48 protein-coding genes and 4 tRNA genes (2 of these 52 cut by a window edge) are annotated in these 57,671 nt (G+C 45.2%); 45 read left to right on the top strand and 7 right to left on the bottom strand.

What is annotated here, in order from left to right; genetic code table 11:
* The 7 genes from rfbB to rfbC all read left to right on the top strand — a co-directional run.
* Positions 1–379, top strand: partial view of a dTDP-glucose 4,6-dehydratase gene (rfbB, locus tag AC58QO_RS29065; RefSeq protein WP_497271750.1) — the 3' portion only. 644 nt of this gene lie to the left of the window's left edge; 379 of the gene's 1,023 nt are visible here — the last part of the coding sequence; its start codon lies beyond the left edge, outside the window; its stop codon occupies positions 377–379.
* Positions 376–1,221 (top strand): dTDP-4-dehydrorhamnose reductase, encoded by an 846-nt coding sequence (gene rfbD, locus AC58QO_RS29060; RefSeq protein WP_497271748.1) that lies wholly within the window; start codon positions 376–378, stop codon positions 1,219–1,221. Before rfbB ends, rfbD begins: the two co-directional genes overlap by 4 nt.
* A gap of 81 nt (positions 1,222–1,302) precedes the next feature.
* Positions 1,303–2,265, top strand: a complete 963-nt coding sequence (locus AC58QO_RS29055; RefSeq protein WP_497271746.1) for a glycosyltransferase family 2 protein — start codon at positions 1,303–1,305, stop codon at positions 2,263–2,265.
* 98 nt (positions 2,266–2,363) lie between these two features.
* Positions 2,364–3,230, top strand: coding sequence for a glycosyltransferase family 2 protein (locus tag AC58QO_RS29050; protein WP_497271744.1), 867 nt, complete (start codon positions 2,364–2,366; stop codon positions 3,228–3,230).
* A 7-nt stretch (positions 3,231–3,237) separates the two neighbouring features.
* On the top strand, positions 3,238–4,644 hold the full coding sequence (locus AC58QO_RS29045; RefSeq protein ID WP_497271742.1) for an undecaprenyl-phosphate glucose phosphotransferase: 1,407 nt from the start codon (positions 3,238–3,240) through the stop codon (positions 4,642–4,644).
* Positions 4,645–4,731: 87 nt separating this feature from the next.
* A complete protein-coding gene (locus AC58QO_RS29040; RefSeq protein ID WP_497271740.1) occupies positions 4,732–4,857 on the top strand; it encodes a hypothetical protein in 126 nt (41 codons plus the stop codon).
* Between the two features lie 156 nt (positions 4,858–5,013).
* The gene (gene rfbC / locus AC58QO_RS29035) at positions 5,014–5,559 is read left to right on the top strand and encodes a dTDP-4-dehydrorhamnose 3,5-epimerase (protein WP_497271738.1); all 546 of its coding nucleotides are present in this window, start codon (positions 5,014–5,016) and stop codon (positions 5,557–5,559) included.
* 88 nt (positions 5,560–5,647) lie between these two features.
* Here the strand turns inward: rfbC and AC58QO_RS29030 are convergent, their stop codons facing one another.
* Positions 5,648–6,889, bottom strand: a complete 1,242-nt coding sequence (locus AC58QO_RS29030) for an acyltransferase family protein (protein ID WP_497271736.1) — start codon at positions 6,887–6,889, stop codon at positions 5,648–5,650.
* Positions 6,890–6,945: 56 nt separating this feature from the next.
* Between AC58QO_RS29030 and AC58QO_RS29025 the strand changes: the two genes are divergently transcribed.
* The 6 genes from AC58QO_RS29025 (at position 6,946) to AC58QO_RS29000 (ending at position 14,138) form a co-directional block, all read left to right on the top strand.
* Positions 6,946–8,124, top strand: coding sequence for a LolA family protein (locus tag AC58QO_RS29025; RefSeq protein WP_497271734.1), 1,179 nt, complete (start codon positions 6,946–6,948; stop codon positions 8,122–8,124).
* Between the two features lie 172 nt (positions 8,125–8,296).
* The gene (locus AC58QO_RS29020) at positions 8,297–9,622 is read left to right on the top strand and encodes a YecA family protein (RefSeq protein ID WP_497271732.1); all 1,326 of its coding nucleotides are present in this window, start codon (positions 8,297–8,299) and stop codon (positions 9,620–9,622) included.
* Between the two features lie 80 nt (positions 9,623–9,702).
* On the top strand, positions 9,703–10,893 hold the full coding sequence (gene alr, locus AC58QO_RS29015; RefSeq protein WP_497271730.1) for an alanine racemase: 1,191 nt from the start codon (positions 9,703–9,705) through the stop codon (positions 10,891–10,893).
* A 229-nt stretch (positions 10,894–11,122) separates the two neighbouring features.
* Positions 11,123–11,404 (top strand): CopG family ribbon-helix-helix protein, encoded by a 282-nt coding sequence (locus tag AC58QO_RS29010; RefSeq protein WP_028553892.1) that lies wholly within the window; start codon positions 11,123–11,125, stop codon positions 11,402–11,404.
* 3 nt (positions 11,405–11,407) lie between these two features.
* Positions 11,408–11,758, top strand: coding sequence for a type II toxin-antitoxin system PemK/MazF family toxin (locus tag AC58QO_RS29005; RefSeq protein WP_028553893.1), 351 nt, complete (start codon positions 11,408–11,410; stop codon positions 11,756–11,758).
* A 196-nt stretch (positions 11,759–11,954) separates the two neighbouring features.
* On the top strand, positions 11,955–14,138 hold the full coding sequence (locus tag AC58QO_RS29000) for a Tex family protein (RefSeq protein ID WP_497271804.1): 2,184 nt from the start codon (positions 11,955–11,957) through the stop codon (positions 14,136–14,138).
* Positions 14,139–14,276: 138 nt separating this feature from the next.
* Here the strand turns inward: AC58QO_RS29000 and AC58QO_RS28995 are convergent, their stop codons facing one another.
* The 3 genes from AC58QO_RS28995 to AC58QO_RS28985 all read right to left on the bottom strand — a co-directional run bounded on the left by AC58QO_RS28995 (position 14,277) and on the right by AC58QO_RS28985 (position 15,679).
* The gene (locus AC58QO_RS28995; protein ID WP_497271728.1) at positions 14,277–14,831 is read right to left on the bottom strand and encodes a hypothetical protein; all 555 of its coding nucleotides are present in this window, start codon (positions 14,829–14,831) and stop codon (positions 14,277–14,279) included.
* Between the two features lie 256 nt (positions 14,832–15,087).
* Entirely contained in the window at positions 15,088–15,252 is a 165-nt protein-coding gene (gene cmpA / locus AC58QO_RS28990; protein WP_141692697.1) for a cortex morphogenetic protein CmpA, read from the bottom strand.
* A gap of 73 nt (positions 15,253–15,325) precedes the next feature.
* Complete coding sequence (locus AC58QO_RS28985; RefSeq protein WP_236288593.1) at positions 15,326–15,679, bottom strand: hydrolase/acyltransferase; 354 nt, start codon at positions 15,677–15,679, stop codon at positions 15,326–15,328.
* Positions 15,680–15,884: 205 nt separating this feature from the next.
* On the opposite strand from AC58QO_RS28985, the gene AC58QO_RS28980 reads away from it, so the two are divergent.
* From AC58QO_RS28980 to AC58QO_RS28905, 16 genes are all read left to right on the top strand, one after another.
* Positions 15,885–16,358 (top strand): SprT family protein, encoded by a 474-nt coding sequence (locus tag AC58QO_RS28980; protein ID WP_497271726.1) that lies wholly within the window; start codon positions 15,885–15,887, stop codon positions 16,356–16,358.
* A 19-nt stretch (positions 16,359–16,377) separates the two neighbouring features.
* Positions 16,378–16,453: transfer RNA gene (locus tag AC58QO_RS28975), tRNA-Asn, on the top strand.
* Positions 16,454–16,456: 3 nt separating this feature from the next.
* Positions 16,457–16,545, top strand: a tRNA-Ser gene (locus tag AC58QO_RS28970).
* A gap of 153 nt (positions 16,546–16,698) precedes the next feature.
* Entirely contained in the window at positions 16,699–18,441 is a 1,743-nt protein-coding gene (locus AC58QO_RS28965) for a methyl-accepting chemotaxis protein (RefSeq protein ID WP_497271724.1), read from the top strand.
* 153 nt (positions 18,442–18,594) lie between these two features.
* Positions 18,595–18,666: transfer RNA gene (locus AC58QO_RS28960), tRNA-Glu, on the top strand.
* Between the two features lie 16 nt (positions 18,667–18,682).
* Positions 18,683–18,764: transfer RNA gene (locus AC58QO_RS28955), tRNA-Leu, on the top strand.
* A 512-nt stretch (positions 18,765–19,276) separates the two neighbouring features.
* A complete protein-coding gene (locus tag AC58QO_RS28950; protein ID WP_497271722.1) occupies positions 19,277–24,673 on the top strand; it encodes a glycerophosphodiester phosphodiesterase family protein in 5,397 nt (1,798 codons plus the stop codon).
* A gap of 98 nt (positions 24,674–24,771) precedes the next feature.
* Positions 24,772–25,320, top strand: a complete 549-nt coding sequence (locus AC58QO_RS28945; protein WP_497271720.1) for a glycerol-3-phosphate responsive antiterminator — start codon at positions 24,772–24,774, stop codon at positions 25,318–25,320.
* Between the two features lie 220 nt (positions 25,321–25,540).
* On the top strand, positions 25,541–26,419 hold the full coding sequence (locus AC58QO_RS28940) for an HAD-IIA family hydrolase (protein WP_497271718.1): 879 nt from the start codon (positions 25,541–25,543) through the stop codon (positions 26,417–26,419).
* Between the two features lie 12 nt (positions 26,420–26,431).
* A complete protein-coding gene (locus AC58QO_RS28935; RefSeq protein ID WP_497271716.1) occupies positions 26,432–27,754 on the top strand; it encodes an ABC transporter substrate-binding protein in 1,323 nt (440 codons plus the stop codon).
* A 122-nt stretch (positions 27,755–27,876) separates the two neighbouring features.
* On the top strand, positions 27,877–28,770 hold the full coding sequence (locus AC58QO_RS28930; protein ID WP_497271714.1) for a carbohydrate ABC transporter permease: 894 nt from the start codon (positions 27,877–27,879) through the stop codon (positions 28,768–28,770).
* A gap of 15 nt (positions 28,771–28,785) precedes the next feature.
* The gene (locus tag AC58QO_RS28925; protein ID WP_497271712.1) at positions 28,786–29,601 is read left to right on the top strand and encodes a carbohydrate ABC transporter permease; all 816 of its coding nucleotides are present in this window, start codon (positions 28,786–28,788) and stop codon (positions 29,599–29,601) included.
* A gap of 15 nt (positions 29,602–29,616) precedes the next feature.
* Positions 29,617–30,351 (top strand): glycerophosphodiester phosphodiesterase, encoded by a 735-nt coding sequence (locus tag AC58QO_RS28920; RefSeq protein ID WP_497271710.1) that lies wholly within the window; start codon positions 29,617–29,619, stop codon positions 30,349–30,351.
* An 89-nt stretch (positions 30,352–30,440) separates the two neighbouring features.
* On the top strand, positions 30,441–31,115 hold the full coding sequence (locus AC58QO_RS28915) for an MBL fold metallo-hydrolase (protein WP_497271708.1): 675 nt from the start codon (positions 30,441–30,443) through the stop codon (positions 31,113–31,115).
* 78 nt (positions 31,116–31,193) lie between these two features.
* Positions 31,194–33,464: a rhamnogalacturonan lyase gene (locus AC58QO_RS28910; RefSeq protein ID WP_497271706.1), complete on the top strand. Its 2,271-nt coding sequence runs from the start codon at positions 31,194–31,196 to the stop codon at positions 33,462–33,464.
* A gap of 212 nt (positions 33,465–33,676) precedes the next feature.
* Positions 33,677–35,671: a methyl-accepting chemotaxis protein gene (locus AC58QO_RS28905; RefSeq protein ID WP_497271704.1), complete on the top strand. Its 1,995-nt coding sequence runs from the start codon at positions 33,677–33,679 to the stop codon at positions 35,669–35,671.
* A 63-nt stretch (positions 35,672–35,734) separates the two neighbouring features.
* Here AC58QO_RS28905 and AC58QO_RS28900 read toward each other — a convergent pair whose 3' ends face one another.
* On the bottom strand, positions 35,735–36,046 hold the full coding sequence (locus tag AC58QO_RS28900) for a hypothetical protein (protein WP_497271702.1): 312 nt from the start codon (positions 36,044–36,046) through the stop codon (positions 35,735–35,737).
* A 179-nt stretch (positions 36,047–36,225) separates the two neighbouring features.
* Between AC58QO_RS28900 and AC58QO_RS28895 the strand changes: the two genes are divergently transcribed.
* From AC58QO_RS28895 to ybiA, 13 genes are all read left to right on the top strand, one after another.
* Positions 36,226–36,996, top strand: coding sequence for an NUDIX domain-containing protein (locus AC58QO_RS28895; protein ID WP_497271802.1), 771 nt, complete (start codon positions 36,226–36,228; stop codon positions 36,994–36,996).
* A 58-nt stretch (positions 36,997–37,054) separates the two neighbouring features.
* On the top strand, positions 37,055–37,720 hold the full coding sequence (gene pnuC, locus AC58QO_RS28890; RefSeq protein ID WP_497271700.1) for a nicotinamide riboside transporter PnuC: 666 nt from the start codon (positions 37,055–37,057) through the stop codon (positions 37,718–37,720).
* Positions 37,696–38,748, top strand: a complete 1,053-nt coding sequence (locus AC58QO_RS28885; RefSeq protein WP_497271698.1) for an AAA family ATPase — start codon at positions 37,696–37,698, stop codon at positions 38,746–38,748. The genes pnuC and AC58QO_RS28885 overlap by 25 nt, the downstream gene beginning before the upstream one ends.
* 22 nt (positions 38,749–38,770) lie before the next feature.
* The gene (locus AC58QO_RS28880) at positions 38,771–39,658 is read left to right on the top strand and encodes an ADP-ribosylglycohydrolase family protein (RefSeq protein ID WP_497271696.1); all 888 of its coding nucleotides are present in this window, start codon (positions 38,771–38,773) and stop codon (positions 39,656–39,658) included.
* Positions 39,659–39,866: 208 nt separating this feature from the next.
* Positions 39,867–40,814, top strand: coding sequence for an ABC transporter permease (locus tag AC58QO_RS28875; RefSeq protein WP_497271695.1), 948 nt, complete (start codon positions 39,867–39,869; stop codon positions 40,812–40,814).
* Positions 40,815–40,827: 13 nt separating this feature from the next.
* A complete protein-coding gene (locus AC58QO_RS28870; protein WP_497271693.1) occupies positions 40,828–41,697 on the top strand; it encodes a carbohydrate ABC transporter permease in 870 nt (289 codons plus the stop codon).
* A gap of 71 nt (positions 41,698–41,768) precedes the next feature.
* Positions 41,769–43,355: an extracellular solute-binding protein gene (locus AC58QO_RS28865; RefSeq protein WP_497271691.1), complete on the top strand. Its 1,587-nt coding sequence runs from the start codon at positions 41,769–41,771 to the stop codon at positions 43,353–43,355.
* Between the two features lie 89 nt (positions 43,356–43,444).
* Positions 43,445–45,184: a sensor histidine kinase gene (locus AC58QO_RS28860; protein ID WP_497271690.1), complete on the top strand. Its 1,740-nt coding sequence runs from the start codon at positions 43,445–43,447 to the stop codon at positions 45,182–45,184.
* Positions 45,185–45,187: 3 nt separating this feature from the next.
* On the top strand, positions 45,188–46,807 hold the full coding sequence (locus AC58QO_RS28855) for a response regulator transcription factor (protein ID WP_497271688.1): 1,620 nt from the start codon (positions 45,188–45,190) through the stop codon (positions 46,805–46,807).
* A 99-nt stretch (positions 46,808–46,906) separates the two neighbouring features.
* On the top strand, positions 46,907–49,132 hold the full coding sequence (locus AC58QO_RS28850) for an FAD-dependent oxidoreductase (protein WP_497271687.1): 2,226 nt from the start codon (positions 46,907–46,909) through the stop codon (positions 49,130–49,132).
* Positions 49,133–49,139: 7 nt separating this feature from the next.
* Positions 49,140–50,351 carry an SGNH/GDSL hydrolase family protein gene (locus AC58QO_RS28845; RefSeq protein WP_497271685.1) on the top strand — a complete coding sequence of 404 codons (1,212 nt, stop codon included), beginning with the start codon at positions 49,140–49,142 and terminating at the stop codon, positions 50,349–50,351.
* 663 nt (positions 50,352–51,014) lie between these two features.
* Positions 51,015–51,179: a hypothetical protein gene (locus tag AC58QO_RS28840; protein WP_497271683.1), complete on the top strand. Its 165-nt coding sequence runs from the start codon at positions 51,015–51,017 to the stop codon at positions 51,177–51,179.
* A 34-nt stretch (positions 51,180–51,213) separates the two neighbouring features.
* Positions 51,214–51,933 (top strand): riboflavin biosynthesis intermediates N-glycosidase, encoded by a 720-nt coding sequence (ybiA, locus tag AC58QO_RS28835; RefSeq protein WP_497271681.1) that lies wholly within the window; start codon positions 51,214–51,216, stop codon positions 51,931–51,933.
* Positions 51,934–52,149: 216 nt separating this feature from the next.
* On the opposite strand, the gene AC58QO_RS28830 is transcribed toward ybiA, so the two are convergent.
* Both AC58QO_RS28830 and AC58QO_RS28825 read right to left on the bottom strand, forming a co-directional pair.
* On the bottom strand, positions 52,150–52,980 hold the full coding sequence (locus AC58QO_RS28830) for a WYL domain-containing protein (RefSeq protein WP_497271679.1): 831 nt from the start codon (positions 52,978–52,980) through the stop codon (positions 52,150–52,152).
* A complete protein-coding gene (locus AC58QO_RS28825; RefSeq protein ID WP_497271677.1) occupies positions 52,967–54,277 on the bottom strand; it encodes a helix-turn-helix transcriptional regulator in 1,311 nt (436 codons plus the stop codon). The genes AC58QO_RS28830 and AC58QO_RS28825 overlap by 14 nt, the downstream gene beginning before the upstream one ends.
* Before the next feature lie 300 nt (positions 54,278–54,577).
* On the opposite strand from AC58QO_RS28825, the gene AC58QO_RS28820 reads away from it, so the two are divergent.
* The 3 genes in view from AC58QO_RS28820 to AC58QO_RS28810 are tightly spaced (at most 34 nt apart) and all read left to right on the top strand, a layout consistent with a single transcriptional unit that may run on beyond the window.
* Entirely contained in the window at positions 54,578–55,360 is a 783-nt protein-coding gene (locus AC58QO_RS28820) for a nucleotidyltransferase domain-containing protein (RefSeq protein WP_497271675.1), read from the top strand.
* A gap of 12 nt (positions 55,361–55,372) precedes the next feature.
* Positions 55,373–56,956, top strand: a complete 1,584-nt coding sequence (locus AC58QO_RS28815) for a limonene hydroxylase (protein WP_497271673.1) — start codon at positions 55,373–55,375, stop codon at positions 56,954–56,956.
* A 34-nt stretch (positions 56,957–56,990) separates the two neighbouring features.
* On the top strand, positions 56,991–57,671 hold the 5' portion of the coding sequence (locus tag AC58QO_RS28810; protein WP_497271671.1) for an RtcB family protein. Its footprint extends 546 nt past the window's final position; the window shows 681 of its 1,227 coding nt (coding positions 1–681); it begins with the start codon at positions 56,991–56,993; the stop codon falls past the right edge of the window.

Raw genomic sequence — 57,671 nt, 5'->3', positions numbered from 1 at the left:
GCTGTATGTCGAAGATCACTGCAGTGCCATTGATTTGGTTTTGCATAAAGGAATCAGTGGTGAAGTTTATAATATCGGTGGAAATAATGAGCGAACGAATATTCAAATTATCCAAACGATTCTTCGGGAGCTTGGTAAGCCCGAATCTCTGATACATTTCGTCAAAGATCGCCCAGGACATGATCGTCGTTATGGGATTGATGCTACAAAAATTACGAATGAGCTTGGCTGGAAGCCGAAGCATAATTTTGAGACGGGTATTCATGAAACGATTCACTGGTACCTTAACAATCAAGATTGGTGGAAACGAATTCAGACAGGTGAATATCAAAAGTATTTTAATGAGCAATATGGTTCGCGGTTAGGTGAACAAGTATGAGAATCGTCGTAACTGGCGCAAATGGGCAGCTTGGACAAGATATTGTTAAGCTGCTAGAAGCTCAGCATGAGGTTCATGGGCTAGCGAGAGACCATCTCGATATTACGAATGAGGATCAATGTCTAGAGGTAATCTTGCGGATAAAGCCAGAGGTTGTTATTCATAGTGCTGCCTATACGGCTGTAGATCTTGCCGAGACCAATGAATCGGAAGCATTCCGAGTTAATTCGGATGGTACCAGAAATCTGGCGATTGCCGCTGAAAAAATTGGGGCTAAATTCGTATACATTAGCACGGACTACGTCTTTGACGGGAATGCTTCGCACTCCTATCGGGAAGATGATCCCACGAATCCTCAAAGTGTATATGGCAAGTCCAAAAGAGCTGGAGAACTTAATGTTCAATCCCTTTCTTCCAAGTTTTTTATAGTAAGAACATCTTGGGTGTATGGATTGTACGGTAAGAACTTCGTGAAAACGATGTTAGAATTAGCTAAAACACGTGATTCTTTAAAGGTTGTAAGTGATCAATTGGGATCACCTACGTACACAGTCGATCTTGCCTTGTTCCTTGAGCAATTGATTCAAACAGATCGTTTCGGCATTTATCATGCTTCTAATTCCGGTATTTGTTCCTGGTATGACTTTGCTTGTGCCATTTTTGAAGAAAGTGGCAAAACAATTAAGGTAGAGCCATGTACAACAGAAGAATTCCCGCGTCCTGCTCCGCGTCCTCGAAATTCAGCGATGGAGCATGAGGCAATCCGAGCAAATGGATTTGAAGATTTACGTGCATGGAGGGAAGGTCTCAAGGCTTTTTTAAAAGAGCTAGGGGAAGCTTAACTAGGCGATGGAGAGCTATCATTATGCTTCGGTGCATAGTGATGGCTTTTTTTATGGAGAAGAAGAGGAGGCTGTTTTAGTTTGGAAGCTAGTAAACGTACAGTCAGTGTCCATATTGTCACTTATAATAGCGCTGATCATATCAATGATTGTTTGGAAGCGGTTCTGAAACAATCCCATCCCATTGACCAAATCATTGTCATCGATAATGCATCCAAGGATCATACACTTCATGCCCTGGCAAAATGGCAAGATATATGCACCATCACTCGAAATGAGCAGAATAATGGCTTCGCGGGAGGGCACAATCAAGCTATCCGGATGACGGAAACGGATTATTGTTTAATCCTCAATCCAGATGTCGTCCTTGAACCGGATTATGTGCTTAACACGGTTCTTGCGCTTCAGAATCACGCTCACGCAGGCAGCGCAACAGGGAAATTGCTTTTCAAGGCAGCACCTCACCACATAGATAGCACGGGACTTATCATCAACAAAGCACGAAGAGCCTTTGACCGCGGCGTACATCAGATGGGCGATCATTTTGAACACCCGGAAGAAGTATTCGGTGTTTCTGGTGCTGCAGCCATGTATGCACGCTCGATGATCAATGACATTAGTTTGGATGGCGAGTTTTTTGATGAGGACTTTTTTGCTTATAAGGAAGATGTGGATGTGGCTTGGCGTGCGCAATTATTAGGTTGGAAGGCACTTTATGAGCCAACAGCAATCGCCCATCATGAACGTGGCTGGAAAGAAGGCGGCAGGAGTAGCAAAACGCTATTTGTTAGAAGATTATCCTACATCAATCGCTATAAAATGATGGTGAAGAACGATGACATCAAAGCAGTGATGAAACACATCATTCCACTGTTGGCATATGAATGCCTAAGTTTTGCATATGCACTCGTACGTGAACCCAAATTATTAGGAGCTTGGTTGGAAATGTATCGCAAGTATCCAGAGCTGAGGAAAAAGAGAAGCTTAATACATTCAAAACGAAGACAACCATCTTCTGAAGTGTATAAATGGTTTATAAGATGATTACCTAAGATTAGCAGCTGCTAGTCTTATTTTTTAGGCGAAAATTAATATTCCCGTGCTATACTAAGGTTAATCAATCAAAAAAATGAGGTCATCTCTTGGATTTATCCATTATCATCGTGAACTACAAAACGAAGGATCTGACACTAGCCTGCATTGCATCTGTATTCTCGTCAACTACATCATACAATTATGAAATTATCCTTATTGATAACGCGTCTAAAGATGGCACTATTCATGCTGTGGATGAGCGTTTCCCACAAGTGGTCACAATCACTAACGCGGACAACGTAGGCTTTTCCAGAGCCAATAATCAGGGAATCCGCATCGCGCAAGGTCGTTACGTCCTGCTCCTGAACTCGGATACGATTGTTCAACCAGATACAATGGACGTCATGCTTCGTTTCATGGACGAGAACCCTACAGTAGGGGCGAGTGGCTGCAAAATCGTACTACCAGACGGTTCACTCGATAAAGCTTGCAAGCGGGGCTTTCCAACGCCTTCAGCATCGTTCTACTATGCATTTGGATTTGCAAAGCTATTTCCGAACATTCCGCGGTTTAATCAATATCAACTAGGGTATTTAAATCCGGATCAACCCTATCCCATTGACTCTCTGGTTGGTGCATTCATGCTTATACGCCGTGAGGCCATTGAGCAGGTCGGTATGCTGGATGAGGAATTTTTTATGTATGGTGAAGATATCGATTGGTGTTATAGAATTAAGGAAGCTGGCTGGGTTAATTATTATTACCCTAGAACTCAGATTGTCCATCATAAAGGGGCGAGCAGTCGCAGAAAGCCTTATAAAATTATTTATGAGTTTCATCGAGCGATGATTTTGTTCCATAATAAACACTATCGTAGGAAGTATTCATGGCTGACGAATGCGATGGTTTATGCAGGTGTAGGTGTGAAGTTTATCCTTTCACTAGCGAAAAATAAATTACGTCCACTGAGGTGATCCCCGTTTGATACGTCAAAGTCAAGGTTTCTTGACCCAATTATACGCACTGGCCGATTTCATGTGTATTCAGCTCGTGTTTCTATTCTCATGGTGGCTGAAATTCAAAAGTGGATGGATACCTTATGATTCACCTCTGCCCTTCAAACACTACGTGATGTGGAGTATTACTTACGCAATTATCGCGATTTTTATAAGTTATTTAGTGAATTTCTATACGCCGAAGAGGAGAAAACGATTCTCTTTCGAAGTTTTGAAAATCATTCAAGTACATGCGTTTAGCTTGCTTATGCTACTCAGCGTATTGTTTATTTTAAAAGAAGTCGACGTTTCACGTTCGTATCTGTTGCTGTTCCTGGTAAATAACATCCTACTCATTAGTTTTTATAGATATTTGATTAAAATCTCTCTCAAACGCGCTCGACAAAAAGGTTATAATAAACAATTTATCCTCATTCTTGGTGCAGGGTCATTAGGCCGCAAGTTTTATACTAAGCTCAAACAGCATCCAGAGCTGGGATATGAAGTGGTTGGATTCCTCGACGATTATCAGGAGAAGCATGAAATCACTTATCAGAACTATAAGCCAATCGTCGGAAAGATAGACGAGTTGGAGTCGATATTGAACGATCGCATCGTGGATGAGGTCATTATTGCCTTACCATTGGACGCCCATCAGAAATTCGGCAGTATCATTAATGTTTGTGAAAAAGTTGGCGTCAAAACGCTGATTATTCCAGACTTTTATGACTTCTTGCCATCGCGGCCGTACTTTGATAATTTTGCGGATATGCCGTTGATTAATGTTCGTGATATTCCATTGGACGAGTTCCGAAATCGATTGTTCAAACGGGCTTTCGACATCGTTTTCGCAATAGCAGCGATTATGATAACCTTCCCTGTAATGCTATCGGCAGCAATCGCCATCAAACTCAGCTCCGACGGCCCCATCATCTTTAAACAAGAACGCGTTGGCCTGAACCGCAGACGTTTCATGATGTACAAGTTCCGCAGCATGAAGGTGCTCGGGGATACCGTTTCGAATACGGAGTGGACGGTTGAGAATGACCCGCGGCGAACGAAAGTCGGCACATTTTTACGCAAAACAAGTCTCGACGAGCTGCCGCAGTTTTTCAATGTGCTTTTTGGGCATATGAGTGTGGTCGGACCGAGGCCGGAACGTCCTTATTTCGTGGAACAATTTAAGGAAGAAGTACCGAAGTATATGGTGAAGCATCACATTAGACCTGGTATTACGGGTTGGGCGCAGAGTAATGGTTTGCGGGGCGATACGTCGATCGAGGAACGAATTAAGCATGATATTTTCTATATCGAAAACTGGACTTTTCTATTTGATATCAAAATTATTTGGAGAACTGTTGTGAAAGGCTTTATCAATAAAAACGCATACTGATTAAAAAAATAATGAACATACCCGCATGATTCGCCAACATTTTCCCCATACTATTGCATATACTGAGTAGGCGGGGAGGTTATGGGTATGATCGATCATGAAGACGCTTATCAGGATGATCATTTGTCGATCGGCAAAGGCTTGATTGTCGGTGTGGTCTTCGGTTCCCTGATTTGGGCAGGTATAATTGCGGGTATCGTGTACATGTGGTAGTTGCATCTCATACAAGGTAAAGGCTGCTGGGGCTGTGAGGCCCTTGGCAGCCTTTTTACGCATTTATACCTAAGGATCAGTCTCTTACCCATAAACCATTGTCTGAGGCTTTCTACGACTCTCTTGCATATGTTAGAAACAGAGGTGAGAGAAAGTATGAAGATTACGACAACAACTTTAGCAGGACTAGTGATCGTTGAACCTGAGGTCCATGCGGATCATCGGGGATTTTTTATGGAAAGTTATCATGCCGCGAAGCTGGCAGAGCGGGGGGTTACGATAGATTTCGTACAAGATAATCATTCGCTCTCCGAAGAAACTGGCGTGCTGCGCGGACTGCATTACCAGTTGAATCCGCATGCGCAAACGAAGCTTGTCAGGGTTATATCAGGTTCCATCTATGATGTGGCTGTAGACATTCGTCCAAGCTCCCCGACTTTTGGTCAATGGGTTGGAGTTACACTAAGTGCGTCCAATAAACGCCAGTTGCTTGTTCCCCAGGGTTTCGCCCACGGGTTCTGCACGTTAGAGCCGCGGACGCAGGTGCTGTATAAGGTCGATGCCTATTATTCGCCGCAGCATGACCGCGGAATTCTGTGGAGTGATCCGGAAATCGGAATAACGTGGCCGACGACGTCCCCTATTTTATCAGCGAAGGATGAAAGGCACCCTTTGTTGAAGGATGCGGGGTTAATAATTTAGAAGCACGCTGGGATTTTACTGTAATATTTTCTATCCAAAAAAGAGGATGCATGGCTAAAGTTAAGCCGTTGTTGCCTCTTTTTTTTGCCTAGGAAATTGGATTTGATGACTGGGATGGACGTATATTAGTTGCATCTTTGAGTCCTGCCACGAGCGGTTTCTCAGCAAGTCTATAGGTCATATAACAAAGGGGAACGGTCATCGCCATAATTATTAGATCTGTGAAAAGGAAGCCAAGGTAGTCGACGATATGAGTCGCCACACTCAACTTCATTAAAATTGAAACAAACAATAGATGCGTTAGTAAAATTGAGTATGAAGCGTTTCCCAGCTTACTCAAGCTCTTTACCCAATAAGGCAACTGGAGTTGTTCTGGAACAGAAGAAGCGCCAAAAAGAACTAATGCAGAAGGAATGATGTAAAGTAGATAATTGTTATAAGGGATAAGGAGGTACTTGTTATTAATCCATATCAGCACAAAGCAAATGGCACCAATTACTAACAACAGTTTGTAGTGTTTATTTCTATAATGCTCAGCCCATTTGGCCAATAAACAGCCTGCAATAAATTCTAAGTTAACTTCACTAAAGAGAAAGCTTAGGTAGAAATGCCGATCAATATCAGCACTTATTATTGGTACATTTAGAACATGGCAAAGTGTTATTGTAATCCATATGGAAACTAAGAAGTAGGCTGGCTTTTTCCCAAGAGCCATAAGAAGACTGAACACCAAGTAAAATAATACAAAATAACTTAACGACCAAGCGACAGGCAATACCGGACCATGAGTTTGGGGGATCAGTAGGAATGATTTGATGATAGCGTCTTTATGTGTCTCAAATCCATAACCAAAGCTCGGAACGAGAAAATAAACAGGCAGCACAATGAGTGTAATTAACCAGTAGAAGGGATAAATACGTATAAGTCGATTTGTTAAGTAGGGAAGCACATTTATTTTAGTTCCAATTTTATGACCATAAGTATAATACAGTAAAAATCCAGTAAGTAAGAAAAAGAAATCTACACCACCTGAACGTCCTAAAGTGCCGATCCCTAGCCAGTCGAATTGAAAGTACTTGAGTGACATGGCTGAAATATGAAACAGCATCACAAAGAAGGCCGCGGCTCCTCGCGATGCTTGAAGCACGATTCTGTGATTATTAATCAAAAATAACTCCTCCGGTTCATGAATATGGATACAACTAAATATCATGCCAGAAGACTGTGAATAAATTATGTATACAACCTGAAAGGCAGCTGAATTATTTAATAAATCATTTACAAATGGTTTTTCACGGCCAAGCCCCAACTCGTCTGCATAATCGAACAAGTCCCCTCATATGCATGTACTATGTTGATGTTAATCATGAGTGAGGGGATGATCGAATGCGCCGGGTCACATGGGTGGTAGCAGTGGTAATGTGCGTAGCATTGGTTCTCGCAGGGTGCGGGATGGGTAAAAAGGATGCAGGATCTATCGTAAAGGATTTGGATCATGTGATGGGCAAGTCGAGCAGCTATCAAGCATCAGGTAGCATGATTTTGAACACAGGGCAGCAGCCCCAGGAGTATGCAGTTGAGGTAGCGTTCTCGCCGGAGCATTTCTATCGGATTTCCCTGACAAATGCCACGAAGGATGTTACTCAGATCGTTCTGCGTAATGAAGAAGGTGTATTCGTATTGACGCCGCATTTGAAGAAGAGCTTCCGCTTCCAAAGTGATTGGCCAGAGAATCAAGGTCAAGTGTATCTGTTCCAATCTTTAGCGAAGAGTATCATTGCGGATAAGGATCGCCAATTTACGACGGACAAGGATGCCTACGTGTTTGATGTTGCTGCGAACTATCAGAACGAACAGCTTTCCCGCCAGAAAATTTGGCTGAATAAGAAAACGCTAGCACCTTCACAAGTTCAAGTGTCGGATGCGAATCAAAATGTATTGGTGCAAGTGAACTTCACGAATTTTGAATTCGATACGAAGTTCGATAAGGATTATTTCCAAATGGAGCGTAATATGACCAGCTGGAATTTGCAGCAAACAATGCCTACATCAGCTGACGTTGCTGTCACAGATGCGGATCATCCGTCTTCAACTGGAGGCAAATCCGTAACGGACAAAAACCTGTCCGCGACAGGTGGACAATCCGATCAATCCAAAGCCACAGGTGCAACGAAACCGGATGCGACGAAGACGGCCCCAACAGCCGCCAAAGCGCAAAGTATTGGTATTGTTGAGCCGTACTACCTGCCTAAGGATGTAGTGAAACAAGACATCAGTGATATGAAGCTGGGTGAAGATGCCGCGGTGCTTTTAAGATATAAAGGGAAATATAGCTTCAATCTGATTGAGGTTAGACCGCAAGCCAAATCGGTTTCACTGCCGCCAGGGGACATTGTTGACCTCGGGTTCACGGTAGGGGTGCTCACAGGGAATGGTTCGAAGGATGTGCCTAGAACACTCACGTGGACGAACGATGGCGTTGAGTTCCGTATGTTCACAGGCGATATGCCAGTGAATGAAATGATTCAAGTCGCGATGGCGACGGATGGACAGTCAGGGAAATAAGCTCTGACCCGTGTGAGAATAAGGCTCTGCGCCCCTTGGGCAGCAGGGCCTTTTCTCATTTTATACAAATAATTTGTGATAATTTCACAAGAAGATTTAACCAACTCCCACGAACGGGTGTTTTTTTGGTATAATGCAACTTTGGAGCGAATAGATAATTGGAGTGTTTAAGATGAGTACAATTGATAATTTAACATGGGAAGAGCAGCAGCTATTCTGGGAAAATGAGACGATTGCCTTCGCGACGTATTTATCGAGTGAAGGTAAGTTAAAAGATGAGACTATCCAAAAGCATGCAGACCGCATACGTTTTGTGACGACGGATTATATGGTTCGTTATGAGAACAGTTATGAAGATCTGCAAGGTGAAATGATAGTTGATTTCTTAGGTCGATTTGCGATCAGTCATGTCCTGAACAGCACAGAGTCGGATATTAGTGCTTATTTGACTTCATTGAAAAAATGGGTGCAATTTCTAGGGTTCACATCGAAAATTTCAAAGGATCAAATTGCTTCATTGAACGAAGTATGTAAGCATAAACAATATTTTATTGATCGCTTTGAGCAATATATGAAGGCAGACAGTGATTACGCGTTGGAGCGTTGGCTGAACTCGAATGATATTGGAGCCTATATGTCCCCTTCGAAGTCATCTAAGCAAAAGCAGAAACCACTTGTGGTGGACCCAAAGCTGCGTCAGCTTTGGATGGATGGGCGGACACCTGTACCGCAAATCGTAGAGGAATTTAATGCGTTTCTGGACGCTGTGCAGGACGGCAAGAACGTCAAATTGTCTGCTGCGCGCAAGCATCTGCCGCGGAAGTTCTGGAGCGAGTTCGATGAGCAGCAGAATCTGCAGCTTTTCCGCAAACCAACATTGAATCAAGACCAAGAGCCAGTATACCAATTCTTTTTCTATGTAGCGTTAGTGCTAGGATTGACAGAAGAAGGAACACAACTTATTGTGAATGCAAAGCAATTGGCTAATTTCTTGGCGCTTTCGGAACAGGAGCAGGCAGTCCTCCTTTTAGATACACTATGGAACAAGTTAGCTTGGGGAATCCTAGAAGAACTCAATGAGGGTGGTCGCCCAGAAGATATTCAGGCTTGGAGAAGAGCCATCGCAAGTGTGTTAGCAAGCTGGCCAGTTGGACTTGAGCACAATGTGAAAAAAGAATGGGATAAGCATCGCCAATCCGGGATTCTGCTGGATACTAGCGCTGATGTATTCTTACATGCGGTAGCAACGATTTTGGTGCGTTTCGGCTTGATCCGAGCTCAATTCTTACCAGACTCCGAGATGAAATATGGTTTTGAGAGAAAACCAGTTGTGATGTCCGTACAAGAATCAGGTAACCGCGTTTTCCGTTATTTTGTGAATGAAGCGGCTTATTTATTGAAAAGTGCCCCTGCGTCTGCTTCTGAACAAAGCAAAATTGGACGTAATGACCCATGCCCATGTGGCAGCGGCAAAAAATACAAAAAGTGCTGCTTGTAAGCATATACCGCAATTAACAGCATTTTAAAATCAGGATGAACATAAATTTACTTGGAAGTGGATAGAAGAGGTGAACGCTTGTGGATGCTTTTTATCGTCCCACGTGGGTGGAAATATCGTTAGATGCGCTGCGCAGCAACATTGAACAATTTCAGAAGGTACTGCCTGCGGGCATGAAGCAGATGGCAGTCGTTAAAGCGGATGCTTACGGACACGGGGCTGTAGAAGTATCCAAGGAAGTTCTCGCCGCGGGTGTGGATTATCTGGGTGTCGCATTCTTTGATGAAGCGCTGGAGCTTCGAAATGCTGGGATCACTGCGCCAATTCTTGTACTCGGCTACACGCCGCCTGAAGGGATTAATCGCGCCCGGGAGCTGGATGTAACCATTGCGGTGTATAGTCGTGATGTGTTGGAAGCGCTGCGTGAGCAAGGACGTAAGCAGGAGAACACGGCACGGAAGAAGCTGAAAATCCATATCAAGCTGGATACCGGCATGGGGCGACTTGGCTTGCACACGGAAGCAGATGCGATCCCTTTCATTGAGGAAGCATTAATGCTGCCCGATGTGGAAGTGGAAGGCCTATTCACGCATTATGCGAATGCCGATGAAGTCGATAAGAGCTATACGCTGGAGCAATATGCTAGGTTTGAGCGGATCGTGAGCTATTTTACAGCTAAAGGTGTGAGCTTCCCTTATATTCACGCGGGGAATAGCGCGGCGGCCATTGATTTGCCAGACTTAACCTATTCGATGGTACGTCTTGGGATCTCGATGTATGGTCTGTATCCTTCCGAGGATGTTGATCAATCAAAGATTGAGCTAAAGCCGGTGCTGAGCCTGAAAACAGGGATTGTCCATCTCAAAACGCTGCCAGCGGGCTCAGGTGTTAGTTATGGAACGATTTATCACACCAAGGGTGATGAGCAAATTGGGACATTGCCGATTGGCTATGCGGATGGGTACTCGCGTATGCTTTCGGGTAAAGCCGATGTGCTTGTTCGTGGCAAAAGAGTGCCAATCGTCGGCAGAATCTGTATGGATCAATGTATGATCAACGTATCGGATGTGCCGGACGTGCAAGCACTCGATGAGGTTGTTCTCATCGGAGAGCAGGGCGAAGAACGAATTACCGTGGAAGATGTGGCCCATCTGCTAGGGACAATTAATTATGAAATCATTTGTATGATTTCACACCGGGTTGCACGTGTTTATGTGCGAAATGGGGAGCGGGTTGAGGCATTGAACCCGTTGATGAGGCATCGCTATTAAATGGTTTAGGGGACTACTAGCTGAAAGTTTCATGAATTTACCATGCAACTTTTGCAGGTATTGGGAAGGGTTTTCAGAATAGGGTATAGAATACTATGTAATAACAATCTTATATCTTAAGGTGTAACATAATTGATATACCGGAGGCATATATTCTATTGTATAATTTGGTTTTTGGAATGACATACTGGTAATATTGTCTTTGTATCGTTTCTGGGGGTGCGAGAGTGTGAGCAATGCGCATAATACGAAAAGGATCATGATTAGCTTGCCTGACAATCTGTTGCAAGAAGTGGACGGAATTGTTGAGAAGGAGAACTCCAATCGGAGCGAATTCATTCGTCAGGCAATGAAGCTGTATTTAATTGAACGCAAAAAGCGCAGTCTACGCGAATCCATGCAGCGTGGGTATATGGAAATGGCGAAAATAAATCTCAGCATGGCATCTGAAGCTTTTCAAGCGGAGGAAGAAGCGGACGGTACGCTTGATCGCTTAGTAAGCGGGGTGTAAGACGTGATTGTGAAACGTGGCGATGTATTTTTCGCAGATCTTTCGCCGGTCGTAGGATCGGAGCAGGGAGGAGTCCGTCCTGTTCTAGTGATCCAAAATGATATCGGCAACCGCTTTAGCCCCACTGTGATTGTTGCAGCGATTACAGCTCAAATCCAAAAGGCAAAGCTTCCCACGCATGTGGAAATCGACGCGGAGACGCACGGTTTCGATCGAGATTCGGTCATTCTGCTTGAGCAAATCAGAACAATCGACAAGCAAAGACTGACGGACAAAATTACGCATTTGGACGAAGAAACGATGCGAAAGGTTGACGATGCTTTGCAAATTAGTGTGGGACTGATAGAATTTTGAATAAGGTCTGGAACGGACGAGGGCGATTGGTACCCTCGTTTTTTGGTTTGTACATACATATACATACGATAAATTAAAGTGAGGTATGACTGTGGCGAATGTAGAGACGGATGGACTTAAGGCCAAAGCTGAAGGCCAAGTGACGGAGAACGAAGGAAAACCAAAAGCAAGCGAGTATGAGGAACCGAAGGAGAAGATCCAGATTCCTGCCGAGAAGAAAGCGGAGATTCAGGAGCGGATCCTGAAGCAAATCTCCGCTGAACTGCAGCTGCCTGCTGGCAAAGTAAAGACGACGATGGAGCTGCTGGATGAGGGCAACACGATTCCGTTTATCGCGCGTTACCGGAAAGAGATGACCGGCGAGCTTGACGAGAATCAGCTGCGGGATATCGAGGAGCGCTTGCAGTATTTGCGTAATCTCGAGGATCGGAAAATCGAGGTTGTCCGTTTGATCGATGAGCAGGGCAAGCTGACGGATGAGCTGCGCGTTTCGATTGAGAAAGCTGTGAAGCTGCAGGAAATCGAGGATCTCTACAGGCCTTACCGCCAGAAGCGGAAAACGAGAGCTAGCGTTGCGAAGGAGCGCGGTCTGGAGCCGCTTGCTGTGTGGATTTGGAAGCAGCCTCGACAAGGCTCGCTGGAGCAAGAGGCTTCGCGTTACATCAACGCGGACAAGCAGGTTGGAAGCGCTGCAGAGGCGATTCAAGGCGCGATGGATATCCTAGCGGAGAATATCGCGGATGATGCGAAAATACGGGCCTGGGTGCGTCGATTCACGCAGGATAACGGCATTATGCGGACAGAGGCTAAAGATGCGAAGGCAGAGTCTGTTTATGAGATGTACTATGCTTATCAAGAGCCTGTGAAGCGCCTGCCGCCGCATCGTATTCTCGCGATTAATCGCGGCGAGCGGGAAGAGATTCTGAAGGTTGGTCTTGATGTGCAACCGGATAAAATACACGACTACATGCTGCGCCAAATCGTTAAGGGCGATTCGGTCGTAAGAGATTTGTTGCGCACCATTGTTGAGGATGCTTACAAGAGACTTCTAGCCCCTTCCATCGAGCGCGAAGTGCGCGGTGAAATGACGGAGGCAGGCGAGGAGCAAGCGATTAAGATTTTCGCGGAAAATCTGCGGAATCTCTTGCTGCAAGCGCCGATTAAAGGCCATGTAGTACTTGGTGTCGATCCGGCGTACCGGACAGGCTGTAAGCTGGCCGTCATCGACGACACCGGTAAAATGCTTGAAATCGCCGTCACCTACCCAACACCACCGAATAATAAGGTGGCGGAGGCGAAGGCGAAGTTCAAGCAGTTGATCAGCAAATACAGCGTGGAGCTGATTGTGATCGGGAATGGGACGGCGTCCCGTGAAACGGAGCAGTTCGTTGCGGAGCTGATCGGTGAGATCAAGGAGCGGAAGCTCAAGTACTTGATCGTCAGCGAAGCGGGCGCGAGCGTGTACTCGGCGTCGAAGCTGGCGCAGACGGAGTTCCCTGAGCTCGACGTGGCCGAGCGCAGCGCGATTTCGATCGCGCGGAGGCTGCAGGACCCGCTCGCGGAGCTTGTAAAAATCGAGCCGAAAGCAATCGGCGTCGGTCAGTACCAGCATGACGTTTCGCAGAAACGTCTGGACGAGAACTTGAAGGCCGTCGTAGAATCGGCTGTTAACCATGTCGGGGTGGACTTGAACACGGCGTCCCCGTCCTTGCTTTCGTACGTGTCGGGGGTAAACGCGACATTAGCGAAGAACATCGTGAAGTATCGCGAGGAGAATGGCAAGTTCGACTCCCGCCAGCAGCTGTCGAAGGTTCCGCGCCTCGGCGCGAAATCCTTCGAACAGTGTGTCGGGTTCATGCGGATTCCGGGCGGCCGGAACCCGCTCGACAACACCCCGATCCATCCGGAGTCTTACGACGTGGTGGATCGGTTGTTCAAGGAGCTGCGCATCGAGCTCGCGCAGCTTGGTTCACAGCAGCTGCTAGCGCTGCTGCAGACGCTGGAGCCAGAGGAGCTGGCTCCTAAGCTTGGCGTCGGTGTCCCGACGATGCGGGACATCCTAGACAGCCTGCAGCGGCCTGGGCGGGATCCGCGGGACGAAGTCCCTGCGCCGATCTTCCGCACAGACGTGCTGCAGCTGGAGGACCTTGTGCCGGGCATGGAATTGACCGGCACGGTGCGCAACGTAATCGACTTCGGCGCCTTCGTCGATATCGGCATAAAGAACGATGGGCTGGTGCACATCTCCCAGCTCAAGAACGGCTTCGTGAAACATCCGATGGATGTGGTTTCTGTTGGAGACATCGTCCAAGTATGGGTGCTCAACGTGGACCAGAAGAAAGGCCGCGTAGGCTTAACCATGAAGAAACCGCAATCGTAGGTTAAGGAGATCAGTTAATGAAGTGGTGGCAGTTGGGAGTTCGCTCCCAGCTGCTTTTTTATTAACTGGATTTTCTCCATCTAATTTCTCGCTCACCCCCCATTTACAATTAATCATCAAGGTATGTTTGTGTTCCCCCTACTTCTGAGTGCCACCCACCTCCTTCACCAAATAAGTCATCGTATACCGCTGGTCAGCAATGAGCGAAAGCATCCCTTCCATGGAGAGACGGATGAGCCACTCAGCAGCGATGCGAATATTCACATTGCACTCAGCTGCGACATCCATAAGCCGAAGTTTTCCATTACGTCGGTTGGCGATCTGTAGAATAAACTGCTTCCGAAGCTCCCATACATCAGCCTCAAGCTCAGCGAGAGTGGGAGGATGGGGTTTGATGTTGGCGGATGACCTTCTTAGTCCCAATGGGATCACATTGTTTTTATGGTTTTGACCTCCTTTCTTTAGCATTTGATCTGCTCGCTCTTCTTTCTGTTGCACCTGATCATTCCATTCCTGAACTTTCTCCTGTTGCACCTGCCGTTTTCCTTTCTTAACTTTCTCCTGCTGTACCACCAGACCACTCTCTTCTTCGAATTTCTCCAGTTGCACTTGCTCCACGCTTTCCCTAATTCCCATAATCCTACTATGCTTCTCACGCATTCTGCGAAGCCAATAACTGCTGTTTCGCTGCATATAAATAGCCCCCTTTGTCAGCCAATACGCAAAAAAAGCACAAACGAACTGCAGAAGAATCTGCAAGCTCGAGTGTGCTTCACTCTGAGGTATTGGATATTTATTTACAGTATAGAGGGCACATTTCAAATGTGCAACTAATTTTTACCAAATGTTTACTTTTAATCGAATAACATCAGCAGCACTCTCATTTAAGCATCCTTATGTATCCACGGCAAAAAAGCCAGCACTTGTGGCACAAGTACTAGCTTTTTGATCAAAATTTACGTTTGCTCGGTCCGTCCGTCGATTGGCTGTCAGGCCACTCCTCTTGTGAGCGGCGAGTGCGGTAAAAGTACCAGCTATCATTCAATAATCGAATTTGTCTGCGGTTTTTGTTCTGGAAGGCACGCATTAATTGATTACAAAGCCATTGCGGCATATGCCCATCCCCTTCTTCGCCATGTACTTATAGCATATGAAGAATGAGGGAGTTGGGTGCAGGTCCTTTTATTTTAGAGCTCAAATTCCTCTTCGTACCATTGCTCTAGCTGAGCTTGCAGCGCACGAATTTCAGTAAGCAAAGAGATCAAAGGATATGATTTCTCTTGAATGCCAGCGAACGTTTTTTCCAACCCATTGATATAATCCAAGCCCTGAATGAGGGTATAGGTTGTACCGACCAATTCCAAATCATCACATTCAGCAATCACGCGCGGAAGCTGCGGCACATGATCAGCTGTTAATTTCTCTAGCTCTTTATGCAAACGTTGGTTCAAAGCTGTTAATTGATAGGAATAGGAGGAAGGCATTTCGACGAATTCCAGTTGTTGATCAAGCTTCAAAATCGCATAGCGCATTTGTGGCATAAGGGTGGTTCAAATCCTTTCTGTATAGGGCGTTCGATCTTCTTTTCTACTTGACAGTATAGCCGTACATACGGTACAAATTCAAGTAAGAACTTGTCTTTCGAAGTATTATAGGTTGTCTTTCGAAGTATCTATGGTTATCAATCGAAGTATTTAAGGCTTGTCATGAGCCATGTTCGTGACTTGTCATTGGGAGTGTTCATGGATGGAAGATCAAGAGCTGCAGCAATGGATCGAGCAGATTTCTATGGAATCGTTTGGGAGACCCTTCGTTCATCAGGCGCGTTTTAACCGGAGATTGCGATCGACGGGTGGACGTTATTTTATGAAATCGCATGATATTGAGATTAGTTGGAGCCAGTGGGAGACATACGGTCGAGATGAGATCGAGAAAATAATCAAACATGAGCTGTGTCATTATCATTTGCATATTTTGAAGCGAGGCTACAAGCATCGTGATCAGGATTTCAAAACCTTGCTAGCCCAAGTTGGCGGCACCCGATTTTGCCAATCGTTACCGCGGCCTAAGGCGAAACAACCTTACAAATATAGGCTGGAGTGCGTGAATTGCAAGACGGAGTATTTTCGCAAACGTAAAATGGATGTTCGTAAATTTGCCTGTGGGAATTGCAGGGGGAAATTGAAATCGTATACACTTGACTTAACAACGCCTTCATAATAAAATAAAACTTGTTCATTCCCTGATAGCTCAGTTGGTAGAGCACTCGACTGTTAATCGAGTTGTCACAGGTTCGAGTCCTGTTCGGGGAGCCATATGGAGAGATACCCAAGTGGCTATAAGGGGACCCTCTGCTAAGGGGTTAGACTGCGTAAGCGGTGCGAGGGTTCGAATCCCTCTCTCTCCGTCACGAAATGAGTTCAATGGCATTCTTGCCGTTGGGCTTTTTTTGTTTAGTTAACCTCAAGTTAACCTCAACTAATTCTAACAATTTTCTAATACCCGTTAAATGTTTGTCCTCTATAGTGAGTAAAAAAGCTTCACGATGGAGGATCTTCCAGTGACTAAATTATTATCAATACGTGTGCGTCTTATTCTATTGCTATTGATTCCTTCTCTATTCTATTTAGGCACGAGCGTGTATCTATTACAGATAAACAAGTCCAATACGGATACACTGACCTCTTCTTTGTATGAGACGACAGAGAAGAGTGTTTCTCTTATTCTGAATGCTGATCGTGATATGTATCAAGCCTTAACCGCCTATCAGTTATTGGTATCTGGTACCTTGACTGCGGAGGAGAAAACGAGCCAGTTGAAGGCGCTGAAAGACAATATTGACCAAACGAACACAAGGGTCGGACAAGCTGTTACTATTTTAAAAACCAAAGAATTATTGCAAACCGCACATGCTGAGGCGAAGGTGACCATTGAGCAAAGTGCAGCAAGCTTCCAAGCGTCGTTCGATCAATGGGTCAAAGAGGCGAATGCCGTTGTGCAGGCGGGAAGTGTTGGCAAAGGGGTATTGAATGAAGCGAAGCTGACAGCAACCTTTGATAAAGGACGTGAGGGTCTGAATGTCATTGGTGAAATTTTGGACGCGCATGCTAACCAGAGCATTGTAGATAGTAAGCAGGAAAATAGCAAAACGGCACAAAGTGTCTACATAGGCATAGCAGTCGTTATCGTCATACTGTTTGGAGCTGGCGGTATGGTGATCAGGAAAATCATGCAGATGGTACGCCGAATTTTGATGATAACGAGTCAAGTTGCTGCAGGAGATTTGCGTCACGCGCCTCAGATTAAGTATTCCCGGGATGAGCTGGGTCAGATTTCAGCATCGGTCGATGATATGGTTGCGAAAATGAAGGGCTTGATTGGTACGATCGCATCCAATACGCAATTCGTGAAGGACGCTTCTGTTGAGCTATCGGATAGTTCCAAAGAGTCTGCGCATGCTGCAGAACATGTGGCTACGAATATTCAAGAAATGACGCAAGAAGTTGAAGTGCAAGCAAGAAGCAGTGAAGAGACGAGTCGTGCCATTGAGGAAATGGCGATTGGGATTCAACGCGTCGCGGAGAATTCAAGTGTCATGGCAGATCACTCCTCGTTGACCTCTCAGCACGCAACAATGGGGAATGAGCTGCTCTCCAAGCTGCAGCACCAAATTGTAAATATGCTGAGCTCAGTGGAACAGCTATCGATGACTGTACAGTCGCTGACTCGGAAGTCCGATGAGATTGGGCAGATCGCCTCGAGCATCACGAGCTTCGCTAACCAAACAAATCTGCTGTCGCTGAATGCTTCGATTGAGGCCGCTAGAGCGGGTGAGCATGGGAAAGGGTTTAATGTCGTTGCCCAAGAAATTCGCAAGCTTGCTTCACAGTCCATTGAATCCGCTGACGGGATTAATCAGTTAATTCACGAGACGAGAGTAGAAATTGCTAGTGTATCCCAATCGATGAATGCGACGAAGCAGGAAGCGAGTGCAGGCTCACAAATGATGCAGGAAGTGAATCAGAGCTTCGAAACGATTATGCAATCCGTGACGCACATCGTCACGCAGATTCATGAGACATCTGCAATTACTGAGCAAATGTCGGCAAGCTCAGAAGAAATTTCTGCAACCATGGACCAATCCGCGGCGAGCACGTCCCACATTCTGACAAAATCTCAAACGGTGGCAGCCGCCACAGAAGAGCAGCTTGCTATGATGCAGAACATTGCTGCAGCGTCGGAACAGTTAAGGTCTGTGGTGAATACCTTGAACGAATCTGTGTCGTATTTCAAAATCAAATAACGCGTTGAATTGGGGAGTTCTCATGGTCCAAGTATCGCGGACATGGGGGCTCCTTACGTACCAGCTTCAGTTGGCTTTAATTCCATAAATTAGGCTTGTCAACGGAAGCGGAATCCTTTATAATAACACTTGTCGTCCTTAACGGGTTGATATGGCCCGTTGGTCAAGTGGTTAAGACACCTCCCTTTCACGGAGGTAACAGGGGTTCGAGTCCCCTACGGGTCATTGATTTATCTCTCTTGCGGTCGTGGTGGAACGGCAGACACACCATCTTGAGGGGGTGGCGCTCACAAGGCGTGAGGGTTCAAATCCCTCCGACCGCATCCCAATGAAAACCCTTGATAATAATCAAGGGTTTTTCTTATGTTTAGGGAATATACTCCCAATGAATAATGAAAGATGATCATACAAATAGACCATTTCCTATTATGGGGAATTGGTCTATTTTTTTGTTCTTTTCTTTTTGTTCGTTCCTTTTAGTTGTATTCGTTTTCTTCGTTATAATTCGCTGCGTCGAACAGTAGATTCCCTAAGAGGTATTGCGGCTATTATCTGCAAAAAATACATTTTACAATTTCTTATTCCATAGATAACACATAACAAACAATCAATCGCTAGTATTGTTTATAGGACAACTGAACTGAATAGGCAGGGGTAGGAGACCAGGAGAAAACCCTTCAAGGCAGCAAATGATTGGCTAGTGAAAACTAGCTGTTTCGTTTGTATGCGTGAAGGGTTTTTTGTGTTCTCAAAAACAGAAAGGAGGAGTGATGTAAGGAATAAGTGTTGGATTGAAGAGGGATTTATGCCATTCATATTAGAGAGGATTGATTCTATGAAACGATATAAAAAAGGTTTGAATCGTCTTATAATAGCTGCGCTAGTTGCTAGCTTTGTACCGCTTGGTATCTTGCCTGAGCAACAGGCACACGCCGCAGATGACGTTAGAAATACTTTAAATGTGAGGAAGACGGTTAATGCTCCCGTTATTGATGGGAAATTGGATGAGTCATTATGGTCAATTAGTCAAAGTTTAACGAAACAAACAGGCAGTGGTACGTTTAAGGATAGTAAATTTGGCATGCTCTGGGACAATAAGTACCTGTACATAGGAGTCAAGGCGGATGATGATAATCTGACTGCAGCAGGATCGGGGAATTGGTTTGACCAAGATAACATTAATTTCTTTCTAGATCCTACGATGCATCAATCAACCCCTTACGCGACAGATGATATGCAGCTCGGATTTGTGTACCAAGCGGACTCTACATCACCAGAGTTTCATTTCGGAGCTGCACCAAACGGTCAAAGCAGCAAGAATTCAAATAAGATTTTGAGAGCCATGCAGAAGACGGCAACAGGCTGGTCCTTAGAGACGGCTATCCCATGGGATATGTTGAAGATGGATCCTGTGCTTACAAAGAAGCTGGGCTTGGAAATTGGTGTAACAGACCGATACGGGGCGGACGTGACACAGCAAAGAAATAGCTACTGGAGTGCGTATCAGTCAAGCTCGTTCTGGAACGATACCTCCGGTTTCGGAGTGATCAACTTGGTCGATAGCAATCCGGTTACAGATACGGTGAATCCGGTACTGCTGCAGGAAAATTTCGATACGAATCCGACAGGTACGATTCCTTATGGATGGATTTCTGATGTGAACGCAGGAAGTCCTCCGTTTACAGTCGTGCAGGATACTTATGGCAATGGCAGAATCACTTTTGATGGAAAGGCCTCGGGTAAACAAGCTCGGATTGTTGCTCCGGTCCAATGGGACAACTACACAGTTGAAGCGGATATCAGATTTGAATCTGTGTTGGATTCGGCAAGATGGGCAGCGCTGATGTTCAGGGTGCCTTCATCAGGAAAGGTGCCTTACAATCAAATGGCTGTCCGTCAAAATGGTACCTATGAATTCGCCTATCGTAAACCGGACGGCAACTGGTATTCGCCAACGCCAATTTCCGGTTCTTGGAGAGCATTGACTTTGAATTCCGATTATACGATGAAGGTTCGGATTTTTGGTACGAATGTCAAAGAATATATGAAAGCAAAGACAGATCCAAGCTTCACAATGGTAACAGACACAACGCTGCCTGCCACAGTAGTAATGGAAAGCGGTAAGGTAGGGTTCCAAGTGGATCAAAGTAAAGTCTCGTTTGATAACCTGACGGTAACACGGATTACGGCAGATCGGCTTGACCTCGTCATGCCTAGCACGATGGAGGCATTGACTGGACCGATAAGCGTTACCGGCAGTGTGTACTATTCGGACGGCATTACGGAAGCCATTTCAAACAAGCCATTAAAATTTTACTCCTCTGATGAGTCAATCATCAAAGTCTCTAACAACGCGCTATACCCGGTGAAAGCGGGGAGAGCAACGGTTAGAGTCATTTATGAGAATGCTGAATACTTGCAAGAAGTAACAGTAACACCTAACACGGTGCCAGCGAAAGTAAGCTCACTCAAGCACGATGACGGTTATTTTTTGGCCACAGTGAATCAACCGCTACCCTTAAATGGAATTACGTTTAAAGCAGACTTTAGTGATTTTACATCAGGTACAATAACCGGCAATGAATTGACCTGGACCTCCAGCAGCTCATCAGTCGTTGTGACTAATGGCAGCTTGAGCATTTTACAAAAAGGTGTATACACCCTAAGTGCTCAAAAAGACGGTGTCTCCATTTCGATGCTCGTCGTAGCGAAAGAAGCGACTGACAGCGAGTATGTGCTCTATGAAGAAAATTTTGATCAGCTATCGGAAGGCACACTTCCAGCAGGCTGGAGTAGAAAAGAAGGGACGACAGCGAGCAAAGCCGTGGTTAAAGCCGGAGGGTTTGAAATCGATGCGGCGGCTTCGCCAGACAATCCTTCGCGTGTGCTTTTGCCAGACTACCTAGGGACATTTGGCAATTATAAAATCGAAGCCGATGTAACGCATTTGCAAGCGAACGATAATGCAAGATGGCATTCCATCATGTATCGGATTCAAAACAATGATTATCCGTATTACCAAATGGCGGTCAGAAAAGATGCTACTGCTGCCAATGGTGTAGAATTCGCTGAAAGAACGACAGCTAATGCTTGGAACGTTATGGATACGGGTGCTTTTACGGAAGCCATAGACGCTAACAAAATGTACCATTATACGATTAAGGCATTCAATAATCGGGTGATGGAGATGATTAACGACAAGGTTGTCGTAGATACAGCTAATGCAGGTTCGTATGCGAAAGGTCGAATAGGCTTACAATCTAACGGCAGCAAAATGAGGGTTGATAACATTCGGGTAACGTTACAGCAGGAGGCCCTTCCACTCACGGCGGCCGATCGATATGTCAGCGTTACAGAGCCTACAACCCAAATTGCGATGGCTTCTACCATTGTAACTGAGGTTACCCGGGCGGCCGATCTGACGAAATTGGCGGATGCTACAACACCAGCAACGGCTATTTTACACGTAAACAACGAACTAAAAGTAACCAATCCAACAGGAGAAGTAGTCATTGGAGATGTAGCGGCAATCCTAGATACGTTTGGAACGAAGACGATTCCGGCCTTTTATGTCAAGGATGAATCAACCGTCGACAACTTGATCACTTATTTGAAGGAAAATCGAATCGAAGACGTATTCGTGATGTCGGGCAATGGCGATTTGGTGAAAAAAGCAAGATTAGCGTATCCGATTATTCGCGGAATTGTAGATTTTAGCTCCATGTCGGATTTTAGCCAAGAACAATTGATGGAAATTCGCCAGACAACCAATGCAAGCCTTGCACATATTGCTGTAATTCCACAAAAGGCTGCAACGAAAGAGAATACGGACTATTTGCAAATGAGAACGATCATGGTTTGGGCAAAAGATGAAGCGGCAGCTGCCGGAAAAAATCTGTCCATGCATACTTTGATTACGGCAGGTGTGAACGGCATCGTGACAGATACACCCGCTGCAGCCTTCACCGCACTGGGTGTATATAACCAGAACAAAACGATGATCCGTAAGCCATACATTATTGGGCATCGTGGATTGCCGTCGGCTGCGCCGGAAAATACGATTGAAAGTAATATTTTGGCACTCGATAATGGGGCCGATTTTATTGAAAATGACGTTTACATTTCCAAAGATGGCTATCTCGTTATTCATCATGATGGGGAATTGTCTGGTACGACGAATGGTACGGGAAATATCGAGAATTACACATTGGCAGAAATTAAGGCGCTCAATGCCAATAAGCCTCATCCGAAGGACTATCCTGATGTGAAAATTCCGACCTTGGAAGAACAAATTGATCTCGTTCAGCAACGCGGGAAAATGATTATGAACGAAATCAAGACGTCGACACCAGCTGCAATTGATGCTTTCGTCCAATTGATTAAAGACAAAAATGCCGAAGCTGACATCGATAACATGTCCTTCGTTGCCGCTCAGATTTTGCGTACGAACAGCTTGATGCCGACGATGCCTTCAGGTCTCTTATCAAGCCTGTCTGGGGGCAGTAATGTCAAAGGAATGCTGCGAACTGTACTTAGTTCCATTCAGCCATTGAATGCTACCTTTAATAATGGGTATGGCGGAATCTCGCAAAGCTTTATGGAAGCCGCTAAACATCGCGGTATCTTAATTTCACCATGGACACTGAATGATCGAACGGCGTTTAATCAATTTTTCTTAAATGGTGCATGGGGATTAACGACCGATTATGCCAACTGGGCGGCAGATATGGCGGCGGCTATTCGTCCGGAGAAGACAGCGTATACGTTAGCGAAAATGGAACAACTTCCGATTCAGGCAAGTGTGACAACCTATAAAGGGGATACAACAACCATCGCACCTGAGATAGTTTTGTTAGATGGGCAAACTTCCTTTGAAGTAAATGGCAACGAGGTTACTGCGAAGGGTTCAGGTGTAGCACACGCACTATTACGATACACCTATACGATGAATGACGGCAATAAGTATGACTTGTATACACAGCCGATCACGTTAAATGTACCTCATGAAGGAACAGACCCAGACACTGACCCAGGAACAGTACCAGAACCAGGAACAGACCCAAGCAAGGACAATAAGGATTCTGTTTATGAAGTTACAGATGCGATTATGAAAGCTGCCATCCAGCAATCGGGAACGAACGATAAGCTGATCATAACCGTACCGTTGAGTGAGAAGAAGGATCAAGCTGTTGCCATCTTGACACCAGCAGCTATTCAAGCTGTAGGGTCAGCTGCTAATAATCATACAGTTGTTATTCAAAGCGAACTGGGATCGTATGAGCTGAATCTGTCAGCTGTAGATTTGCAAGCTTGGGCAGAGAAGCTAGGGACCTCACAAGATAAGCTAAACTTGACCATTCAAATTAAATTGAATGAAAAAGCTGCTGCAGAAGCAGTTGCAGACGGGAAAGACGTCAAGAAGGCCGTTGACTTTACGCTTACAGCAGGAACAGGGGAAGGGAAGAGCGCAGACGTTTCCAGCTTCCAAACGTTCATTGCCAGATCCATCAAGTTGGATGCCGGAACCGAAACCAAAGCTCTGGCTGCCGTACGTGAAGAGCAAGATGTCAATGGCAATACCGTGTATAATCCAGTTCCATTTATGATCCGTGGCAATGAAGCTGTCATTTTCAGCCGTACGAACAGCACGTATCTACTTATAACGAACCCAGTGACATTCAGTGATTTAGAGCAGCATTGGTCCAAACAAACGGTAGAAGCCATGGCGAATAAATGGATTGTGCAAGGTGTTGGGGCATCGAGTTTTGCACCGGACCGCCAAGTAACACGCGCGGAATTTGCCGCTTTGCTGGTGAGATCGTTCGGCTTAACCTCATCAGAAGCAACAATGGCAAGCTTCAAGGATGTCAAAGCTTCTGATTGGTTTGCGACACCAGTTAGTCTTGCATCACAATTTGGACTCGTTGGCGGCTATGAAGATCATACTTTCCGTCCAGACGCGCCAATATCCCGCCAAGAAATGGCGGTTATGATCAACAGAGCCCTACAATTCGCAGGCTACAACGTAGAGCCGCAACCAAACAACTCGGTCACGTTCAGTGACGAAGCGAATATAGCCGAATGGGCCAAGGATGCAAGTAGAGTAGCTTCCTCGCTGCACATTATTAACGGCAGAGATGGTAATGCCTTTTCACCGCTGAGTACCGGTACACGTGCGGAAAGTGCTGTGATGCTAAGCCGCATGCTGCAAGCCCTAAACTTTTCGAATTAACTGAATCATTAACATCTCCTCCGAGATTCAATTGCCGGAGGGGGTGTTAATACTTAGCAAATAAATGTTTGTTAAGGTTAGAGTGGGGGTGAGAGCGTATGTCGAGTAAATATCCAATTATCGCATCAGTGACGAAAGACGATCAGCTCACAAAGGTTTTAGAAAGTGATGTAACGCGAGTTAACTTAATGACAGGTCATATTGGCAATCTGGAATCTATCATGGAACAGCTTCACCGAGCAGGCAAACAAGTGTATGTACACTTGGAAATGGTAGGCGGTCTTGGCCGAGATGCACATGCGGTCGGGTATTTAGCTGAAAAGTTTAAAGTGGACGGGATTGTTACGACTAAATCCAATTCCATTGCAGCAGCTAGACAAGCTGGTATTAAAAGTATTCAGCGGATTTTTATTATTGATACGGCTGCGCTGCAAACGGCAGTCCGCATGATCAACAGCATTCAACCGGATGAAGTTGAGCTAATGCCAGGTTTAATGCCAAGAGTGATCAAGGAATTGAAAAGTACGATTAAACAACCGTTGATTGTCGGGGGCCTTATTCGATACGAGAAAGAAATCGTAGAAGCGCTCGATAGCGGTGCAGACTACATATCCATTGGGGATCCGAGCATGTGGAGTCGACACTAGGTTTACAAAATCATTAAATGTCGATAATTTTCCGCTTACAATCTTCATCTATAGTAGAACTATGAATATCACAAGAACTGATACTTTGGGTCGAGACCAGGAGAAAACCCTTGTCCAGGAAAATGTGAAAATAAGCAGGAGCATGCTTGTCATACTCTGAGAAGGCTTATTTTCGTGTTTTTTGGATAAGGGTTATTTTTATTGAAAGCGAGGCAGTGCTGTGGCAGAAACATCTAGATTTCCTGAGCGTGGCAACGATAGCAAGAGCGGTATCGTGCCTTTTCAGCGAAAACATTCAGGGAAAAGCAGTAAGGAGTTACATGCCTTTAAAGGCTACTTATTCGATTTGGATGGTACGATCTATGCGGGCAGTAAGCTTTTGCCGGGTGTGTTGAGTACGGTGAACTGGCTGCGTGAGCAAGACAAATCGGTGATGTTCGTTACGAATACAACCATTCGGACCAAGGAAAGCGTGCAGATGAGGCTTAGCGAGTTAGGCATTTCTTGCGAGGTAAATGAGGTACTCACGGCCTTATGTGTAGCTGGGAAGTTTTTTCAAGAGCATGAGCCGGATGCCAACGTTCTTATGATAGGTGAAGCAGCAATGGAACAAGAATTGGCGATATATGGCGTCAAAACGACGAAGGATCCACTGCAAGCGACACATGTACTTGTGGGGTTAGACAGGCAGTTTACATTTGAGAAGCTAACAGCAGGTGTGAATGCCCTTCGAAACGGGGCCAAGCTGATTGCGGCTAATCCTGATCCCTTTTGTCCAATCGATGATGGGGTGATTCCGGATACGTGGTCTCTTGTCAAAGCACTGGAAACGGCCAGCCTGCAGAAGACAGTCCGTGTAATCGGCAAGCCGTCATCGTACTATGCGCAAAAAGCTTTTGATCTGCTGAAAATCCCGCCATCACAATGCTTGATGGTTGGTGATCGACTTTCAACGGATATTCAATTCGGGAATTCGAACGACATGTACACAGCATTTGTACTGACAGGTGCGGATTCTACGAATGACATAGTACAAACAGGTATTGAACCTGACTATATTTTAAATCAGCTTAGCGAAATTAAATCCAATAACTTTTAGGAGGAAAAAACAATGAAAAAAGCACTAGTCTCACTACTCATGGTCACGTTGGTTGCTACAGCTTGCGCGAAGGGAGAGAGCAACACAGAAACCAAAACGGCTGCAGCACCGACGGCAAGCGCCGCAGCAACTGCAAGCACAAAGCCGGTTGAACTGCAATTTTACTTCCCCGTAGCGGTTGGTGGTCCAATTACAAAGCTGATCGATCAGCTGGCTGACGATTTCCATAAAGAAAACCCAACCATTACAGTAAAACCCGTGTATGGCGGCAGCTATCAAGATACGATGACCAAGGTTGCAACAGCTGTACAAGGGGGCAATTCTCCTGACTTAGCCGTACTGCTTTCAACTGACTTGTACAGCTTGATTTCAATGAAAGCCATTGAGGATCTGACGCCTCGCTTCTCCAAGGATTATTTTAGCGGTTTCTACGAAGCTTTTATGGGAAATACGAAGTCGGGAGATACGGTTTGGAGCGTACCTTTCCAACGCAGTACGATTGTGCTGTACTACAACAAGGATTTATTTAAGAAGGCAGGTCTTGATCCAGAGAAGGCACCAGCGAACTGGACGGAACTGAAGGAATATGCAACTAAGCTCACGACAAGCGACAAATCGCAGTGGGGGCTTGAAATTCCTAGCACAGGTTATCAGTACTGGATGACGCAAGCACTTTCCCTTCAAACCGGCACAAACATTGTTTCACCTGACGGCAAGCAAGTGTTTTTTAACAAACCAGAAGTACAGGAAGCTCTGCAATTTTACACCGATCTAGGACGCAAGGAAAAAGTGATGCCAGAAGGTACACTTGAGTGGGCAACCGTTCCTTCTGATTTCATTAGCGGTAAAACGGCAATGATGTTCCACACAACAGGCAACCTGACAAAAGTTAAAACAGATGCGAAATTCAACTTTGGCGTAGCGTTCCTGCCTGCCAATAAAAAGTATGGTTCACCAACTGGCGGCGGTAATCTGTATGTGTTCAAAAATATTCCTGATGACCACAAAGCAGCATCCATCAAGTTTATTCAATTCCTAACACAGCCTGATCGTGTGGCACAGTGGTCCATTGATACAGGTTATGTAGGCACGACCAAAGCTGCTTATGAGACAGACAAGCTGAAAAACTACATAAAGGATTTCCCGCAAGCGGCTGTTGCAAGGGATCAACTGAAATACGCAGACAGCGAGCTTTCTACTTATCAGAATGGCCAAGTAACCAAGCTGTTTAACGATAATATCCAAGCAGCGCTGCTAGGAACGATGACGCCTAAAGAGGCATTGGAAAAATCACAGCAGCAAGCGGATGACATTTTGAAAAGCTTTCAAAAATAGCAGCGGCGGATAGCGAAAACGAGAGGGAAGTGTTCGGCTAACGGAGGTTAACTCCCTGTTATTGGCCTGCACTTCCCTTCCGCTGGCTTTCACGAGTTGCGAGAAAGAGGGGGATTTATTCCATGCAACCGGCACTACGTACAAAAAGAAGAATCAATTGGAGATTGCATGGTTTCGCCTATGCGCTTCTCCTGCCCTCACTTCTATTCTTAGGGGCGTTTACTTTTTACCCTATCCTCAAATCGATATATTGGAGCTTCTACAGCTCTGATTTTACAGACAAGACGTTTGTCGGGTTCGATCAATATGCCCATGTTTTTCAAGATGATATCTTTCTAAAGGTTTTGAAAAATAACGTATTGCTGGCCATTGGTACGGTTCCTGTGAGTATCTTTTTGGCCATGTACGTAGCCATTTGGGTGAATAACAAGCTCAGAGGCACTGGCCTGCTGCGTGCGCTATTTTTCTACCCAACGGTCATTCCGATGATTGCTATTGCAAATATATGGCTGTTTATTTATACCCCGAGTTACGGGTTGCTTGATAAGTTTTTAAATGTGTTTGGCATACCGGCTCCGCATTGGCTAGGTGATCCACACTGGGTCCTATTCTCGATGATGCTCATGGTGATTTGGAAGGAAGCTGGCTTTTTTATGATTTTTTATTTGGCTGGCTTGCAGAATTTACCGAAGGAGGTATATGAAGCTGCAGAAATGGAGGGGGCACGCCCTTTTCAAACCTTCAGAAGAATTACGTTTCCGCTTCTAATGCCGACAACGCTATTCGTTATGATTATTGCTATGACGAATTCTTTTAAATTGGTGGATCACCTGTATGTGATGACAAAAGGCGGCCCGAACAACGCAAGCAACCTGCTGTTATACCATATTTATGAGACGGCCTTTAGCTTTTGGGATATGGGAAAAGCTTCGGTCCTTACCGTCGTTTTGCTCGTTATTCTACTGAGTATTTCCATCTTTAACTATGTATTTCTGGATAAACGTATCCATTACTAGAAAGGGGTCAGCATCATGGTAGTTAGGATCACCAACCGGTTTGTCATCGCGCTGCTGGCTATCGTTTTTGCAGTTCCGCTTATTTGGGCTGTTTTTACCTCGTTTACGCCGTCCAGTGAGGTCATTACCCGTGTGAATCCCTTTGCAATTGAGCATCCAACATTTCAAAATTATAAGACGGCTTGGCATACCATTTCTTTTCTTCGCTATTATTCAAATACGATCATCATCGTCATTGGGGTGCTGGCTGCACAGCTGATCACAGCTACCCTTGCCGCGTATGCGTTTGCTAGATTGAATTTCGCGGGTCGAGGCATTATGTTCATGCTGTTTTTAATTCAAATTATGATTCCACCTGATATTCTCATTTTTCCAAATTATACGATCATGAAAGATCTAGGTCTGGTGGACACCAAATTGGCGATCATGCTGCCATATTGGGCCTCTTCGTTCAGTGTGTTCCTTCTCAGGCAAACATTTAAGCAAATCCCGATGGATTTAGATGAGGCTGCAAAAATGGATGGCTGTCGTTGGTGGCAAATACTCTGGCATGTCTATCTGCCTTCAGCCAAGTCGACCTATTTGGCCTTTGGCTTAATCTCCGTCAGTGCACATTGGAATGATTTCATGTGGCCGCTCATCATAACGAATTCCATCGAAACGAGACCGTTGACTGTTGGGATTGCGATTTTTGCCCAATCGTTTGAGACGGGCGCGCAATGGGGGACTGTAACGGCGGCTACTGTATTGGTGATTCTGCCTCTTTTAACAGCTTTTTTCGTGTTCCAACGTCAGTTTGTGGAAAGCTTCATGCATTCAGGGATTAAATAATAAGGGGGAATTGAAATGAAATGGCAAAATGAAAAGACGATGGTCGTGGCACACCGTGGAGCGGCAGGTGAAGCACCTGAAAATACGTTAGCTGCTCTTCGATTAGCGCTTCAGCAGCAATGTGATGCGATTGAGCTGGATATCCATCTCACGCAGGATGGGGAAATCGTAGTCTGTCACGATGAAACGCTGGACCGGACCACGAATCTGCGCGGATTCATTGGCGAGCAGACGCTGGCAGACATTCGGCAAGCAGATGCGGGATCGTGGTTTTCAGATGAATATGCTGGGGATCAGATTCCTTTACTCCGTGAAGTCCTGGAGCTGGTACCGCCGGAAATCGGCTTAAATGTGGAGCTGAAGTTAAGCTATGGCGGCCGCATAGAGCAGAAGGTCGTAGCCTTGCTGCGCGAATGCGGGCGGCTAAGCTCAGTTATTTTTTCCTCCTACGATCATCGTATGTTATACCGTCTCAAGCAGCTAGCACCTGAAGCTCGAATTAGCCTCGTCTATGACGCCAAGCTGCTGAGTCCAATTCGTTTGATTGAAGATTTTGAGTTGGGGGTAGAAGCGGTTTCGTTGCATCATACGATGGTTGAGCGCGAGGATGTCATGGCGATTCGTAACAGCGGCAGGCAGGTCATCGTCTGGACAGTCAATGAGGAAGAAGAGATGAAGCGAATGATCGATTGCGGTGTCTCAGCGATTATTACGGATTACCCTGCGATATTGAGACGGATTATTGGCTAGATACCGATGAAGCTGCAAAAATTGCTCTTGCATGCGCCAGCTATTACAATGGAATTAAGTTGTTAGGCAAATATTCTGGAGGTGCAGGAATGGCAAATCAAGCAGGAATTCAACCACTTATTTTGGATATGGACGTTAATGGGAATGCATTCACTGTACATGCGGCATTACTTTGGGACGAGCAGGATGTCATCCTTGTTGATACGGGTATCCCAGGCCAGTTAGGACTTATTCGCGACCAACTTGCTGCAGCATCCTTTCCTTTTGAAAAGCTGACGAAAATCATTATTACGCACCATGACATGGATCACATCGGCAGCCTGCCAGAGCTGGTCAATGCTTCAGAAGGACGAATTGAAGTACTGGCTCACGAACTAGGCAAGCCTTACATTCAAGGGGAAGTGCCTACGGAGAAACGCAAGATTTTGGTCACACCGACCAAAGTGGATGTGACGCTTCAGGATGGGGACGTACTACCTTTTGGCGGGGGCATTCAAGTCATTTATACACCTGGGCATACTCAGGATCATATCAGTCTTTATCACCCAAGCTCTAAAACATTAATTACTGGAGATGCACTGACGTCGCTAGACGGTGTTCTTATGCCTCCGAATCCTCAGTTCACGCCAAATATGCCGTTAGCACTCGAATCTGTAGCCAGACTGCTGGACTATGATATTGAAACTGTCATTACTTTCCACGGTGGCGTGTGTACGGAAAATATTAAGGAACGTCTCGCTCAAATCGCGCAAGGTCAGGCATAAGCGACCTCTTGGCGTTCGAGAAATGGAGATACCTTTGGCGTAACACCGACAGCATAGCGGGAAAGAAGGTAGTGTGATATGAAGACATTCCATGGACAGCAGCCATATGACCAAAAGAAGAATGCTAAGGTGCAGCTGGAATACCTGGGCCGGGGTCTGGTTGCAGCTGCTACATCCGAAGGTGTATTTCTCAGCTGGAGATTGCTTGGAAATGAAGTGACGGGTTATAGCGACAAGGGATTGATCGGTACCGATTTTAACCTCTATCGCAATGGCGTCCATATCGCTGCTGTTCATGACAGCACCAACTATTTGGACCGCAGCGGAACGCTTGCATCGGTGTTTCATATTTGTGCCGTCGTGGATGGACAAGAAGTCGACCGAAGTGCTGAAGTCACGCCATGGGTGAGTCCGTACTACGAGCTGCCTTTGCAAAAGCCCGCTGATGGCATCACACCAACCGGCCAACCCTATACCTATTCGGCCAATGATATGAGCGTAGGGGACGTGGATGGCGACGGAGAATACGAGTATTTCGTCAAATGGGACCCGTCCAATTCGAAGGACGTATCGCATTCCGGCTACACCGGTCCTGTCTACATTGACTGCTATAAGTTGGACGGAACCCTGCTTTACCGGATTGAGCTCGGTGTGAACATTCGGGCTGGTGCTCACTATACACAGTTTCTCGTCTATGATTTTGACGGAGATGGGAAAGCGGAGCTGATATTTAAGACGGCGCCTGGTACGAAGGTAGTGCGATACGATCAGGAGGGAAGACCATCTTCAGAAGCCTATATCACCATGCCTCCAGAGGATATAGCCGCAGGGTACAGCCATCAGGACGACTACAGAATGAGCAGTGCGGACTACTATAAGCATATTGTCGAAATGTTCATGCACTGGCACGTACATGAAGAGGTCGTGGCTGGGCATTGGCCTGCTACATTGGAAGAATGCTTTGGAATCGATCATCACTATAGGTATCCTTTGTCCAGCGAGGACGCGGAGAAGCTTGCCGATTACTTTATTGACGTGTACGCTCCAAGTCGGAGCGAGCGCAACAACTTGCGGTCATTCGAGGGCTTCATTCTCGAGGGACCTGAATATGTAACCGTGTTCAATGGGCAGACGGGTGAAGAATTGCAGACGATCCATTATAAGCCGGGCAGGCATGACGATGGCCTAATGTGGGGGGATTACGCATGGAACCGGATTGAGCCTGGTAATCGCGTGGATCGTTTCCTTGCTGGTGTGGCCTATCTGGACGGCGCGAAGCCCTATGCGATCTTCGCTCGCGGCTATTACACCCGGGCTGCTGTTATCTCCTATTCATGGGATGGCACACAACTGAAGGAAAACTGGTTCGTGGACAGCGGCTGGATTACGATGAATAATCCATTCCATGACACGCTTCGTTTGCAAGATGGGCGCAACGAGAACTTTGGCAGCCTCGCCAAGCAAGGGGCACATTCGCTAAGCATTGCTGATGTGGATGGGGATGGCTGCCAGGAAATTATTTATGGAGCGGCTACCATCGACCATGACGGAACCATTCTGTACAGCTCCCGGGGGATAATGCCACCCCCAAGTAAATCGCCTGGCACCATCGTCAAGCTCGGTCATGGCGATGCCCTTCACGTAGCGAACATCGATCCGGATCGGCAGGGATTGGAGATTTTCATGGTCCACGAAAGCGGCGCAAGGGGACCCTACGGCTATACGCTGCGCGATGCGGCAACAGGTGAGGTATTGTATGGCGGCTTCGCTGCCGATGACGTGGGGCGTGGGATGATCGGACAGGTGGATCCGAATCACCGGGGTCTTCAAACGTGGTGCAGCGAGGATTATGAAAGCGATGAAGCCTTTGGCTTGATGACATGCACGGGGGAACAGATTGCCAAGCAGTTTCCGGGTACGAACATGAACATCAAGTGGTCGGCCAACATGACAACCCAGATCATTAGCGGTAGGTTTGATCAGCCTGTTGCTATTGAGGATTGGCATCGAGGCCGGCTGTTGACGGCAGAAGGAACGGGTTCCAACAACGGAACCAAGGGAAATCCGTGCCTCGTTGCGGATGTATTCGGGGATTGGAGAGAAGAACTACTAGTTCGCACAGAGGATAGTTCGGCGATTCGCATCTACTTGAGCACAGAGGTAACAGACCGGAAATTATATACGTTGATGCACGATCCCCAATACAGAACCGGTATCGCATGGCAGAACGTTGTTTACAATCAGCCTTGCTACACAAGTTTTTATTTGGCCTCCGACATCGATTGGGCTAAGGTTCCGATAGTAGATCTGCATTTGCCAAATAAACGTGAGAACACAGAACATCCCTGATCCTGATAAATAGAAGTTAAACTCAAGTTGCATAAGAACGTTGCTGTGAGGCTATCTCAAAGTCTATTGACTTAGGGATAGCTTTTTAATTGTAAAAACATCCTCAACTCTCATGTCATTTAATATCACGTCCCTTGGCATTTTTTAGGGAGGAATAAAGTCGAAAGATGGCGAAATCCGATATGAAATGTCATTGTCGAGGAGGAGAAATTATGATAAATACCATTTTTGGCCCCGCAATAAAAGTTATGAATCGCCTTAACTATGGTCAGAAATTCATTACTGTCGGGTTAGTTCTCATTATCCCCATTGTTTTTTTAATCTACTTTTATGTGTCGGAAAAAAATAGAGCCATCGATTTTGGAAAAGATGAAATCATTGGCAGTAAATATAACACAGGATTAATAAACTTGCTTGGATCAGCGCTGGATTTACGAGTGCTTGTGAACGAGTACATATATGGAGATACCTCTGCAGGAACCAAAATTAACGCTAGCATCCAACAAGTTGAGAAGAATATGGTGCTTCAAAGTAAACTCGATGCCGATTTGGGAGGAAGTTTGCGTACCTCGGAGGCTTGGAACAAGATCACGACAGATTGGCAGCGTTATAAAGAAACTGCCCTTCACTCGAAGGATACGGCCAATTATGAGAACCACCTCACATTTGTTCAGGACCTCATTGCGCTAAGTACACTCACAAGTAACAATTCCAATTTAATCTTGGATCCCGATATCGATACATTTTATATCATGAGTGCAACGTTGCAGACGTTACCGAATCTGACAGATTTGATCAGCTTATCCCATGGACTTGCGCTCAATGCCATTCATAAGGATCAGGTTGACGAAGCAACAAAGAGACAACTTCTGCGAAATACAACATTAATTCAAAGCCATATTGACAGCCTAAATGCTGATTTAAACACGGCTTTCGCGAGCAATCGCGCGATTCATTCAATTCTTATCCAACAATTGGCAGATTCGGATACGCTGATTTCACAGTTCATTAAACTGCTCAATGAGCGTTTTATAGATTCAGATCAAATAAATGTGTCGATAGTAGAATTGGAAAATGCGGAATCTCAAACGATGGCGTCTGCCTTTAAACTCTATGATACGGCTACTCCCATCCTGAATGAGCTGCTTCACAAGCGGATAGATGCATTTGCTGCGGGACGATTGCAAGCCATGTCGTTCGTTACGGTTTTGTTAGCTCTAGCGTTTTATTTATCGATTGCATTCTGCGTATCTACACGTAGTGCGCTGCAACATTTGGAGGATATTTCGAGCAGAGTGGCGAATGGCGATTTGACCCTAGAAAGCAACTTGACCTCCAGAGATGAAGTCGGGAATTTCACAGTTTCGTTCAATCATATGGTTGCAAGTTTGCGGGAATTGATTAGTAAAGTGAAACATGATGCACTCTTAGTCTCTAATTCCTCCACAATTATTTCACGAAGCACGACTGAAATTGCGAAGGGCAGCAACGAACAAGCTGTAGCGACACAAGAGATGAATGAAATGTTGGAGGAATTATCTACCGCGATTGACAGTGTTGCTAAAAATGCGCAAGACGCTTCCCTGATGTGCAGTGACGCACAGAGAGTCGCTGATGAAAGTGGTAAAGTCGTGCAGCAATCCATTGAAAGCATGGATACGTTGAGCGTAAAAATGGGGACCTTGCAAACCGCGTCCACCAAAATTGGTGAAATCATCGAGGTCATCGATGAAATTGCACAGCAAACAAACTTACTGGCCTTAAATGCTGCGATCGAAGCGGCACGCGCGGGGGAGCACGGCCGTGGTTTTTCAGTTGTTGCTGACGAAGTTCGCAAGCTGGCGGAACGAAGCTCTGATGCAGCTAACGAAATTACAGCCATTATACGAGATGTGCAGAAGTATACGGTACAAAGCTCCCAAGCTGCTGCAAATGCAGTGACGTTCTCCAAGAAAACAGGAGAGTCGCTTGTCCAAATTTCTTATAAAGTCAACGATGCAGCCAAACAAGTTACAGAAATCGTTGCTGCAAGTGCCCAACAATCGGTGCAAACCAAAGTCGTATTAACTTCCATTGAAACGATTGCAGCCGTATGTGAACAAGCCACGGCGAGCACGGAAGAAACAGCTGCAAATTCACTGAACTTGTTGAACTTAGCAAATGAGTTAACAGAATCCGCGTCCAACTTCAAAGTCGAATTGAGTTGAATCGGTTGAATCTAGAAAAACCTGAAATTCCTTTTCTAAGGATTTTCAGGTTTTTGGCTGTCATCAATCGTATTTATCTTCATCAACACGTTCTACATGATCTACAATTAATTCTAATTCGGTCTCGAAATTCAAATGTAACGGCGCAGGAAGCAGGTCGAAAATATCTTGGATCATATCGATTTCAAGTAGTTCATCCAGTGTTTGAGGCATGGGGGTTTGACGGATTACCCAATCGCAGACCGAATCGATGAATAGATAGAAGGAAGATTGAAATTGATCAGCCACAGCTTCCTTCTCATCACTTTGATAAGAGGTCATTGCCTGCCAATTATGTAGTGTCGTCGATAAGGCTTGTTTGACTTTCGGATCCATAGGGGGTCCTCCTTTGTTCATGGGGATGTTCTCGTACATCGTAGTGGGTTCATATAAGTATTACAACAGGTTCTTCATTCCGTGTCAAAAAGAGGGCTATTTATCCTTGACATCTCGAGTGAATATGTCATAATGATAATATCGAAATGACATTAAAAGCTGTAGAAGCAGGTGGCACAATGGATGCTAACGAAAATCAATCACATTATAATTCTCATAAATATCGAACTCCAGATGGCGCCCCTAGCGACATTGTCATCTTCACGATTACGTCTACGGAAAAGCATTCAACGAAGAAGTCTCTTCCCATTCGGGAACTGCAGGTTCTGCTGATTCAAAGAAAACAATGGCCCTTCGAGGGACAATGGGCTTTGCCTGGCGGGTTTTGCCAAGAGTCGGAAAGTATGTATGCTTGTGCAAAGCGGGAATTGCAAGAAGAAACCGGTGTGACCGATGTTCATATGGCGTACTTTAATGTCTACAGCACACCTGGACGTGACCCCAGAGGATGGATCATCTCTCACGCTTTCTTCGCCTTAGTTCACGAGAAGCTGTTGGCAGAGCGGCGCGCTGATACGGATGCGATAGATGTGCGCTTATTTCCTTTAGAAGAGGCGCTTCGTATGGAGCTGGCTTTTGATCATAGGGAGATTTTGACGGACGCTTTGCATCAAATTCAGGCCAAAATGATCACCACGACGATAGCCAAGGAGTTTCTCCCTGAGGAGTTCACGATTAGTGAGCTATATCAAGTAATTCAAACGGTAGTGCCGCATTTCGAAGAGCGGAACTTCATTCGTAAAATCACCTCGACGCAGAGCCGCAAGGGAATTATTGAGGAAGTTCATGATCGACATGGAGAGCCGAAGCTTTCGAATCGCTACTCGCAAAGAGCAGCACAGTTATACCGTTTTACCGATTTGACGCCGCAGCTGTCGATTTACAGCTAGGCGCTTCTCTTTTACATTTCAATATTGTCATTCTGATATTATTAGGAGGTAGTGTTATATGAAAAAGGTAGGGACGTTAGCCGTGTTATTCATCTGTATGATGGCCATTGCCGTCTACACGTCATCGACGATGATTGAAATCGTGGCAACAACCACAGGGTTGATGTGTGTCTGGTTGACAGCTAAGGAAAACATATGGGCATGGCCCATCGGGCTGGTCAATGTGGGCTGTTTCTTCTTGATGTTTTGGGAAGCCAAACTTTATGCGGATACGATGCTGCAGGTATTCTTTTTCATACTAAGCGTGTATGGTTGGATCATTTGGCTAACGAAAAGAGAAGGTGCGAAGGTGCGACCCACTCGAAAGTTGACACTCCGACTCACGCTAATGCTTAGTTTGTTTTTCGTAACGGTAACAATCCTCTGGGGTTATGTACTTAAATCGTATACGGACGCATCCATTCCATATATAGATGCTTTGATCGCCACACTGAGCCTCATAGCTCAATATTTGCTCTCATCCAAGGTGCTGGAGAACTGGCTCCTCTGGATAGCTGTCGATGTTATGTCCATAGGGATGTATGCGTATAAAGATTTGTATGCAGTAGCGTTCTTGTACGCTATCTTCTTGATCATTGCCACGGCGGGATACATCTCATGGAAACGAGAGTTACACTTTGTAGATCGGAGGGAGCAAGTATGCCACAACACAGAACAGGCCTGACACTTGGGAAGTTTGCGCCGCTTCATCAGGGCCATCAACTTATGATTGAAACAGCCATCCAAGAAACAGATGAAGTGATTGTTGTTATCTATGATTGTCCCGAAACGACGGATATTCCTTTGCGTGTGCGGTCCAATTGGATCCGTACCCTCTATCCGCAGGTGCAGGTTATCGAAGCATGGGACGGACCTATGGAGATAGGGGATACACCGGAGATAAAAAGGATGCATGAGCAATATATCCTTCAGAAGCTGGAGGGGCGGAAGATCACACATTTTTACTCCAGTGAGTTTTATGGTGATCACATGAGTTTGGCTTTGGGGGCGGAGAATCGGCAAGTCGATCCTCATCGGGTAACATTCCCGGTTTCTGGCACGCAAGTGAGGGGGAACCCTTTTGACAATAGAAAGTTTCTCAGCTCTGTTGTGTATGAAGATATGATTGCCAAAGTCGTATTCCTCGGCTCTCCTTCAACTGGCAAATCGACACTGTCCGCTTATATGGCGAAACAGATGGATACCGTCTGGATGGCGGAGTATGGTCGAGAATATTGGGAGCAACACCAAGTGGACCGAAGACTAACGTTAGAGCAGCTGGAAGCAATCGCGGAGGGTCACTTAGAAAGAGAGGATCGTCTCGTACAAGATGCGCGTGGTGTCCTTTTTGTAGATACGAATGCGATTACGACGTACATGTTTTCACACTATTATCATGGCAAAGCGACGCCTCGATTAACGCAATTAGCAGCGGAAGCAGCATCACGGTATGATTGTGTATTTGTTTGTGATACGGACATTCCCTACGCAGATACCTGGGATCGTTCCGGAGAAGTGCAGCGATTTTCTTTTCAGAAACAAATTATAGCTGATCTCCAAATGAGAAGAATTCCCTATTTCATCGTAAGCGGGACACTGGAAGAACGGGCAGATAAGGTAACCAAGATTTTAAAGCAATTTGGTAAATATCAAAGCTTGGTAGAGCGATTACTTGCAGGCATGGAAGGGCAGCTAAAGGAAATAGATCGTTAACAGATTGCGGGGAGGTAGAAATATGAACGAAAACGACTTGCTGGGCAAAATTAAAGGCGGTATCTACGGTGTCGCGATTGGAGACGCTTTGGGTGGAACAACCGAATTCATGAGTGTCAGGGAAATCCAAGCAAAATACGGTTATTTGACGGAGATCATCGGTGGAGGTGCCTGGCGGTTAGAGCCTGGTGAAGTGACGGACGACACGATGATGACGTTGTGTGTGGCGGAGGGGATTTTGGAAAACCCCAGAGATCCTATGGATGCCATAGGTGTTCAGTTTATGAATTGGTATCAGACGAGGCCCAAAGATATCGGTATTATCATCAGGCATACTTTTGAAAATGTGGAGGGGAATTGGTTCGAGGCAGCTTACGTAACTCACATTGAGATGGGCCAAAGTGCGGGCAATGGTTCCTTAATGCGCTGTTTGCCAGTAGCGTTGGCATACTCCGACTGGAAAGAGATCGAACGAATTTCCCATATGCAATCGAAAATGACCCACTATGATGAGAGATGCAATGAAGCTTGCATCCTCTATAATCGCATTGCTTTTCGGCTGCTTCAGGGGGAAGAGATGAAAGATGTTATCCAGCAGGAGCTGATCGGAACGGACTATGAAAGTATGCTCACATCAGCGCCTAATTGCGAAGCAAGCGGATTTGTGGTTCATACGTTTCGTTGGGTGATGCACATTTTACTGGAAGCTTCCGACTTTAGCGAAGTCGTTCAGTGGGCGGCTAATTTAGGCGGGGACTCCGACACGATTGGTGCCATTGCTGGTGGGTTGGCAGGCATTTATTATGGTTATGAGCAGATTCCGGCTAAGTACGCGGAGGCGATATTGATTAGGGCGCGGTTGGATGAGATAGCGGTGAGGTTGGTTGGGGTTAGGGCGGGGTTGGATTAGATTACTTGATTTATCATGCAAAACTAACTTACGGACAAGTGAAAGCACCTGAAAACGGTCGCGCTCACTCTGTCCTTTTTTTGTGCCTATTGTGTTGGAATTATTCAAGGGGACTACTTAATATCTTGTAAGAAATTCTAGAAATCACAGAAATTTATCCGATTGGTGGGTGCTATTATACAAATATAAACAAAGACGAGGTGATGATATGCAAGCAAAATTGGCAACGGACGCCATTCCCACCCCCAAAAAGCGGGATTCATGGATAAGAACGATACGCAGATATAAAGTGATGTATGCTCTCTTATTTCCGGCATTGGTTTACTTTGCCGTATTCAAATATATTCCTATGGCGGGAATCATCATTGCTTTTAAAAACTACAACCTAGCCTTGGGACTATGGGATAGCCCATGGGTCGGATTGAAAAATTTTAAGGATTTTATTAATGGCGTTTACTTTTGGGACATAATGCGAAATACGATTATCATCTCGCTGTATAAGCTATTGTTCGGTTTCTCGGCTCCCATCGTACTTGCTTTGCTTCTCAATGAAGTGTATACCCAATGGTTTAAGAAAATCGTACAAACGATCACGTATCTACCCCATTTTCTGTCATGGGTCATTGTTTATGGATTGATGGTGGCTTTATTGGCGCCAGGAGATGGCCTTTTTAACATGATATTTAAGCAAAATGGGATGCAGCCCATCTCCTTTCTAACGGAACCTGCTTGGGGCAGAATGTTAATCATCTTATCTGAAATATGGAAGGATATTGGCTGGGGAGCGATTTTGTATCTCGCCGCATTAGCAGGAATAGATCCAAGCTTATATGAAGCAGCTCGAATGGATGGCGCTTCTAAGTTGAGACAGCTATGGCATGTTACATTACCCGGCATTCGAGGCGTCATTATTCTGATGCTGATCCTTAAATTAAGCCATATTCTGGACGCTGGTTTTGACCAAATCTTCATGTTTGCCAACAGCTTTAACCAAGAGAAAATCGATATCATCGACACATGGGTATACCGTGAAGGGTTGGAGCGTCTGAAGATCGGCTTGGCTACTGCCGTGGGGTTATTTAAAGCTATCATCGGATTTGCTTTAGTATTGGCTGCGAATAAGATTGCCAAAAAATTCGATGGGCAAATTTGGTGAGGTGGTTTTTAACATGATCAACATGACACTCGGGGAAAAAATTTGGCAAGCCGTTGTTTACTGTATTCTTAGTATACTAGCCCTACTTTGCTTACTCCCCTTTTTATATGTGGTTGCGGTTTCAGTGACACCAGAATCGGAAGTAGTAAGAAGAGGGATTGTGATTATACCTGAATCCTTTACCTTTTTAGCCTACAAAGAAGTATTCATTTCACATGGCATAGGGCAGGCGTACAAAATCACGTTGTTTCGAACAATCGTAGGTACTGCGTTGAATGTGTTTTTTACCATAATAGCTGCATATCCGTTATCCAAGAAATATTTGCCCGGGCGCAGTACATTTCTGCTATTCATTGTGTTTACCATGATGTTCAGTGGAGGATTAATTCCAACTTATTTGTTAATTCGCTCTCTGGGCTTGCTAAACAGTCCGTGGGTACTCATTATTCCACATCTCATTAGTGCGTTTAATTTGGTGATCATTAAAGGATTTTTTGAGCAATTGCCTGCTGAAATCGAGGAATCGGCGAGAGTCGACGGCGCAAGCGAACTTCAGGCGCTATGGCGGATCATTTTACCCCTGTCCTTGCCCGTCCTTGCCACGATTTCCTTATTTTACGCCGTGGGGCACTGGAACAGCTATTTCGATGCGATTGTGTACTTAAATGATGCAAACTTGATGCCGCTCCAAGTAGTCTTGCGTAACATTCTGCTGAGCCTAGCAACACAGAGCGCAGACTCGATGGCCAATTCCGGAACGGTTAGTAAGTTCGCCGTACAAATGGCGGCTGTCGTCGTGACGACGGTTCCGATCTTGATTGTGTATCCCTTCATGCAAAAGCATTTTACGAAGGGTGTACTCGTGGGTTCGATTAAAGGTTAAAAAGCAATTCCTACCTAGGTTGTTACGGGGACGCCGTGATAATATAGAAACAAGCAAAAGGAGAGGTCAATATGGAACGTAAAAAGATTACATTTACTGTTCTGGCTGCTATTGTAGGGCTTGGAACGCTATTGTCAGCATGTGGGAACCAAGAAGACGTTAAGCAGACAGCTTCGAGCAGCCCGCAATCCGAGGCTAACAAGTTTGCGACCAAAATGAAGATTTCGATGTTCAACCAAGGTACCTTCAATGCTGCAGCTCCGATACCTCCACGTGAGGAAGATATTCAACGTCAAATGTTGGAGAAGGCGGTAAATATCGACTTGGATATGACGATTCCTCAAGCTGGGCAAGCGACAACGAAACTGAATACGCTCATTGCAGGTGGGGATATTCCCGATTTGCTCTTCTTGAAGAGTAGATCTGACCTCGCGCAATATTATGATCAAGGTGTTCTTGCAGATCTGACGCCATATTTGGATCAATTTCCTGAGTTGAAGAAGCGTTTTGGTCAAGACTCCTGGGAGGCAACGTCCTATCTAGGAAAAACGATCGGAGTTCCAGGTTATGATAATGTAAACGGTATCAGTCGAAGCTTCTTCATCCGTAACGATTGGTTGAAAAAGCTGAATATGAAAGTGCCGACCACCCCTGACGAGCTGTTCGAAGTGATGAAAGCCTTTACGGAGAAAGACCCAGACGGAAATGGCAAAAACGATACGTACGGATTCATCGGCGGTATGAATAAAGAAGGCAATCTGCAAACCTACGGCTTTGATAGCTTGATGTGGATGTTTGGCGTTAATCCGCCTTCAGCCATTGAAGTAAAAGACAATAAACCGGTGTACCTATTTATTGATCCTAAAATGAAGGAGGCGCTCGCTTACATCAATAAAATGATGACAGCGAAAGTTGTGGACCCAGACTGGGTGACGATGAATACGCCCGATTTGTTGGACCAAAAGTTATTTAAAGGTAAAGTTGGCTTTATGATCAGAGATGCCCGCAGATTAGAACCGGATTACCAGCAGAAAATGAAAGAAATCGGTGGAGAGGTTCCCGAATGGATCGTCATTCCTCCAATGAAAGGACCATACGGCGATCAAATCGTGGAGAGAAAATCGTTCCAAGGCAATTCATGGGCCATTTCCAAGAAAGCCGATAAGGACAAAATCATTCGAATCTTGTCTATGCTGGAATATCTCTTTACGGATAAAGAAGCCTATCCGAATTTCGCATACGGCATTAAAGGCATTCATTGGGATGTCGTAGACGGCAAGATCAAAAATAAAACCTCTGAATTATCCAAAGAAATGAAAGAAAAGTACTTATGGGTCGATCATTATAGAATGCCGCGCCGTGGCGATGATGCCGAGTACTTTAGCTTCCAGAATCCGAAGACAGCAGAAGCTTTCACGAACAATCAGCAATATGTAGGTCTTACTTTGCCAGGAAATTTGTTGACGGCAGACCCGAGCGATTCCTTGGCAGCGGACCGTACACGATTCATTAACGAAAGCTTAGTTAAATTTATGTCCGGCAAAGATCCTCTAACCAACTGGGACACTTTCCTCAAAACATTGGATACGAAGTTCGACATGCAAAAATATAAGGATACAGCCGTTAAACAGTTTAAAGAAGCTGGCCTAATCAAGTAAATAAACGAAGAGAGTGGCGATAATTCGCCCCTCTCTTTGTTGTCCTATGCTATGCTTAGTTGAATACGGATTCAAAAGGAAGATGACCGATGCGAAGAAGAATCAGTTTGCCTTTAAAACTATTTTTGATTGTGTTTGCGTTTGTATTAAGCTGCATTATCTTGATAAGCCAAATGTCGTATCGCTATGTCCAAAAGGAAATCAGAACCAACGACATTTATTACACAAACCAAATCTTGGACAAAGTTGACCAGTATTTGACGGTCAATTTTTCCTCGTTCCAGACGATCTTGTTCTCGGTCGAAACATCGGTGAAAGCAAATATTGACAATACAGAAGTAATTAAAAAGCAACTAAGAGAGTTATATGAGCTCAACAGTAATTACGTCAGTAACATTTACTTGATCAAAAGTGATTTATCCATTCTAGGCGGAAGTACGACTACACGAATTTTCGATGAAGCTTTATCCGACAGAAAACCTTTATTTGATGCGGCAGACAAGAACAAACGAACTACTTTTGTCAGTGATCCGTATAAATCGAAGTATTCCGGCTGGACAGTTACGATGGTTCGATATCTGAACGGCACTCCGACTCCTATGGCTATTGCCGTAGATTTGGATCTGAATGCTATTGAAGAAACCTTGTTCAAGATTAATAAAAAAGAACAAATGAATCTGGCTTTGATTACCACATCGGGTAAAATCATTGCTGGATTTTCGGAAAATAGAGGACCCCTCAGTATTCAGGATCATACGTTTTCAATCGGTGAAATGTCAGCAGAACAAATTCTGGATACGACAGGAACAAGTCTTCAACTCCATACCAAAGATGGCTTACCCGTCTCCATTCTGAAGAAACCGACGGAGAAATTCAATTGGTTCCTCATCTCGATGAACGATGAATCTCGCCTGGAAGCTGCGTTGTCCAGATTGGAAAACTATTATATCGGGCTTCTAGTGGCAGGGCTTCTCTTAAGCTTGTGCATTTCCTTTTTTATTGCCAAATATATAAGGAATCCACTCTATGCGCTCAAAACAAAAATGAAGCGGGTAGAGCAAGGCGATCTGACAACGACAGTTACCATTGAGCGAAACGATGAATTCGGCGACCTTTCCCGCGCATTCGACCGTATGCTGCAGCAAATTGTGGAACTGATCCGGCGAGGGGAGCTCCATAATGAACTTGAGCGGAAGCTGGAAATCCAAGTGCTGCAATCACAAATCAATCCTCATTTTCTGTATAACACACTTGGATCTATTAGCAATGTCATCCGCCTGGGGCAAATAGAGAAAGTCGATGTGGTGATCGCGTCTCTCATTGCATCTTTGGAATACGGGATCGCTGACGCCTCGGAGAAGGTTTCACTACGTCAGGAGTTGCAAAACGTAGCGGACTATATCGCGATCCAGAACATCCGATATAACAGGCACTTCGACTTGATTGAGCATATTGAAGATGGGTTAATGGACTTTCCGGTTTTTCGAATGCTGCTACAGCCCATTGTGGAGAATAGTATCTTCCATGGCTATAACGGAGGGGGAATCGAAGGTTCGATTACCATTCATGCCTACAGGGAGGGCGGCAACGTCATGATCGAAGTCATTGATCAAGGCGAGGGAATTCCAGCGGATCAAATAACGCATATTTTAACGGCAGAACCGAGTGATATGGAAGTAAAGAGGAAAAGAATCGGCTTAAATAATATTCATGGCCGAATAAGACTTCACTATGGGGAACAGTACGGGCTCCAAATCATAAGCGTACCGCAGGAAATAACACGTGTCCGCGCCATATTCCCGGTAGGTCTGTTTAAAGGAGATGCATGAAAAGTGAGAGACTACACCTGCTTCATTGTTGACGATGAAGATCTAATTATTCAACGATTGGAACTATATTTTAGCGAGCTCTCCCATAAGGAAAAGCGATTTCAGTTAGTGGGAAAAGCGACTAATGGGCAGAAGGGGATCGAGGAGATTTTAAAGCTAAAGCCAGATATCGTTATTTCCGATATCGTTATGCCGCGAATGGATGGCATAGCGATGATTGAGCAGTTGAAGCCGGAGCTGCCTCACACCCAATTCATTCTATTGACCGCCTATTCGTCATTTGAATATGCACAACGAGCGATTCATGCCAAGGTATTGGAGTACATCGTTAAGGTTCCATTAAATGAAGCGGATTTGGATCGCGCATTGGATAAGGCCGCTGGCATTTTGGATGAGGCTAAGAAAAAAGAAGAGGAATTCCAAACGTTAAACGTATCCGTTCTTGAAAATAAATATAGGGTTCGTAAGCAATTTTTTAACGAGCTGATCAGAGGTGAAATACCTTCTCATCGGGCATCCAATTTCGCGAATCGCATGCAGTTCCATTTTTTCCAAGCCAACTATTGTTGTTTTATTGTTGAAATGAATCAATATGAAAGTTTCCGCAATGAATATTCAGCTGTTGACCAGAACATCTTGAAATATGCGATTACGAATGTCATCGAAGAAACGGTCATGAATTGTGGCAATGGTGTAGCTACGGATTTATCCGATAATCGGTTTATTGGCTTTCTTTCCTGGGAAAATAATCGGAGTAGCATGGATACGGAATATGCTTGCCAGGCATTAGGGAGTCAGATCGTCTCCCATTTGCAGCAGTTTTTGAATCAAAGGGTATCTGTAGCTTTTGGCGGTCCGCATCGAGGCTGGGAATCCATCAAACAAGCTTACACGGAAGCTCACAATATAAGTGAGGATTTCTATTATCATGCAGAGAAAGTAGTCAAAACACCAGCGCATCGGTTCCAGTACCAGAATGATAGGAGAGAGGACGTTCAGCAGAAACTGGCTGATTTTCTTGGTTGGGTGCAAAGGCAGGTTGCCAAGGAAGAGCTGGGGAAACAATTTGCGGATTTAAACCAGTTTATTACCGAACATAAAATTCATAAGTCCATCATGGCTCCAATGCTACGCGACTTGTACAGAGATATTGTTATGAAATTTAAATCGGGAAACACAGCGACCACGGAAATAGCCGAATTTCCTATCGAATTTATGGCATTTCGGGAGCAACTTGCTTATATTTCCGACTTCACATTCGAATATGTACACGCTGGCCAACTGTTACATCGGGCAGAAATCATGAGAGCCATGCGGTTTATCGAGAAAAATTTGAAACAGCGCTTAACATTGGAGGCCATTGCTGAGGATGTGAACTTAGCGCCATCGTATTTTAGCAGCCTATTTAAGAAAACAATGAACGAAGGTGTGATCAGCTACATCAATCGTAAAAAAATACAATTGGCTCTCGAACTGTTAAATGTTCAGGATTATTCGTTATTGGAATTGTGCGAGGAAGTAGGCATTGTCAATGAAGGGTATTTTTGCAAACTATTTAAAGAGTATACGGGCGATACACCTAAACAATATCGAATAAAAATGACAAGGTATGAAACCAAATAGGGTTGCAAAAAATGTATGAGTTTTTCGCGAAATCATGTAAAAAAACGGAGATCAAAAGGCTTACCATGATAGATGTATCTAATCATGGAGGTTATCAAAATGGAGCTTATTAAAGCGGATGTAACCGTCGTAGGCGGAGGTATTGCTGGGCTATGCGCCGCCATTGCTGCCGCTCGTCAAGGGCTGCAAGTGTCACTTATTAATGATCGGCCGGTTCTTGGGGGGAATGCAAGCAGTGAGGTTAGGGTTCATATCAATGGATCGGCCTATCTCGGCAAAAGCCCATCCTATTATGCACGTGAAGGCGGGTTGGTGGAAGAACTCAAGTTGAAGATCTTTCACTATAATCCGTTATATAACAAAAAGCTTATGCTTTCGCTTTCGGATACGGTCTTATTGGATATGGTCTATGATGAGCCTAACATCTCTTTATTTCTGAATACATGCGTGCATGAAACGGGCATGGAGGACGGCAGAATCAAATGGGTGGAAGGCTTACAATTGGCTTCCGAAAGGAAATTCCGTTTTGAAAGCCGGACCTACATCGATTGCTCCGGAGACGGGGTTGTCGGCTATCAGGCAGGTGCTCTCTTCCGATGGGGGAGAGAAGCGAAGCATGAATACGGGGAAAACTTGGCCCCTGAAGTGGCAGACCACTACACCATGGGAGACACGATCCTCTTCCAAGCCCGTGATGTAGAGTATCACGTTCCGTACAAGAGGCCTGGCTTTGCGTATGATATTACGAAGTTGCCTTTTTTCGATAGTATCAGAAAAGGTTTGAACCATCGGTCTTTTCCGAGAAAAATCAACGGTCTCGGTGGATTGTGGTGGCTGGAATACGGCGGGCACATGGATGTGATCACAAACAATGAAGACATCGCATTAGAGCTGCGGAAATTGGTTTACGGGATTTGGGATTATATCAAAAATAGCGGAGAGTTTGATGATGTGGACAATCTCATCTTGGATTATGTATGCCCGATTCCGGGAAAACGGGAATCGAGGCGTTTTATAGGGAGTCATATGTTGTCACAGAATGATCTGACAGCAAAGCCGCATTTCGACGATGCTGTATCCGTCGGGGGATGGTACATGGATTTGCATGCTGCTAAGGGGATCTACGACGAGGGACCAGCTACAGCCTGGAATTTCGTGCCTGGCTTGTACAATATTCCGTTCCGCAGTTTATTTTCGCAAAATATACCTAATCTCATGTTCGCTGGTCGCAATATTAGCGCTACCCATGTTGCTTTTGGTTCAACAAGGGTAATGGCAACCTGCGGTTGTATGGGGCAGGCAGTTGGAACGGCTGCTTCGTTATGCCTGAAATATGAGATAGACCCCGCAGATATCGTCGATGCTCATATGGGGGAGCTGCAGGCACTGCTGCTTCGAGACGGACAAACGATTGTAGGAATTAAAGAGGAATTGGATCCTTACTTCGCTGATGGATTAGATATTCGTGCCTCGTCTCAGCGCAGCTATGACAATCTCCATCCAACCGAAGCGATTCCCTTGGAGCAAGGGCTATGTTTGGTCTTGCCGATTGAGACTTCCGTGGCGGAGAGCGTGCGGATTAAAGTTAAAAATAGTTCCGAGCATTCGGAAACGCTGCATGTGCAGATGTTTGGTGGGGATCGGAAGGAAAACTACATCCCTAACAGCCAGTTGAAAGACTACCGCATGGCAATTGCAGCTGGTCATGACGACTGGATTACGCTGGACTTGGACTGCATGAAGCCGGCGGACGATAAAATCTACATCGTACTGGAGGGTGCGGAAAGCCTTGCCGTATACACGAATGAAGAGAAAATAACAGGAGCGGTCAGCTTCCATTATAGGCCGAAGGAACCGTCCAGACTGAAGAAATTCAATAAGAGCATTTGCTTTAAGGACTTGCTGCCATCACAGAATATGTATAGCCCCGAGAATGTCGTCAATGGCTACTCGAGACCTTATGGTTTGCCGAATGGCTGGATTTCCGAACGTACGGAAGGACAGGAATGGTTGGAACTCTGTTTTGCAAGTCCTAAAAATCTGGATGAAATCCATCTTGTTTTCAATTCACAGCTGGACTTGGAGCATTTTGACGATCCGATTGAGTCCCTTATCCAAGACTATGATGTGACTTTGACCTCTGAAGACGGAACCGAGAGGGAAATCAGTATCCGTGGAAATTATCTCACGTTGAATAAGCATATCGTGGATGCGAAATGTGTAACCCGAATTCGGATTGATTTTTCCGCAACTTACGGTTCGCTTTATCATGAAGTGTTTGCAGTAAAATTGTTTGCTCCTAAAACGATAAGTGAGGTCGGGTGAAGTCGCGATGCAGGAATTATTCTCTCGAAAAGGGTTACCTAATGTCATTCAGAAGTTGGAAAATGGTGAAACAGTAACGATCGTCTATTTTGGCGGCAGCAATACCCGCTCTGAAGGATACAGGGTCATGACGGCGGAATGGCTTCGGAGGCAATATCCTAAGGCGGATATCCGCTGTGTGAATGCTGGCATTGACGGTACGGGATCGGATTTGGGCTGCGCCCGTTTGGAGACGGGTGTACTACGTCATCAGCCTGATCTCGTGCTTGTTGAATTTGTCGGTAACGATGGCGGAGTACCCGAGTCGAAGGCGCGGATTGAAGGAATTGTCCGTCAAATCCGCAAGCGGAGCAGGTTTACCGATATCCTGTTCGTTTATACGCTGAAGGAGCGAGATGTGGTAGGATTTCAGTCTGGGGAATACCAGAAGGGGGCTCTTATGCAAGAGGAAGTGGCCGACTATTACGGTATTCCTTCGATTCATCTAGGCGTAGCGGTTAGTCATTTGGTGACGGAGGGCAAGCTCGTTTTCACTTCAAGAGCAGGGGAGTCCATTCCCGGGGCTGTTGTTTTTACGCATGATGCGATCCATCCGATCATTCCAGAAGGACACCAGATTTACACGGACACGATTACCCGGTCAATTGAGCAGATACGTGAACTTCAAGTAAGTTCGGGAAGTGTTGGACATAACCTGCCTCAGGACCCTCTGGTCCCATCCAATCCTTGGGAGTACGCAACAATGCTGCCGCTGGATGGCCATGCCCATTTATCGGCAGGATGGTCTTACGTGACTCCCGATAATTTTGAGTTGGCCCGCAAGTATGATTGGTTGTTCTCCGGTCTATGGCGAGCGGTTGATCCTGGAGAGGCTTTCACGGTGCAATTCGAAGGCACGCACATCGGACTGTTCGATATAGGGGGGCCTGATTCCGGCAGGTTGAAGGTGACAGTGGATGGCGGAGAGCCCTTCCTTGTCGACCGATTCACACCGTACAACGATCATAATCGGAATCAGTATGTATTTCTGCCGAAGCTTCCTAATGGGAAACATACGGTTCGTTTCGAAATCGATAACGAGAAGACAGACAAAGCGGCGGTGTTTGAGGCATCCGGCAATGAGCGAAGTAGGGAGCATGTTCGGGAACATCCGGATTGGTACGATCAAACGGTGATCCAGATTGGGAAGTTGCTGGTGGTGCAGCCGCCAACAGTATAAGGGATGAGATTAGCTTTGTCCCCATGGAAACCTACATGATACCTGACTGCTGTTGAGCAGTCTAATACCATGTAGTTTTTTTTACCACATTAGAAAGTATATGAGGCTGTCCCATAAGTAGATTCTTCTACTTTAGGGGAACCTAGATGCCTTATTTGGCTGGAATCGGCTGAAATTGAATCCGAGGGGAACGTAGATGCGCTAATTGGCTGATTTTCGTTATTTATCGCGTTTTTTGGCAAAATAGGGCATTGGAGTTCCCCTTCGATGATGATTTCGCCTATTGATGAGTCAGATTAAAGATTTTGATAATAAAGAAGCACTTATTTTCGAGGAAGCTTCCAAAACCACATGTTCTGTGGCTTTGGAAGCTTTTGCATTCGTAGCCTACCCAGAAGAAGCCAATTGTTAACACATGGATATACAAAGAATTTCTATTTTCCAACCGAATAGTGACTTATTACGCAATAAATTCTAACGAGGATAAAATCACTTTAATAAATCTGTAATAACCATGCTACTTCCAAATGTAGTACGATTCTAGATGAAGTAATGTTCAGGAAATAGGTGGCGTATGAAGTTTTCAAGTAATTACTGTATTAGAACCGCTTAAAGCGCCGCATCATCTATGGTTCACGGACCAATGCGGATGGGTTGGCCTTTATGAGGGATTTGCTTCAGCTTACAAATTCGTTCAAAGGGTTTGTCATTCTTGAAGTAGATGGCGAAGCCGCTATCGACAATGGTGTGAAGTTTTATGTTGCCAATCATGGGGTTTGGCTAGCCGATGTCGTACCTGCTCGGTATTTATTATGGAGAGCACAGTAAACAGCGATTTTAAGAACATAAAGGAGGAATCGAAATGGAACCTATCTCTGATGAGTTAAAAAAGAAATGGGAAGAAGAGCTAAAAGAATATATAGAAAGGCTGATTCAAATGAAATCAGAACAGAAAGTCATCAATTTCTATGAAACGGATAAGCCGTATGGATGTTTTTCGAATTTTGCTAAGTACCCTATTGAAATACAGGGTAAGATTTGGCCGACATCAGAGCATTATTTTCAAGCAAAAAAGTTTGAAGGAACAGAACATGAAGAGCACATAAGATTAGCATCAACACCGATAGAAGCTGCAAGAATGGGGCGAGAGCGTTCGAGACCATTAAGAAGTGATTGGGAAGAAATCAAACTCGATATCATGTATGAGGCTGTATTGGCCAAAATCCAGCAGCATGAAACAGTCCATGACATCCTTCTGTCAACGGGGAGTTGTGTATTGGTTGAGCATACAAAGAACGACGCATACTGGGGAGATAATGGAGATGGTACAGGTCAAAATATGCTTGGGAAACTTCTCATGCAAATTAGAGGTGGATTAGAAGGTTACTCACCGCTTTTCATATTGCCGCAGTGGATTGCTTATCCTGAAGAACATCCTTACAGCATGTTTTGGCGAATGGGGGCAGGAGAGGACTATGTCATGCATCTAAGTAATTGGAAGGAAGAGATGAGTGCGGAAGCATTACGAGAGTATGATTGTTATTTTAAGCGTCCAGATGATTGGAAGCTGAAGGAGAACTAGCTCCCCAGCTTCTTTCTAGAAATCTCGCAATCTGATTATAATACTTTCACTAACAATGAGTAATCTCACAAATTTGTTTAAAAAAATGCTCTATTGAGAGCCACACTAAGAATAGCCCTCCTGCAAGAATAAACACTGCTCCTGCAATGGCGATCCAAATATGCGACTTCGTTCTTCTGATTTTGTTTTTTTCGTTATCCGATTCATCTGTATGTTTTATATAGCTCCCTCCTCTTCCTCACCAACCGAACTCACCCCATACCGCGCCAAAGCCTTCGTCGACGACTCCAACATACGCCTTTTCAAAAAATCTCCCTCAACGACACGAACACGTTTCCCTAGAAAACGGATTTTGGAGAGGAGATACTCTGTTTCGTCGCCAAACAAGCATACTCGCACGCGGTATAGATCATGCTCCGAATCGAATTCAACGTCTTTTTCAAAGCTGGACAGGGCGTATAGAATACGCGACAGCTCTCTATTGTAATCACGAACGACTTCAAGGACGGCTTCGCCTCTCCGAGCGTCGAGGGCCAGCTTAATTTTCACAAGGATGCTTTCTGCATCCATGGTTTGCAATGTCTCTTCCGTGACGGAAGCAATCTTATCCAGCTTGGTACGCATGAACGTGTGTTGCCGAAGGTGGAACCAGAGCAAATACCATTCTCTTTTGACCATGGAATATTCTAATTTATAGGGCAGCCCTGACTGGTCCGCATGTAAGCGCCCGCCTTTGATCTCATATGTCATACGGATTCCGCTCTTCTCGCTGATAAGCCTTCGTAAAGCACGCAGGAGCGGGTGATAGACTTGTTTCTCCCTGCTGCGGGCCTTCTCAATAAGATGGTCAGAAGTATCCATGACCCGATCTTGCCCAAGGATAGCGCGCAGCTTGCTGAGCGTATCAGGTGTAAAAGCCTCATCTGCCGCAGGATGCCCGAGCATCGTTTTCAGCCAGGCTCTTTCGTGCGAGGTGACCATGAACGTACCCGAGTCTTCAAGACGGGAAATAATCTGGTAGTTAAAAATCTTCTCAAACAGATTCATAATAGGCCTGAATCTCCTTCCATTCAGCGATCATTTCCCTGCGGAGTTGTATAGGCGCAAGTACTTCACAGCTAGACCCGAAGCTGCGCAGCCACGGCTTAATTTCAGTCGTCCCGTTAACCGTGATCTCATAGATAAAAGAATGCTCCTCCTCCTGCACGATTTGTCCCCATTGACCTTGCAGCAATACGCGCTCCCTAACAAAGTCAGGCGCTGATCCTTCTGGCTTGAAAAATCGGGCACGAACCGTCACAGGCTGCCCCGTGTCAATCAGCCAGCTATACCGAATTTTCTCCTGAAGCTCATACGTCCTGTGTGCAAACACATCCTCGGCCACGGATTCATCTTCTTCGATCTGCGTAATGCCTTCCAATCGATATTTCCGAATCCCCTCTCTGCCATTGGAAAGTAGATACCATCGCCCGTACTGGTGATCGTAGACCACCTTCAGGGGGAGCGTTTTCTCCATCTTACCGTTCGTATCCCGCTCGAATAGCGGATTGGTGTTCTTGGAGGCGTAGCTTTTTTCGGACTTGGGTGAAAAATATAAGAATCGAACCTTATGACGGCTACGGATGGCACTAAGAATCGTGAACAAATGCGCTTCATCTAAGATGCGAGAATAATAGTGATATTTATATAAAAAAGGTTCAATGGCCTGCTTCTCAGCCTGTTGGCGAGTAAGATGCTTCTTCAAGCCATCGCGCAGCAAATAGCCTTGAACAGAAGGTACTTGCGTGTTCGCCATGACATCTACGAAATCATAAAGATCATAAAGCTCTTCGTCCGAAAGTCCGTGGACTAAATCATTTTGAATGCGATAGCGATAGGGACGAGCACCCGCCTGCCTTGTAATAACGCCAACTTCTTCCAAATATTTGAGATCAGAACGAATTGTTTTTTCATCGGGCTGGGAAAGCTCGGCAGACTGACTGGAACAGATGATGTCTAACAGCTCCATGGCTGTCAAAGCTTGTTCGTTCATAGCAGTTAAAAGCAGCGATATTCGCTGAGATTCCGATTCCTTCAGGGATTTGGCTCGAAATAAGAATAACAGCATCGGATCGGTGGACTCGTAGTAGCTGAAGCGAATCGTTTCGGCGAACTCCTTGCGCTCCTCCTGAGGTAAGTGCTGGTATGTGGAGCTTACGATTTCTTTTAACCGTCGTATCGTCTTGTCAAAAGTATGGATAGAAATGCCCAGTCTCTCCGAGAATTGCTGTCTGTTGTAGGCACCACTCGTTAGCACAAGCATGCGTAGAAACTGGATCTCTTTATCAAAGCTTTCCTTAGCCACCGCAATCCTCCGTTCACTCTACATCTTAACTTCATTGTAACAGGGGATGGATTTGGGCGAAATGGGAAACTTTCTCTATTGTCGTAATACTTTTACCATGTTCGATTGGAAGAAAATGAGCGAAGATAGGTACATAAGGCCGACACGATAACGTGTTGGAGATAACAATCATCGAGGCGCCTGTCATCGTCCATATAGCGCTGCGCAGTCTGTGCAAGGCTATTCAACACTGGTGGAGCGAGCAGCTGCGATAGAGTTAGAGGGTTGAACTTATACATGTACCGAAGGAGGAAGAACCGCATGTTCGATGTAAAACAACAAATCCTAGAAGAATTGAAACGGATCGAGAAGGAAGAAGGCGTCCGCATCTTGTATGCCTGTGAATCGGGCAGTCGAGCATGGGGCTTCCCGTCCAAAGACAGCGATTATGACGTAAGATTTATATATATCAGGCCTGTGGATTGGTATCTATCGATTTTTGAGAAACGCGATGTCATCGAGCGACCGATCAGCGATTTGCTGGATATTAATGGCTGGGACTTGAAGAAGGCCTTGAATTTGTTTCGCAAGTCGAATCCGCCGTTACTAGAGTGGTTACAGTCTCCTATACCGTATATGGAGAATTTCACGATAGCCGATCAGATCCGTCGCATTTCGCCGCTCACCTTTTCACCAAAATCTTGTATGCATCACTACCTGCATATGGCGAAAGGGAATTATCGGGAATACTTGCAGGGGAATCATGTCAAAATCAAAAAGTATTTCTATGTCCTGCGCCCGATCTTGGCCTGTGAATGGATTGAGCAGAATAACACGATGCCGCCCATCGCGTTTCAAGATCTTGTCGACCGTTTAGTACCAGAGGGCAGTACGCTGAAGACGGCTATTCAAGAGCTACTTGCTCGTAAAATAGCAGGAGACGAGATGGATTATGAGCCAAGAATCAATCCGATTAATGAGTTTTTAGAGGCGAGAATAGCCTATTATGATCGAACGGCATCCACCATGCAGGTGGGTGAGGGTGGTCAGGATCGGCAGCTAGACGATTTGTTTCGCTCGGCATTGAGGGAAGTATGGGGATAGGGTGATGAAATTATGTTAATTTTTTTTAATAAAGCTAGAGCGAAAAAGGCTCCATGGGCTGATAAAATTTCTATTTATTCATATATTCAAGCGCAAGTGGAGGAGCGAGGGCAGGTAGTGAATAGCTCCTTACCGGATGATGAAGAATTCTGGCAAGGAAGTAAAATTCGCTGGGTAGCTGGTGGTATGGATGGTGCATTTGGACATCATGCTTCAAGTTCTAGCAATATTACTGATGAGCTGCGCGAATTAATTCAATTGTTAGCCAAGCAAACTAGAAAACCAAGTGAATCTAAACGGAAAGCCATTTACGAAAAACTTATCAAGCAAGAAATTAGTGGAGTGATTGACTCCGTTTTGGACGAGTTACGTAAACATCCTGGTGTGCAGCCAAATCAATTATTCCTTGAAGGAAAATGGTTGGCAGAACATGCAGCTCATCGAAATGTAATCAAATTTGGCATTGCATTATTGGGTCTTTTTGAAAATGTACAAGTAAAGGATTTACTTTTTACTCTGGGAAGACATGATGAATTTACATTATTTGCAGCGGTTGCTATCAAAAACGGGATGGATGAGAGCAGTAACCAAGTACTCTTTGAGTTAGCAAAGCGTGTCAACGGCTGGGGAAAGATCCAGCTTGTCGAGAGATTAGAGCCGAGTACACAAGAGATTAAAGATTGGTTATTGCGAAAAGGCTCTCAGAATAGCGTTATGAATGAGTATCTAGCCTGTACTTGTGCTCGAAATGGAGAACTACACGAAGCACTCCAATTAGATTCCGTAGATAGCGAATTGTTTGAAGGTGCAACAGATATTATTCAAGCACTATTACATGGAGGTCCAGCAGAAGATATTAATGATTACGAGTATTCTCCACAGGTAATATTCAATTACTTAAGGTTAGCAAGTACGATGTGTCAAACATTAAAACAATTATCCGTCGTTTCGGAAATCCATGAATTCTTGATGCAATCTGAGAAAGAGTGGGAGCAACGCTGGTCAAATGGGTGGACGAATCAAATGCGTGAACAATACACAGAAGACTGTCAAATCATTATCTCTCATAATAAATGGTCTAATATGATCTTGGAAAAAGTAATTTCAAGTGATTCTTCAGAAAGATATTATGCTGCACTTTGCGCTACACAGCTTGGCGTGGACATATGGGATCTGCTATACTCACAGCTTCCAGCTAATCCGATGGAACTTTCGAGTTATTTAGAGCTTATGAAATCACAAGATCTAGATAGAATCATACAAATTGTTCAGTTTGCTGAAGCGAACTTACCTTTGCAACAAATCGCCACCGGGCCTAAGGATGAAATGGGGTTCGGTCAAGAATACACCGCGCACCAGATCCTTGGTACTATTGTGAAGAGTTTAGACCGTTATGAAGGAATCGGGAGAGAACTGATTATGGCAGGTCTTAACAGTCCAGTGTACAGCAATAGAAATATAGCTCTCCAAGTTCTGGAAGCGTGGGATATGGCTTTATGGGGAGATAATGTAATTCAGGCGTTGACACATTTATCTAGTATTGAACCAACGGATTCAATAAAGGAACGTATTCAAAAACTGATGGAAGTTAAGTAGTTGTAACTGAAATTACTAACAGGAGCTGAGCTACATGGCCTATCAAAATATAAACGGCGTCCGAGTCTGGGGGCAACCCGATGAATGCGCCTTGTCACAAGCGAAAACATGTTCAGAAACAGGAAGAGTCGTTCAGACGCTCCTCATGGCTGATCATCATAAAGGGTACAGCCAGCCGATAGGCGGGGTTGTCGTATACGACGGTCAATTATCGCCATCAGGCGTAGGTTATGATATTGCTTGCGGAAATAAAGCGGTAAGAACCAATCTAATGGCTGCTGATATTAAGCAGCGCATGGCAGGACTGATGGATCAAATTGCACGCAAAATTTCCTTCGGTATTGGGCGTGTTAACAATGAGAAGGTTGATCATGATCTGTTCGATGACCCGGATTGGGATGTGTATAAATCAATCGGTAAACAAGAACATGACAAGTTGAAGGCATTAGCACGTGATCAGCTTGGGACAGTGGGCAGCGGGAATCATTTTGTGGATGTGTTTGAGGAAGTGAGCACGGGCCGGGTGTGGGTGGCGAATCATTTTGGCAGCCGCGGGTTCGGCCATAAGACGGCGAGCGGTTTTATTAATCTGACGGCTGGCCGTGACTTTCTGGGCAACGCGCCAGGTGAAAAGATGGATCAACCGCCGATTCTTTTGGATTTGTCGAGCGAACTGGGAGACATGTACTACAGAGCCATGAAGCTGGCAGGGCGG

The organism is Paenibacillus sp. J31R30, from assembly GCF_059692115.1.
Note: the sequence above shows the minus strand (reverse complement) of the source record. Positions and strands in the feature narration are given on the sequence as shown.

Bases quoted from the DNA above. Each gene is read 5' to 3' on its own strand.
- ybiA (WP_497271681.1), top strand. From the start codon at position 51,214: ATGGAACCTATCTCTGATGAGTTAAAAAAGAAATGGGAAGAAGAGCTA.
- AC58QO_RS28815 (WP_497271673.1), top strand. From the start codon at position 55,373: ATGTTAATTTTTTTTAATAAAGCTAGAGCGAAAAAGGCTCCATGGGCT.
- AC58QO_RS28820 (WP_497271675.1), top strand. From the start codon at position 54,578: ATGTTCGATGTAAAACAACAAATCCTAGAAGAATTGAAACGGATCGAG.
- AC58QO_RS28980 (WP_497271726.1), top strand. From the start codon at position 15,885: ATGGAAGATCAAGAGCTGCAGCAATGGATCGAGCAGATTTCTATGGAA.
- AC58QO_RS28920 (WP_497271710.1), top strand. From the start codon at position 29,617: ATGAAATGGCAAAATGAAAAGACGATGGTCGTGGCACACCGTGGAGCG.
- AC58QO_RS28850 (WP_497271687.1), top strand. From the start codon at position 46,907: ATGGAGCTTATTAAAGCGGATGTAACCGTCGTAGGCGGAGGTATTGCT.
- AC58QO_RS28880 (WP_497271696.1), top strand. From the start codon at position 38,771: ATGAACGAAAACGACTTGCTGGGCAAAATTAAAGGCGGTATCTACGGT.
- AC58QO_RS28950 (WP_497271722.1), top strand. From the start codon at position 19,277: ATGAAACGATATAAAAAAGGTTTGAATCGTCTTATAATAGCTGCGCTA.
- AC58QO_RS28875 (WP_497271695.1), top strand. From the start codon at position 39,867: ATGCAAGCAAAATTGGCAACGGACGCCATTCCCACCCCCAAAAAGCGG.
- AC58QO_RS28985 (WP_236288593.1), bottom strand. From the start codon at position 15,679: ATGCCACAAATGCGCTATGCGATTTTGAAGCTTGATCAACAACTGGAA.
- rfbD (WP_497271748.1), top strand. From the start codon at position 376: ATGAGAATCGTCGTAACTGGCGCAAATGGGCAGCTTGGACAAGATATT.
- pnuC (WP_497271700.1), top strand. From the start codon at position 37,055: ATGAAAAAGGTAGGGACGTTAGCCGTGTTATTCATCTGTATGATGGCC.
- AC58QO_RS28925 (WP_497271712.1), top strand. From the start codon at position 28,786: ATGGTAGTTAGGATCACCAACCGGTTTGTCATCGCGCTGCTGGCTATC.
- AC58QO_RS28910 (WP_497271706.1), top strand. From the start codon at position 31,194: ATGAAGACATTCCATGGACAGCAGCCATATGACCAAAAGAAGAATGCT.
- cmpA (WP_141692697.1), bottom strand. From the start codon at position 15,252: ATGCCGCAATGGCTTTGTAATCAATTAATGCGTGCCTTCCAGAACAAA.
- AC58QO_RS28935 (WP_497271716.1), top strand. From the start codon at position 26,432: ATGAAAAAAGCACTAGTCTCACTACTCATGGTCACGTTGGTTGCTACA.
- AC58QO_RS28900 (WP_497271702.1), bottom strand. From the start codon at position 36,046: ATGGATCCGAAAGTCAAACAAGCCTTATCGACGACACTACATAATTGG.
- AC58QO_RS28905 (WP_497271704.1), top strand. From the start codon at position 33,677: ATGATAAATACCATTTTTGGCCCCGCAATAAAAGTTATGAATCGCCTT.
- AC58QO_RS28895 (WP_497271802.1), top strand. From the start codon at position 36,226: ATGGATGCTAACGAAAATCAATCACATTATAATTCTCATAAATATCGA.
- AC58QO_RS28865 (WP_497271691.1), top strand. From the start codon at position 41,769: ATGGAACGTAAAAAGATTACATTTACTGTTCTGGCTGCTATTGTAGGG.
- AC58QO_RS28995 (WP_497271728.1), bottom strand. From the start codon at position 14,831: ATGCAGCGAAACAGCAGTTATTGGCTTCGCAGAATGCGTGAGAAGCAT.
- AC58QO_RS29025 (WP_497271734.1), top strand. From the start codon at position 6,946: ATGCGCCGGGTCACATGGGTGGTAGCAGTGGTAATGTGCGTAGCATTG.
- AC58QO_RS28830 (WP_497271679.1), bottom strand. From the start codon at position 52,980: ATGAATCTGTTTGAGAAGATTTTTAACTACCAGATTATTTCCCGTCTT.
- AC58QO_RS28870 (WP_497271693.1), top strand. From the start codon at position 40,828: ATGATCAACATGACACTCGGGGAAAAAATTTGGCAAGCCGTTGTTTAC.
- AC58QO_RS28945 (WP_497271720.1), top strand. From the start codon at position 24,772: ATGTCGAGTAAATATCCAATTATCGCATCAGTGACGAAAGACGATCAG.
- AC58QO_RS28860 (WP_497271690.1), top strand. From the start codon at position 43,445: ATGCGAAGAAGAATCAGTTTGCCTTTAAAACTATTTTTGATTGTGTTT.
- AC58QO_RS29040 (WP_497271740.1), top strand. From the start codon at position 4,732: ATGATCGATCATGAAGACGCTTATCAGGATGATCATTTGTCGATCGGC.
- AC58QO_RS28915 (WP_497271708.1), top strand. From the start codon at position 30,441: ATGGCAAATCAAGCAGGAATTCAACCACTTATTTTGGATATGGACGTT.
- AC58QO_RS28885 (WP_497271698.1), top strand. From the start codon at position 37,696: ATGCCACAACACAGAACAGGCCTGACACTTGGGAAGTTTGCGCCGCTT.
- AC58QO_RS29020 (WP_497271732.1), top strand. From the start codon at position 8,297: ATGAGTACAATTGATAATTTAACATGGGAAGAGCAGCAGCTATTCTGG.
- AC58QO_RS28840 (WP_497271683.1), top strand. From the start codon at position 51,015: ATGAGGGATTTGCTTCAGCTTACAAATTCGTTCAAAGGGTTTGTCATT.
- AC58QO_RS28845 (WP_497271685.1), top strand. From the start codon at position 49,140: ATGCAGGAATTATTCTCTCGAAAAGGGTTACCTAATGTCATTCAGAAG.
- AC58QO_RS28930 (WP_497271714.1), top strand. From the start codon at position 27,877: ATGCAACCGGCACTACGTACAAAAAGAAGAATCAATTGGAGATTGCAT.
- rfbC (WP_497271738.1), top strand. From the start codon at position 5,014: ATGAAGATTACGACAACAACTTTAGCAGGACTAGTGATCGTTGAACCT.